Consider the following 57,671-nt stretch of genomic DNA (forward strand, 5'->3'; position numbering starts at 1 on the left):
CGCGAGGCATCCTTCGTTGGAGGTCCCGCGCGCCCAGTCGCGGAACTCCTCGAATCCATCGACCAGGAGGACGAGGTACGGCGGCCGCCCCCGACCGCGGCCCTCCTGCCGCTGCCCGTGCAGGCTTCTGAGGCCCGTCTGTGTGAAGCGTTCCTGACGGCTACGGACGGTGTCGACGAGTTTGTCGATGAGCCGCCGCATCCGCTCCGGCTCGTCCGGGGTGACCACGGCCCCGCAGTGCGGCAGGTCGGTGAGGGCTCCGAGGTTGCCGGAGCCGCAGTCGACGGCGTAGAGGTGGACGTCCTGCGCGCTGTACTGCTCGGCGACGGCGACGGCGAGGGTGAGCAGCGTCTGGGTCCGCCCGCTGCCGGGGTCGCCGAGGACGAGCAGGGGTCCGTCGAGGTCGAGGTCCCATGTGGCCTGCTGGAATCCCTGGGTGTCGGGCGCGTCGCGCAGTCCGAAGACGACCGGTGTCCGGGTGCCGGGCCGTGGCCGCAGGGGCCACAGGGCATCCGGCCCGACGGCGGTCTCCTTCAGCCTGACCGACAGGGGCAGCGACGGGGGCCACGGAACGTGCGGCGTCGCCAGGCCGTCCAGGGTGGCCGCGGCCCGTGCGGTCGCGTCGACGAGGTCGGCCAGCTCGCCGACTCCCGTGACCGGGGGTGTCCTGGGCGCGGGCTGCTCCGGGGCTCCCGTCCAGTCCGTCGCCCGGATCCGGACGGTGCCCCGCGATGCGGACGTCCTCTCCTGCCGGCGCCCCAGACTCGCACGGCGGACCAGCTCCAACCCGCCGGAGGCACGACGGACGTACGCCAGTCCCTGACGCCCCGCGTCCAGCCGGGCCGCGGCCGGGGTGCCTATCAGCAGCTCGCTGTCGGCGGGATCGGCGAGCCGCAGGACCACTCTCAGCGGGGCGAACTCCAGTATCTCGTCGGTCACGGCATCGGACGGGCGACGGGTCGCGAGGACCACGTGGACGCCCAACTCCGCTCCCCGCCGCATGGTGTCGATCAGCCCCGCGACGAACTCCGGTGTCTCCTCCCGGAGTCGGGCGAGGTCCGAGACCACGACCACCAGACGGGCCAGGACGGGCAGCGCGGCGGCCTCGGTCGCGCGGATCACCGTGTACTGCTCGAAGTCGCGGGCCCCGGCCTCCTTCATCCGTTGCTGACGCTGCCTCAGTTCCGCGGTGAGAGCGGTCAGTCCACGGGCGGCGGCGTGGGGGTCGAGCGCGGTGTGCACTCCCACCGTGTGCGGCAGCCGGGCCGCCTCGGCGAACGCCTCACCGCCGTCGTGGTGCACGAACAGCAGGTTCAGCTCGTCGGGACGGTTCGCCGCGGCGAGGGAGCCCAGCCACGCGCAGAGCAGTTCCTCCATCCCGGAACCGGCCATCCCGGTCACCAGGGCGTGCGGCCCGTCACCCGGCAGATCGAGGAGGAAGGGCCGACCGACCGAGCCGCCCAGCACCGCCGCCGGGGAACGCGGGGTGCCCGCCCAGCGGTCGGCGACCTTCCCGGGAGTCGGGGGGTCCAGGTCGAGGAGGTCCAGGAGGCGTTCGGCCGGGACATCGGTCGGCTCGGCGGAGTTGTCGCGCAGGGGGGCCAGGAGGCGGGCCAGGGAGTCGAGTTCGCGCGGTGACACGTCGTCGGGGCGGAACTCGCGCCCCACGGCGGTTCGCGCCTGCCCGGAACGCTCGAGAAACACCCCGTCGCCGGCCGCCCGCAGCACGGTCTCGCACCAGTCAGGCAGCAGCGCCGGGTCCTCGGCGAGGCAGATCACATGCACCCCGACGTCCGATCCGGCGCGGAGCATCTCTTCGGCCGACGGTGTCGCGCGCAGAGCCGTCAGGTCGTCGACGACGATCACGAGGTTGACACGGCCCCAGAAGGATCCCGCCACGGGCTCGTCCCGCAGTCGTTCACGGATGATCAGCTCCACCGTTTCGAGCAGCCTGGCGTGCGCCGCGGCATCGCGGCCGACCCGCACGGGCAGGGCTCCCCGGGACATCAGGCCGTCGGGCGGCAGCCACCGTGCGAAGCGCCAGAAGTCCTGTCCGGACTCGTCGGTGAGCACCTGTACCGCGACGGCGGACGGGGGATGCAACAGGGCCGTCTGCGCGACGAGCCAGCCGGCCAGCCTACGGCCGCGATCCCGGCCGACCGCGATACCGAGAGGGCCTGTACCCCGAAGGTCGACGGTCAGCGGATCCGTCCTGGCAGCGCCGACGCGCAGGACCAGGCCGTCCCGATGCCCCGGGCCACGCTCCCACAATCGCGTCGGCGAACCGAAGATCTCCGACGAGAGCTCACGGGGATCGGGAAAGCGCGGCCTCCTCCCACCGGTTCCGTCGGGCGACCGACGCCGCCAAGGCACGAGACCCCGCAGAGAGGAATCCCCCGGAACCGCCCCGGCCTGGGCCGGACCGTCCGCGCGGGGCGCTCTCGCCGCCCCCCGGTCGAACGCCAGGGCCCCTCCCCCGGCCGACGACACGTACAGTTCCCGGAATCGCGCGAAGCCCTCCGGCTCCAGCCCCGCAACCCCGCCTCCGACCGCACCCGCACTCTGTGTCGGCGACCCGAGGAAGACCCGGCAGCCGTCGTACAGAGGCGTCTGCCCGATAGTCGTCTCCGGTGCCAGCCCTTCCCCCTCACTCGTGAACAGATCAAGAGGGCCGGGAGGCGTCCGGGGCGCGCCGAGCCGGACGAGTTGCTCCGCGACCACCCGGACGGGGGTCGACTCGTCGGCTTCGAGTACGACGTCCTGCTGGCCGCCACCTGGCAGCACGACGGTGACAGTCCAGCGGGCGCCCGCCGTCCCCGTGCGCCGCCTGCGACTGATGGGCGCGGCCGACCACGAGGGGGGCGGTGTCACCCGGGCCGGGCGCCGTACGCGGATCTCGGCGGCCGGTGCCGGTGCCGACTGCGGCCCCGCGACCACCCCCAGCAGCGGAGCGGTGACCCTGCCGTCCCGGTCGATGTCGATGCCGTATCCCGTGCCGGGCAGACCGGTGTGCGCCGTGCCGACAAGGACGCGTGGCCCGGTCATGCGGTCCCGGACGACCAGTCGGGCGAGCTGCCTGGCCTCGGCGGGGGTCGGCTCGGTCCCGATGAGCACCACCTCGCCCGCGGTGGCGGGATGCGCGGACCGGGCACCCCAACCGGTGAGCACCGGACGGGAGTTCGGCCCCGACTGCGCGTACCGCCCCGCTCGCTCCGCCAACGACTCGAGCAGAGAAGGGACATCGGGCAGCACGGTCACCCGTTCCGGGAACTCGGCGTCCAGACCGCGCGCCACTCCGACGCAAGTGACGCGGACGTCGCCCGACCACGGTGTCGTGGCCTGCTCGGCGGCGATCGACTCAAGGAGCGCGGCCCGGTGCGCCGTTGGCCCGGTCACGACCCCCAGGCCCGTCCCCGCGTCGAGGTTGAGCAGCAGCCGCAGCTCATCGCCGCGGCCGACAGACACGAGGTGAGGAAATACGGAAAGGCCCCCCACCGGACTCGAGTCCACGTCCAAGTCCCGGTCCCGGCCCTCGTCCTGGTGTGGCCCGACGCTCTCCCGGCTGAGGAACCACAGCTGCCCATCACGCCGCGCCTGCCACTGCTCGGGGAACAACCGGTCCGGCGGATCGGCCACTTCCACGACGATCTCGTCGCCCCAGAGCCAGACGGCGCTGATCCTCGGCAGCAGCGACGCGGGCTCGGCAAGAGCACGCAGGGCCCGTCCCAGGAGCCGAGCTCCCACCGGGTCGGAGCGCACCAACAGCCCGTCGACCGGGCTCGTACCGGGCCGTGGGCCGTAGGCGTGGTGTGTCCGGAGTGCTGAACGAGTGGATCGTGGCATGACTTGTACATCCTCATGGGGCCGACGGATCCGCGACAGGGATTCGGCCGTGCGCTGTCGGCCGGGAAGCGGACGGCGGGACCGACCGGTCAGCGTTCCGCAGGCGCACCGGCCTCCCGCGGCGCCGGCAATGCCGCGGACTGGTCCTGGAACTGCTGGAGCCCGGCCCGGAATTCGGTGCTCCAGTCGGCGGTCTCGGACTCGAGATGTCCACGGATCTTACCGACCAGGCCGCCGATCAGGCTCATTCTGCGCTCGATCACCGCTTGCTCCGGCTCGCCCGTGGAATCCCGCAGCAACTCAGCGGACCAGGCCAGCCGGAACTCGTTCAACTCGCCGTGCAGCGCCTGCGCGGCGGTGATATCCCGCATCCAGGCAGTGGAGAGCCCGAAGAAGTAGTCGAACCCCTTGCACCCCGCCGCCGCGGCCAGAAAGACATAGCCCCAGCTCTGGATGTCCGCGTCCGTGGCCGCGCCGACCAGCGGGATCACGGTGCCGGTCGTCGCGAGCACGATCATCACGCCGCGGATGACGCGGGAGCCGAGTCGCTTGAGCCGTTTGTCCTCCAGGTACCAGTCCATGGCGTCCTCGGCCTCCTGCTCGACCCAGACCCGCAGTGACTCGACCGACTTCAGCCGCTCGGCCGACGTACCCGTGGTCAGCGCCGGAAAGGCACGGCCCCGCAGATCTCTCCTGCGCGCCCGTCCACCACCGCTCTCGGCAGCCGCTGTGCTCCCCGTCAACTCACCCTCCCCAGCAGGGTCTTTGCGTAGGAGAGTAGCCGAAAGGGCTTCGGTTCCAGCCTGATGGTTCAGCCCTTCGAGGACTTGGACACCGACACCTTCTCCCGCCGGCCGGTCCCCTCCTCGTCGGATGCAGCCGCCAGCAGCTTCGAGACGCGTTTGTCCATCGTGCGGTGAAGGCGAGCTGGCTGATGCCGAGCAGGACCGCGTCCGCGGCAACCTGCGGCCAGTCGACCGGCGGCCCGGGACGGGAACCGCACAGGCGGACACCAACGCGGCACCTCGCGTCCGGGACAGCCCTTCGCGAGCCTCCAACTCCTCCCGCCTGTCGCCGAGATGGCTTTCGCCGGGGTGCAGGAACAGCGCCGGCGCCTGTCCGTCGCCACGCGGCAGCAGTACCAGGTAGTACTGCTTGCGGAAGAGGACGTTGGAGGAAGGAGCCATGCCGACGGAGTACACGGACCGGCCCGCGGCGCCCGCGGTGAGCGGAAGCGTGCAGTGGTCGGAGGGGCCTGCGCGCCTCTTCCGCCTCGACGGCCGGCGGGCTGTGGTGATCGGCGCGGGCAACGGCGTTGGTGCCGCCGGCGCCCGTGTCCTTGCCGCACATGGCGCCGCGGTGGTCTGCGCCGGCCTCGCCGCAGCAGCCAGCACCGCCACCGCGATCGGCGGCGAGCCCTATCGATTGGATCTTCTCCCTCCATGGGGCATGCCCCCTTCTCCATACTGCGGCTGCCCCCACCCGCGGATCGCCAGCCTGCCTGAGTGACCCCGCCACGACGGGTGCCTAGCGTTGTGGCGCATGGCACCCTCCCTCTTAACCTCGGCGCTGGGCAGACGCACAGGCGTGGCAGTCCTGTTGGCGGCCGTGGTCGCTCCCGCCGCTCCGACCGCCGCGCAGCCACCCGAGGCGCGACAGCACGCCGTCTGCGGACCGCACGACGAACTGCGAAAGGCCCTGCGCACACTCACCGAACGCGACCGAATCACGGGTGCCGCGGTCCTGGTCACCGAACACACCACGCCCGCGTCCTGCGGGAGTTGGACCGAGACTGCGGGGACGGCCGACCTGCGCACGGGCCGCGCCATGAACGCCACCGACCGGCTGCGCGCCGGCAGCATCACCAAAACGTTCACCGCGACGGTCGTGCTCCAGCTCGCGGCCGAGAACCTGGTCTCACTCGACGCTCCCGTCGACCGCTACCTGCCCGGTCTGATCCGCCGCAACGGCTACGACGGCCGTCGCATCACCGTACGGCAACTCCTGCGGCACACCAGCGGGTTGCCCGACTACCTCGACGCACCCGAGTGGGAGCATCCCGAACTCCTCCGATACCGCCACTTCGAGCCGCGCGAGCTGGTGGCCCGCGCCCTCGACCTGCCGCGCCCGCGCGACAACTGGCACTACGCCACCACCAATTACCTCCTCGCGGGCCTGATCATCCAAGAAGTCACCGGCCACTCTCCGGAGGCGGAGATCACCCGTCGCGTGATCCGGCCCCTCGAGTTGCACGACACGTACTGGCCCGGGGACGCCACAGACATCCAAGGACCGCACTCGCGCAGCTACTTCACCGACGACGACGGCCGTTTCGTCGACGGCACCGCCTGGAACACGACTTTCGGCGGGGTCGGCGGCGCGCTGGTCTCGACACCCGCCGACCTCACCCGCTTCATCACCGCGCTTGTCCACGGTCATGTGCTGCCCGCGGACCAACTGGCAGCCATGCGGCGGACGGTGGCCGCCGACCCCGACCGGCTCTGGCCCGGCGCCCGTTACGGCCTCGGCCTCATCGCCTCCCCGCTGCGCTGCGGCGGCCTGTGGTGGGGACACGCGGGGACCGTGCCGGGAGGCCATCGGGCGCTCACCGCCGCCGGGCCCGGTGGACGGAGCGTCGCCATCGCGCTCAATCAGGTGCCGGACACGCTCCAGGCAGAACAGGACTTCCAGGAAGTGGTCCAGAACGCCCTCTGTGAAGGGCGGCCTTCCGCAGGAGAACGACCGACAGAAGGGGAACATCAGTGATCCGCCCAGCCCGCTCGCCGCAGTGCGCTTCGCGAACGACGAGAAGGGCCGCTTGGGGCCTGGCCGCCGCCGCTCTCGCCCTCCCCCTGCTGCCCGCCGCGGCCCTCCCGGCCCACGCGGCCGCCTCCGACTCCCTCGCCCGGTACCACCACCAGCACCTCGACTGGAAGAGCTGCGTGCTCGGACCGCAGGACACGACGGGAAAGGAGCTGGAGCAGGCGGGCGCCCAATGCGCCGACGTGACTGTGCCGTTGGACTACGGCAACCCCGGTGGCTCTACGATCACCGTCGCGATCTCCCGGATCCGCGCCACCGACACCGCCCACCGCGTCGGCCCGCTGCTGCTGAACGGCGGCGGCCCCGGCGGGCAAACGCTCGGTGACCCGCCGTGGGTACGCGCGGCGATGAAGGACGTCGGCGCACGATACGACGTGGTGGGCGTCGATCCCCGCTTCGTCGGCCGCAGCACCCCGCTGGACTGCCACTGGCCCACCGGCTCCGCCTTTCGGGGAGCCGGCGCCGACCGGACCGGATTCGACCGCATGGCCGCGTTCTCGCAGGACCTCGCCCAGCGCTGCCGCCACAACGCGGGCGACGTACTGCCGTACGCCACCACCCGCAACACCGCACGCGACATGGACGTCATCCGCGCGGCGCTCGGCGAGCGGCGGATCTCCTATCTCGGGTACTCCTACGGCAGTTACCTGGGCCAGGTGTACACGACGATGTTCCCCGGCCGCACCGACCGGGTCGTGCTGGACGGCGTCATTTCGCCGGACCGGTACGGTCCCCGGCTGTTGCGGGGCACCGAGAAGGCCAACCGTCACGCGCTGGAGGGATGGGCCTCCTGGACCGCCGCCCGTGACGCGACTTACGGCCTGGGCCGCACCCGCAAGACGGTGCTGGCGGCCGTGGACCGCGTCCAGGCCGCCGCCGCCCGTACGCCGCTGCGGCTGGGCGCCCACCGGGTGGACGAGCACATGGTGCCCATCATCGTCATCAACGGCCTCTCGCAGGACAACGCCGCCGCATACGGTGACTTCGCGCAAGGCATACGGGATCTCAGCCGCGCAGCCGGCGGTCACCAGGTCACCCCGTCCCCATGGCTCGCCGACTCTCTGGCATTCGAGCTGACCGGGGCCGACTCCCCCTACGGCAGCGTCCAGACGGCGATCCTGTGCGGTGACAAGGCCGCACCGCGGGATCCCGAGGTCTACTGGCGCGACGTCCAGCGCGCCCGTCAGGCGGACCCGCTGTTCGGCCCGGTCACCAACAACCTCAACCCCTGCGCCTTCTGGGACTCGCCCCGTGAGCGCCCGACCGCCATCAGGAAGGACCTCCCCGCCCTGCTCGTCAACGCCACCGGAGACCCGCGTACCACCTACGCGGGCGCCGCAGCGGTCCGCCAGGCATGGCCGTCCGCCCGCCTGGTCACCCTCGCAGGCGCCGATCAGCACGCGGTGTACGGCGTCTACGGAACCCCGTGCGTCGATGCCACGGTCAACGCCTACCTCGCCACCGGCCGGCTTCCGGCCGCGGACGTCACCTGCGACGCACGCACCCGGTGAACGACAGTCGTCGGAGGTCTGCACGTCGATCGGCACCAGGAAAGCCAGTCGATCCGCGTGATCGCCGCTGGAGCCTGCGTCTCGCTCGGTGTCGCGCACAACACCCTCAGTCCCGTCAAGGGCCGGGACGGCTGGTTCATGGACAGGCCGGGGGGTACGCGGGCAGCGACGATATGCTCACACGGTGGGCCGGAATCCCGACACGCCGTCGTCTCGGCTGCCGGAGGGCCGAAGGAGAAACCGGTCGCGTCGAGCGCGAGGCCTGAGGAGGCGATGAAGTGCGGCAGGCAGGCGTTCTCGATGTCGGGTGCCACAGTGCGCTGCTGACCGTCGTGCGGGGGCGCCCTGGTGCGGTGCTGGAGCCGGTGTTCTCCCGCAAGGTGCGGCTGAGACTGCACGAGACCCTCGACCACAAAGGGCGGCTGGAGAGGGCCGGCGTGAAAAGCGTCGAGCGGGCAGTGGCCGAGGCCGTCGCCGCGAACCCTCGTCCGCGCGGACCGGAAGTCTTCGCGTTCGCCACCTCCGTCATCCGGGACGCACCCAACCGGGACGCGATCATCGCGCAGGTGGCACGCGCCACCGGCACCCACCTGCGGGTGCTGACCGGCGAGGAGGAAGCACGGCTGGCCTACGTGGCCGCCCGTCAGTGGGCGGGCCCGACGGCCGGGCGCCTGCTCGTGCTGGACATCGGCGGCGGAACCGTGGAGATCGCCTCCGGCACCAAGAACCAGCCCCGCTCCGTCCACTCTCTGCCGCTGGGCGCGCGCAGGATCACCCGGGACTGGCTACCCGGCACGTCGGCACCGTCCCGACGCCGGCTGGTCGAGATCCGCGAGTACCTGCGCCAGTCCCTGGAAGCCGTCCCCGACCTGCCGCTCGCCGAACCGGGCGTACGGGTGCTGGCCTGCTCCAAGACCTTCGAACAGCTCGCTCGGCTCGCCGCGGCCCGGGGCAAGGCGCCACGAGCCGGACAGCAGTTGACCCTGCCCCACCTGCGCTCCGGGGTCGCCCTGTTGGCCGGGGCGAAGCCGGCGCGCCGTGGCAAACTGCCAGGAATCTCCCGGCACCGCGCCGAACAGTCCCTGGCCGGAGCCCTGATCGCGCAGACCCTCATGGAGGCATGCGGCGCCAAGAGCGTCGAGATCTGCCCCTGGTCCACCCGCGAAGGACTCCTCCTGGAACACCTCCGCGCGCCCCACACCACGACGGACGGTTCCCGCCTCGCCGGCTGACGCGCGGACTCCACGGTTCCACGAGGAACGCGGCCTGCTGCCACCACGGCCACCCACCGCCATGTGCCGCCACCGGGGAACGTGACAACGATGCCGACACGACCGGCCGCCTTGTCGCCTGGACCGCCGAAGCTCATGGGCCGAGACAGCATCCAAGCCCTGCCGCGGGGTCAGTGACCGGCGCGGTCTTGGGGTTCGCCCGCCGACGCAGGCTGGGGGCCGGGCGTGGAGCTCGTCGGTGTCGTACGGCGGGTGGTGACGGCGGGGGCAAGGAAGATCGCGATGGCGACGAAGGCGAGCACGACGGTCATCGCTGCGCGCAGGCCGTAGCGGTCGCCGAGGAAGCCCAGGCCGGGAGGCCCCACCAGGAAGGCGACATAGCCCATCATCGCGACGAGGCTGACACGCGCGGCCGAGTCGGGCCCGGAGTCACCGGCCGCGGAGAGCGCGAGAGGGAACCCGAGGGAGGCGCCCAGTCCCCACAGGAGGACAGCCGCTCCGGCAACAAGTCCGTTGTCGACGAAGATGACGGCACAGAGGCCGAGAGCAGCGGAGATCGCGCTGGCACGGACGACGGGAGTGCGACCGTACCGGTTGATGAAGAAGCCTCCACCGAAACGGCCGAGGGTCATGGAGGCGGCGAAACCCGTGTAGACGGCGGATCCGAGGGCGGGGTCCATGTCGTGTCCGTCGACCATGAGCAGGGGCAGCCAGTCATTGGCGGCGCCTTCGGCCAGCGCCATCGTCAGGATGATGCCGCCGATCATCAGCAGGCGCCGATCCTTCCAGACCGCCGGACGCTTCGGCCTTTCCGCGCTGCCGGTCAGCTTGATGGTGGCAACCTTGCCGACACCGTGGGGGACGGCCCGCAGGGCGTAGGCGAACATCGCCGCGGTGACCAGCGCGATGGCGCCCAGGTGCCACTGCACGGGGAATCCGCCAGCGGTGCAGACGATGCCGAGCGCGGCTCCGACGACGGTTCCCAGGCTGAAGAACCCGTGCAGTGTGGGCAGAACCGTTCTGCCGGTGATCCGCTCGACATCGGCACCGTCGACGTTGACCGCGACCTCGCCGCCGCCCACTCCGGCGCCGAAGAGGAAGAGTCCCGCCATGACGACGGACGCGGACTGCCACCACGCTCCGCAGCCGATCACCACCATGCTGAGAATCACGAGCGCAGTCCCCACAGCCATGACCGGCCGGGTCCCGAACTTCGCCACCAGCGCACCGGAGCCGAGGACACCGAGCATGGAACCGACCGACAGGCCGAACAGGACGATCCCCATCTGCGCCGTCGAGGCGCCCAGTTGGTCTCTGATGTCGGGGGTTCGCGTCACCCAGGAGGAGATCGACAGACCCGGCACGAGGAAGAAGAGGAACAACGCCGTGCGGCGGCGACGTGTGGCCAGATCCATCACTAGAGGGTCGATCCAAACGTGCGGCAGCAGAGGACAGAGCGCATCGAAGAATGTACGAACAAACGTACATCTCTGCATCAGGTGAGCAAAGGGAGATCCCGTACCCAGCCACTCACGCAGCACGCGGCCCCGGTTCAGCGGAGCTGCACGGGCTTGATGATCCGGGCGGCTGGAGTGCCCGCAGCGCTACGACCGTGACGAGACCGCATCCCGCTCCGGTGCGCTGCTGACCCGACACAGAGGCGCCTTCGCCGCTCTCTGCACGGATGAGCAGCGGGTCACCAGCCGTGGTCTGCGCGAACAACACCGCCGCCCCCACCCGCCCGTCGGAACGGATCCGAGGACGCCCACGCCCACGACCTCATCGTCGAGGCCCTCGTCGACCGCGACGCCGAAGCCGCCCGCGACCGCATGCGTGCCCACCTGCTCGACGGGCGCACGAAACCTGCCCCGGACATTCCACGGCCACACCCGAGAGCTCACCTACCGGGCCGCCCCGCACCGGCAGGCGCCTTTACGCGCTCGGCCAGATCCACCAGCCGAGGCTGACCTGGAAGCTCTCCTGTGGGCTGAGATGCCACACCTATAGGGAACTTGACCACGTTCTGTACTTCAGCAGGGGCCGCGTCCGTATTGAGCGAGTGGCCACCGGTATCGGCCAGATACAACCGCATATCTTGCAGCCAGGCCCTTTAGCCGGAGATGGGCATTTCGTTTCCGGCGAAGAATCCGGCGCCGTATATGCCACGCCACCTAGAAAGCGGTATAGTCCGAACGTCAACTACCGCTGATTGCACGCCAGTTGTCCTATCCCCCCGAAGCAGAGGCCAGATCACCTCGCGTGTCGCGTGATGAGCGCAGATGTAACTCGGTCCTCCGCAGACCGCCTTGGCCAATCTCACGAGAACCTGCCGCAACCTGGTCTCTTTCCCCGCGCGCCTTTCCCCACAAGTGACCGGGATCTCTCCTCACCTCCGACACATCTCATCGAAAGCCTCCCTCTTTCGTGGCCATCACCATGCGCGAGAACCTGCCTGCGGGTCGGCATGCCGCCGTTCCGTCCGGCAGTCTCTTTCGGCGTATCTATGCTCCGCGCGCGGGTGACACGCTCGCATTTTCCATGGCGACGTACGCCATGCCGCTGCTGGTCCTCACCATTACCGGCTCTCCGTCCTTGACGGGCCTGGCGTTCGCGCTGGAGTGGACTCCGCGGATCGTGGCGTTCGTCCCCGCCGGCCGTGCCGTGGACCGCCGGGGCGCGGCGATCGTCTGCTTCATCGCCTCTCTCGCCCGCGCCACGGTGGTGGCATTCGCGGCGGTCGCCGTGCTCATGCTTCCTCGGGGCGCGGCCGAAACCGCGGTCGTGCTGAGTCTGGCGGCCGTCACCGGCACACTTTCCCAGTTCGGCTTCGTTGCCAATGAAGCCGTCGGAGCGATCGTCACCCGGCGGGACAAAGCGCGGCCCCATGGAATTCAGACAGTCCTCGTCGGCATCGACCAGACGGCCGCGGTCATCGGTCCGCTGATCGCCGGTTTCCTTCTGCTGGCAGGGCCGGGATGGATGCTTGGGTGCCTGAGCGCGGTGTCCCTGGCAGCCGCCGTACTCGGTCTGCAGACTCCCCCGACGCCGTTACGTGCCGCACGGGCCGACGCGGCAGGTAACAGCAGTGCACTGCGCCTGGGTCTGAATACTCTGCTGACGCTTCCCGTCCTGGGCTGGCTGGTGGCCGGGCTGGCCTGCTCCAACCTCGCCCTCGGACTGCTCCAGTCGGCCAGTCCTGTGATCGTGGTGGAGACCTTCGGGCGTTCTTCCGCCGACGTCGGCGCCATGTGGTCAGCCGCCGCCGTGGCGACCCTGCTGGCGATCACCTGCTGCCGTCTTGTGGTGAGCCGCCTCGACCTCTGGGGGGTGGGCATAGTGTCGGCGACGCTTGCCTCCGCCGCGTGTCTTGCCCTTGCCGAGGCACCGTCCTACGCCTCGTACACCGTCCTCATTGCAATCTTCATGGCGGGCGACGGTGGCCTCACGGTCGTGCTGCGCACCGTGCGTTCGCTGATCATCCCCGTCACCGCGCTCGGCGCCACTCTCTCACTGACGATGCTGCTCCTTCTGCTGCCCTTCCCCGCAGCGGGCATCCTCGTAGCGCTCACCCCGCCACCGCACCTCGGCAACGTCATCCTGATCTGCGCTCTCATACAGGCCCTCGCTCTGAGCGTCATCTTCGTAAGACTCCGCAGCGAACCCACCCTGCGCATGGTCGCCCGCAGGCAGTGAAGAACACACTTCGCTCATCCAACGAGACCACCCTCAGCGGAAACTCCGGACTGCGGCCGATCACCCCCCGTTTGTGCAGGTGACAGCCTCGCCGATTGGATCGGCCTCGAACACATCCGCCGCCTCACCCACGGAAAAGGTCCGGCTTCCGAAGGGAAGCCGGACCTTACCGAAGCTGCGTGATCAGGCGGGACGGATGTTCTCCGCCTGCGGGCCCTTCTGGCCCTGGGTGACGTCGAACTCCACCTTCTGGCCTTCCTGCAGCTCGCGGTAGCCCTGGCTGGCGATGTTGGAGTAGTGGGCGAAGACGTCGGGGCCGCCGCCCTCCTGCTCGATGAAGCCGAAGCCCTTCTCGCTGTTGAACCACTTGACAGTGCCCTTGGCCATGGCCGTCTCCTTCGACGGAAAACCAGGCTCGCACCCTGCGAGCCCGGGAGGTGATCGCCCTGGTCCGGAGAGGCGCTGAACAGCAAGAACGCCCGTGAGTGCGATCACGGGCGAACGGGACTTCGGAACCACGACTGCTGAACACTAACGCTATACCGGCATAGCCCGAGCCGCTAGCGAGAACACGGCGGCATCAACGCCCGCCCTGTCGGTACGCCCCTGGCGTCGGCCGCCGTTTGGACCCGCCGGAGTCGCACACGTCGATCCGCAGTCGCCTCGCGTCACGTCGACGGAGGCGCTGCAGTCGGGGTGCTCACCGCAGATCGGCGTGCGGGCTCCGAGCGAACGGACCGGCCTCTGTGCAGGAAGGGGGTCTCGACAAGCGCATACGACAGCAGAGCCATGACGAAGGTCAGCACCACAGTGGCCGACAACCGTCCATCCACCACCCCGAGCGAGCCGAGGAGGCGGACGATCGGGTAGTGCCACAGGTAGATGCCGTAACTGAGGTTGCGGCCCACCCAGGCCAGCGGCGCCAGGGACAGCACTCGGGACAGCCGCGTGTCCGGGCGCAGTTCGAGCCCCATGACGAGCATGGCGGACACCACGGCGACGGCCAGGAAACCGACGGTGTACCAGACCGGCGTCCAGACGCTCTCGCCGCCGGTGACCGGCACCTTCCAGGCAGTCAGGAGGAGCAGGCCCAGTGCGGGCCAGGCCAGTCGGCCGGCCCATCTGCGCAACATGGCCAGCCGTGGATCGTCGGCGCGGAGGCGGGCCAGGACCACCGCCACCAGAGCGCCGGCGAGCAGTTGGTCGGCGCGGGTGTCCGTGCCGTTGTAGATGCGGTGCGCCGCGTCGGGGTTCCACAGGTGGTATCGCCACAGCACCGGCAGCGCGCACAGCGCCGCAGTGCACACCAGCACCGTACGAGCCCGAAATCGCCTCAGCAGGAACAGCAACGCCAGCGGCCACAGCAGGTAGAACTGCTCCTCCACGCTGAGCGACCATGTGTGCCCCAGCGGTCCGGTCAGGTCGGAGTACGGGCCGGGCTGCACGGCCCGCACGATGTTCACCACGAACGCCGCGGCGAGGCCGGCGGCCACCCAAGCGCCGTCGAACGCCCGCAGCGAGGTTGTCAGCGACAGCACCAGGCACACCGCGCAGAGCACCAGCAGGGCCGGGACGAGTCGCAGCCAGCGCCGCCGGTAGAAGCTCCACAGGCCGATGCCGCCCGTGCGCGCGTACTCGGCGAGCAGAAGCCGGGTGATGACGAAACCGCTGATGGTGAAGAAGACATCCACCGCGACCGAGCCGCCCGGCAACAGGTCCGGCCTCACGTGATAGATGAGAACCAGCGCCACCGCGACGGTCCTCAGGCCGTCCAGACCGTTCACCCGACCGCGGTGTGCCGCCGCCGACGGGAAACCCCGCCCGGACGTCGCGCGTCTCGGCGATCCCCCCGGGTCGGGTGAAGGATCTGAGGCATCCGGGTCCGCCCCCGCTTCCCGGCCGCCGGCCGTCGCCGGCACACCGCCTGACCTGCTCATGAAACGCATCGCCTCCCACCTGCCGCCCGCACCGCTGGAAAGACTTCGTCTACCCGGCAAACTGCAGGTCACGCAGGCGCGGCCGCCTCACGCACCACCGCCGACAGACACGCCCTGGCCGAGGGAAGCAGCGCGTTCGCTGATCTGCTCGCCGTACAGCGCGTTGCGGACGACGGGACCGCCGCGAGGCCCGCGAGGATCGACAAGGAACTGCTGGGTACCCGGGCGCGAGGGGCGCGCGGGGGCTCCCGTCCCGTGGCAGGCCGTACTGGAAAAGGTGTGGAAAGGCGGTGCGACGTGAGTGACGAGGACCCGCTGAGAAGGTACCGAGGCAAACGCGACTTCGACCGGACCAAGGAGCCCCGCGGTCGGCCAGGGACAGGTGATGAGGAGCCGCGCTTCGTGGTGCAGATCCACGACGCCAGCACGATGCACTTCGACTTCCGGCTCCAGGTCGGTGACGTGCTGAAGTCCTGGTCCGTGCCGAAGGGACCGTCCACCGACCCCGGCGACAAACGACTCGCCGTGCCCACCGAGGATCACCCGCTGGACTACGAGGACTTCGAGGGCGTGATTCCCGAAGGCGAGTACGGCGGCGGCACGGTCATCGTCTGGGACCGCGGCGTCTATCGGCCGCTGAGCCATGACCGGCGCGGTCGCCCCGTCCCGTTCGACGAGGCGTTGGGACACGGCCACGTCACCTTCTGGCTCAACGGCTCGAAGCTGCACGGCGCGTACGCGCTCACCCGGTTCCGACACGGCAATCAGGACGGCAAGGGCGAGGCCTGGCTGCTGGTGAAGGCACACGACGAACAGGCCCGCACCGGCGGCCGGGCGACCCCTGATCCGCGCCGCGCCCGCTCGGTGCGCAGCGGCCGTACGCTCCACCAGGTCGCCGCGGAAACCCAGGGAGCAGAAGAGTGACGGCCGATCTCCGGAGCGTCCTGCCAAAACGTGGTCTCCCGACACGCCATGTCACCCCTACGGCTTGGCCTACGAGGTGATCGGCGATCCAGCCGGGGCTGCGGAGTCCGGCACCCCCGCGTAGTCGGGCAGCTCGACCCCGTTGATCGCGCGCCCGACCAGCTCGGTGAACCATTCGCCGGCGAAATCGGGGCTCGGCTCTGCGTCAGGCCCGGGAACGTCGCGGCTGCGGGCGTTCAACCGGCCGATCTCCTGGTTGGCCTCGACGAACGAGCGCATCCGCGCCTCGTATTGGGCGAACGCAGTGTCGGGGTCCCATCCGGCAGTCGCCAGCTCTCCCGCCAGCAGGTAGGCACCGACCAATGCCAGCCCGGTGCCCTGCCCTGACATCGGCGACGAGCTGAACGCCGCGTCCCCGAGCAACACCACGCGTCCGCTCGACCAGCGGTCCATCACCACCTGGGCGACCTGGTCGAGGTAGAAGTCGGGCGTGTCGTCCAGATGCGCGAGAATGCCCGGCGTCAACCAGCCCAGGCCCGCCATCCGCTCCCGCAGCAGGGTCTTCTGCCCTGCGACATCACGGTGGTCGACGTCGAAGCCGGACGAGGCGAAGTAGAACATGGCCATCGCCCGGGTGGCGTCCTGGATGGGCCGCAGGAGGGCGGAGCGCCCGGAGGCCTGATCCTGGTACTCCAACAGCCAGCGGTCCAGCCCGAACTCGTTGGGCACACTGAAGAAGGCCAGCACCTGCCCGAGGTGGCGGAGGAACCGCTCATGCGGCCCGAAGACCATCGCTCGCAGCTCCGAGTGCAGCCCGTCCGCGCCGACCACCAGGTCGAAGCGCCGCCGGTTGCCGCCCGCGAAGACCACGTCGACCCCGTCCGCGTCCTGGGTGAGCTCGGCGATTCGGTCGCCGAAGACGTACTCGACGCCGTCGCGGGTGTCGTCGTAGAGCACCTGGGAGAGGTCCCCGCGCAGGATCTCGATGTCCGCGATGAACCCGTCCCCACCGTCGTCGTCGGCACGGAAGGTCTCCAGCACCTGCCCGTCCGCGTCCACTGTGTGCGCGCCGGCGGTGTCGGTGCACGCCGCACGCACCGCCGCGTCCAGCCCCATGCGCCGGATGACCTCCTTGGCGACCCCGCGCGCGTCCACCGCCTGCCCGCCGGGTCGCAGCTCGGGAGCCCGCTCCACCACGGTCACCTCAGCGCCGCGCCGGCGCAGCCAGTGGGCAAGCGCGGGTCCCGCGACGCTCGCCCCCGCCACCAACACCCTGGGACCACTCCCCCGCGCCCCCTGCCCGCTCGTCTGGATCGCGTGCCCCTGGTCGGAGTCGTCGACGCTCATCACAGCCTCCATCTGCTTCCTCCCGCGCCGGAACGTCCCCAGCACAGGCCCACCGCTGTCGGTGTATCCAGCCCTTTCGACCATGGATCCGCACGAGACTCATCGCTCCCCGCAGACATTGATGAGAAGCACCACCTCCGATGAGACCCACATCAACCCAGACTGGCGTAAACCAGGCGAACCCAGCCTCCCAGCCGGGCCGCAGCCTGAGAATGGTGCGGCTGGAGCTGCATGTGCCTTGTCCTGGGACCTGGTTCAGACGCTGACTCCCACCATCATCTCGACCGGACCTCGTACGGGCTCCTGTGAATCAGTGGCCGCGCGCGCCAGAACTCTTGACTCTCCGAGAAACAGGACTGAAGAATTGCCGCCTCCGGCTGACAACGTTGTCTAAGCCTGAAAGGCCTCGCGAATGGTCCCGAGATCACAGCTCGACCGCCGCCGATTCGTCCAGCTCCTCAGCGCCTCCGTCGGCCTGGCGACCCTCCCGATCGCCGCAGGAGGCAGTACCGCCCAAGCCCAGGGAAACGCTCCGTCGACCCCGACCCCGACCCCGGACCCGGTGGCGGAAACCTACTACCGCGTCCTGCTGAACCACACCCACTGGTCGGAGACCCAGTGGGACGCGGCCCGTGGCTACTACACCGCCAAGGACTTCGGCTTCGCCGTGGTCCTCGGCAACGCCGTACTGCTCACGCACGGCACCTACGACGGCGACCGGGCCGGCGTGGACGAAGCGACCCTCAAGGCGAGGACGCTCGCCACGATCAAGCACTTCGCCGCGAGCAACCGGCTCACCGGCGGCACCGAGTGGGGCCGGACGCTGTTCTTCGACACCACCTTCCAGCTGTACTTCCTGCTGGCCGCCCGCCTGCTGTGGGACGACCTCGACGGCGCGACGCGCGCCGACATCGACACCATCACTCGCGAACAGGCCGCGTACACCGCCGGCTTGGGCACCGGCAACGACCCCGCTTCAGGCGGGTGGACCCCGAACGGACTGCTCGGCGGCTACGAAGCGGACACCAAGCTGGAGGAGATGGGCGTCTACGCCCAGTCCCTCGCTCCGGGTCTCGCCTGGGCCACGAACGACCCGCGGCACGCCGACTGGGCGAAGGCGTTCGGCCGCTGGTCGCGCAACGAGACGGGCCTGCCGCAGGCCGATGCCGCGAACCCGGCCCTCGTGGACGGCGTCCGTGTCTCCGAGAACACCGCGCACAACACCTACGACACCTTCATCGTCGAGAACCACGGCTCGTTCGGGCCGCACTACCAGGAAGAGCTGTGGCGCACGTCGGGCCGCAATGCCGCGCACTTCATCACCGCGGGCCGGCCACTGCCCGAGGTCCTCACCAACCAGCCGAACGCGGACGCGCTGTGGCGCACTCTCCTGAGCGTCATGAGCGACGCGGGTGAGCCGCTGATGCCCATGGTCAACGACCGGGAGCATCTCTACGGACGCGATGTCATACCTCTCGCGTTCCTGGCCCAGGTCGGCGGGGATCGCGCGGCGGCCCGGGCCGAGACAGCCCTCGCGGAGCGACTGGAGGCATACCAGCTGTACCCGCCGCAGTACCGGCTCGCGAAGTTCTCCGGTGAGCCGAAGTACGAGCCCGAGGCGCGCGCCGAACTGGCCATCAGCTACCTCCTGCACCGCTGGGCGCAAGCCCACGGTCGGGTCGTCCAACCCCTTTCCCAGGCCGAGTTGTTCGCCCGCTCGGCGGGGGTGACCGACTTCGGCGCCGGACCCGGACTGCTCTCCCACCAGTCCGCCGCCGCCTGGGCGGGAGCCGTCACCAAACCGGGGTTCGTCAAGTTCGCCTGGCAACCCGCCCACGACGACTGGCTGTTCCGGGTCAGCGGAGCGACCCCGATGTTCCTCCCCGGCACGGCGACCGCGGTGACAGGACGTCAGGTCCATGTGTACGACCGCCGCCGCGACGGATTCGACGGCAGCGCCACGCTGCTGCGCCTGGAGTCGGGCTACGCGGGCCTGACGACGCTGCCGACGGGAGCGGTCGTCTACGCGACGACAGGAATCGCCGCAGGTGAAGGGCGGCTGGAGGTCCACAACTTGACCATGCCGGGCATGCCTGGCCTGACGGGTTCACGGACCTACCGATACGCCGAAGGCAGCACCATCATCGCCTCTCAGGACTCCCGCCCGCCGACTCCGACGCCTCGCGTCGACGAGGTGACGTTCACCCCTGTCGAGGTCCGCCACGTGCGCATGCTCGGGGTCAGTCCGGACCCGACGTACGGGTACTCCGTCTTCACCCTCCAGGTCCGTGACGGGGCGGGCGGGGCCGACCTCGCCCAGGGCCGTACGGCGACGGCGTCCTCCAACGACACAGGCCGGGAGCCCTCGTTGGCGGTGGACGGCAACGACACGACCCGATGGGCGGTGTCGCGGGCCGACCGCCCCCGAGCGGACAGCTGGCTCGCCGTCGATCTCGGCGCCCCTCAGCTCGTCGACCGCGTCACCCTGCGCTGGGAAGCGGCCGCGGGCCGCGCCTACATCGTGCAGGGATCGGCGGACGGCGCGACCTGGAGCAACCTCGCCTCCTGGCCGGCACCCGACATCTCCAGCCGGGGAAACTGGCTGGAGATCGACGGCCGGGCCGGCCTGCGGGTCACCGGCTCCGCACACCCGATCACCGTTTCCGGCGACGCCGTCGTGCTCGCCGACGGCCCGGCCGCACCGCTCCTCGTGGAAGGCTTCGCCGACACGACCGTCAGCGAACTGCGCGCCCTGGCAGACGGCGCCGTCCCCCGCGCCACGGCCGAAGCGGTCCGTGCCGCACTCACCGACAGCCACCTCAGCCTCTTCAACCTGTCCGGATCACCGGTCTCCACGACGGTCGACATCCCCCAACCCGGCTCAACAACGGTCGTGTTCGAAGGCCGGCAGGTGCTCACCAAGACGGGCAGTTCCTACGAGGCACATCTCGACGCGGCGGAGGCACGCCTGCTCCCGCCTCGCATGACGCTGCGGGCGCTCACCGGAAACCGGCTTCCGACGGGCCTGCGAGTGGAGGTCCTCGACGGCGCGACGGCGCGCCTCAGCGGGCCGTCCTGCCGGCTCCAGGTCGCCGGACAGGGGCAGAAGAAGACGGTGGTGATCCGTGCCGGCCGCACCACGACCCTCACCTTGCCCAGGGCGACCGCCTATCCCCTGGACAATCTCGCGCTCGGCCGCGTCGTGTTCCCGACCAACCCCCTGCCGCCCGGCATGGCGAACCCCGAAGCCGCCGTAGACGGCAGCGCGGCAACCGCGTGGACGCCCGGTCCGCACGGCCGACTCGTCGTGGACCTCGGCGATCAGCACCGCGTCCGTGACATCCGCACCGAATGGACAGGAGGCCAACTGCCCGGCCTCCAGGCGGAGTACAGCACCGACGGCCTCACCTACCGGACGGCCGGACAACTCACCGGCCACGGCCGCAACCGACGTCTCAGCACCGACCTGACCGCGCGCTTCATCGCACTGGCGACCGACGCGAAGGACGAACGGAGCGCCCGGCTGATCAACCTCATCCTACGCTGAGACGTCCGACATCGGAACGAGTGTTTCGGCAGGCGAAGGGGCGCAGGCCAAGGAAGCACGGCGAACGCGAAGCTCCCGAATCGACGTTGGTGACACTCTCGCGGAGGCGCGCTGCTGGAGGAATTGTCCGGAGTTGTGGATGAGACGTGCTTGCCTGCCGGCTGGCGAAGGGACTTGAGTCTCCAGTAGGGGGAGACACAAAGGTGGGGGCATGGACGGCGACAGGCTTTACTCGATCGGCGAACTCGCTCGAAGGACCGGTCTTACGATCAAGACCATTCGGTTCTACTCCGATCGCGGAATCGTGGCGCCGGCGGAGCGCAGCCCGGCCGGCTACCGCCTCTACGGCATCGACGCCGTCGCACGCCTGCACCTCGTGCGGACCCTGCGCGAGCTGGGACTGGACCTTCCCACGATCCGCAAGGTCGTCGACCGCGAGCTCTCGCTTCCCGAGGTCGCCGCGGCACACACCGAAGCATTGGAGGTGCAGATCCGCGTACTGCGCCTACGGCGCGCGGTGCTGATGGCGGTGGCCGAGCGCGGGTCCACACCTGAGGAGACGGAACTCATGCACCGGCTGGCCCAGCTTTCCGAGGACGAACGCCGACGTCTGATCGGCGATTTCTTCGACGCCGTCTTCGGCGGCCTTGACGCCGCCCCCGCATTCGCGGGGGTCATGCGCTCGATGACCCCCGAGTTGCCCGACAACCCGGAGGCAGAGCAGGTCCAGGCGTGGGTGGAGTTGGCGGAAATGTCCCTGGACCCGGATTTCCGCGCCCTGCTGCGGCGGATGGTCGAGGACCAAGCAGCCGAGCAGGCCCGAGGCGGCATGACGGGCCCGCGCCGCGGCATTGCCGCAGTCGTCCGTGACCAGGCCGGCCCGGCCCTGGCCGCCGGCATCGCCCCGGCCTCGCCCCAGGCCGATCCGATCGTCACGGCGTTCACGGCGCACTGCGCGCACCTCCTCGGCCACGCCGACGACATCGAGCTTCGCCGCCAACTGACGACTCGGCTGGAGAGCGTGAGTGACCCCCGCAGGGAGCGGTACCTCCAGCTGCTCGCAGTGGTCAACGGCTGGCCGGCCCCGGAGAGTCTGGCTCCAGTGTTCGATTGGTCCGTCCAGGCTCTGCATGCCCGGACACAGCAATGACGGGGCGGTCGCAAGGCGGCATGGGACGGACGCGGTTGGCGTCCGTGAAAACGGTGAACGCCTCCACACATGATCGGTTGATGAGTGCCCCGGTCGTACTTCAGGTGGCAGCGTCAACGGTCTCTCCCGCTCTCGTTCTTCCCCCCCGTCCGACGTCACGACTGCTGCATAGGCATCTGAGCTCGTGATCCCCCGAACCGCCGCTGGGTCGTCCCGCTGCTCCTGGCCGCCTTGGTCCGGCCAGCCCGCAGGACTCGGCGCCGGTCTCGATGAGGGTGGCGTCAGAGGTGAGCTGGTCCGGGACCGGCGCGCAGAGCTGTGGGCCGGTGAAGGGTTGTGACGAGTGGGCGAACGCTCCGTCTGAGGCGATCGTGATGCGGTCCCTCTCCTCCCTCTCCGCCCGAGCCTGGCGATGGACTTCTCGGGGTGGAGCCTGGCGGGCTGCTGCTGGGCAGTGACGCCTACGACTACGGACGCGTGGCCTCCGCAAGGCACCTCGCACAGAACGAGAAGCGGCAGTGGCTCAGCCTGTCCACCGACCACGACGTGGCGACGGACCACAACACCGAACCATGGCTTGCGAGTCGACCCCGGCTGCCTGCGCCTCAGGGTCAACTGCCCGACCACGGTTGCGCCGTGGTCGTCACGGGCGTCCCGGTGCGGGCCGACTCCTCGCAGGCCAGCGCGAGCAGATGGTCCTGGCAGCCGTCGGCCAGCGGGTACGGTTCCGGGCCGGTGTCCCGTACCCACGCGCCCGTCCGGCACAGCAGGTCCACGACGGCGAGGTCGTCCTCGGACAGGCTCGCGCCCACGTACTCGTTGCGCCACACCACGTCGCCGTCGAAGGAGATGTGGTGGACCTCGGCCCCCTCCAGGTTGAGGTCGGTGCCGGTACGGCGGCGCGTCAGCGCGGACTCCACCGGCGTGCGCGGGTCGGCCATCCGCACCACCGTGTCGTCGACGATCTCGCCCAGCGACCCGCGCACCACGATCCGACGGGCCCGCAGCGGGTTCCACCACTGGTTGTCCGTGAAGTCGTAGAGCGCCGTACGGGCCGCGCCGAAGTCCAGCAGGGCGAGGGTGGTGACGGCCTCCTTCGGAGTCAGGTCGTCCGTCCATCCCGCCGGCGTCAGCGGATCGGCCAGCGGGGCGGTGAAGGCCCGCGCGGTGACGGTCGCGGGCGCGAAACCAACGCCGAGCGTGTGCCGGATCAGCGACATCGCGTGGTACATGTGCGTCGAGGACACCTGTACGGAGCTGACCTCGCCGATCACTCCTCGCCGTACGAGGGCGAGCCGGGCGGCGTGGCCCGCCATGAGCGGGTACTGCTCCGCGACCTGGACGAGGGCGCCACCCCCTGGGCGCTGCGCGGCGCCCACGGCGTCCCACAGCCGGCCAAGGCCCTGCACGTCGGGCGCCGGCGGGGTCTCGGCGAGCACGGGTGTCCCGCGCTCGACGAGGTCCTCCACGACCTGCGGCGTGACCTCCCACGGCACCGACGGGATCACGAACTCCGGTGCGGTGGCGCACAGTTCGTCGACCGTGCGGAAGGCCGGCACGCCCCAATCCGCTGCCACGCGGGCGGCGCGGTCGGCGGAGCGGGTCACGACTCCGGCGACCGCGAGTCGTTCCGGCAGCGCCCGCGCCAGCCGGACGAAGAACTCGGCCCGCCAGCCGCTGCCCACTATCCCGAACCGTATGGGTGTTGCGCTCACTGCCCACTCCTCCCGCATCCGGGCCGCGAGTCTAGGTCACGTCGTGACGTCCGGCGCGGGCGGCGTGTCTCAGTGGACGCCGCTGTGGTGGATGGGCGTGCCCGCTTCGGTCAGGGGCCGGCCGGTCCCGCCGCGGCGGGTCGCGACGATCTCGGCGGCGATCGACAGGGCGGTCTCCTCCGGGGTGCGGCCTCCGAGGTCCAGGCCGATGGGCGAGCGCAGGCGCTTCAACTCCCCTTCCGTCAGGCCTGCTTCGCGCAGCCGCCGGTCGCGGTCGAGGTGGGTGCGCATGGAGCCCATGGCGCCCACGAAGGCGACGGGCAACCGTAGGGCGACCTCGAGCAGCGGGATGTCGAACTTGGCGTCATGGGTGAGGACGCACAGGACGGTGCGGGCGTCGGTCGCCGTGCGGAGCAGGTAGCGGTGCGGCCAGTCCACGACGACCTCGTCGGCCTCCGGGAAGCGCGCCCCGGTGGTGAAGACCGGACGCGCGTCGCACACGGTGACGTGGTAGCCGAGGAACTTGCCCGCGCGCACCAGTGCGGCGGCGAAGTCGATCGCGCCAAAGACGATCATCCGGGGGGCCGGTACGCTCGATTCGACCAGCAGGGTCAGGCCGCCGGGACAGTGCGAACCGTCCTCGGAGACCTCGATCGTGCCGGTGCGGCCGGCGTCGAGGGCGGCTCGCGCCTCGGCCGCGGCGGTGCGGTCCAGGTCGGCGTAACCGCCGAGGGTGCCCTCGTACGAGCCGTCGGGGCGCACGAGCAGTCCCGCGTCGAGGTACGTGGCCGGGCCGCGGACGACGCGGACCAGGGCGACCGGCTCCCCCGTGGCGGCGAGGTCCAGCGCGGTGCGCACCAGGGACCGTAGCGGTGCGTCCACGGGCAGCGGGGTGACCAGGACGTCGAGGACGCCGCCGCAGGTCAGCCCGACGGCGAAAGCGTCCTCGTCGCTGTAGCCGAAGCGCTCCAGCACGCTGAGGCCGCTGTGCAGCGCCTGTTCGCACAGGTCGTACACCGCGCCCTCGACGCAGCCGCCGGACACCGAGCCCACGACGGTGCCCTCGGCGTCGACGGCGAGTGCGGCGCCGGGGCCGCGTGGTGCGCTGCCGCCGACGGACACGACGGTGGCGACGGCGACATCGCGGTCCTCGGCGAGCCAGCGTCGCAGGTCGGCTGCGAGATCAAGCAAGGCGGCCTGCCGTCAGGACGCGGTCGGGGCGGATGGGCAGGCTGCGGTGGCGGACCCCCGTGGCGTGCCAGACGGCGTTGGCCACGGCTGCCGCCGCGCCGACGATGCCGATCTCGCCGATGCCCTTGATGCCGACGGGATCCTCGGGGTCGGGATCGTCCACCCAGTCCGCGTCGATGTGCGGTACGTCGGCGTGTGTGGCGACGTGATAGCCCGCGAGGTCGGCGCCGATCGGGCCGCCGTAGACGCTGTCGCGCCTGGCCTCCTCGTGCAGCGCCATCGAGATGCCCCAGATCATGCCGCCGGTGAACTGCCCCTTGGCGGTAAGGGGGTTGACGATGCGGCCGGCGGCGAAGATGCCCAGCATGCGGCGCACCCGCACCTCGCCCGTGGCCGTGTCGACGGCGACCTCGGCGAACTGGGCGCCGAAGGAGTGGCGTTCCTTGCGGGCGAGCGCGGCGATGGCCTCGGTCGTGTCGGAGCGCACGGTGATGCCCTGCGGCGGGATCTCCATGCCCGGCACCAGCCGTTCACGCAGTTCCGCGGCGGCCGCCATGACGGCCCAGGACCAGGAGCGCGTGCCCATGGATCCGCCGGCGATCATCGCCGGTCCGTACGCGCTGTCCCCCAGCCGCACCCGGATGCGCCTGGTGGGTACGTCGAGGGCGTCGGCGGCGACGAGGGTGAGTGCGGTACGGGCCCCGGTGCCGATGTCCGCGGCGGAGATGCTGACGGTGAAGCCGCCGTCGGCCTCCGCCGTGATCGTCGCGGTCGACGGTGCGGCACCGGCGCCGAAGGAGGCGCCGGCGGTGCCGGTGCCCAGCAGCCAGCGACCGTCGCGACGCACCCCGGGCCGCGGGTCGCGCTCGGCCCAGCCGAAGCGGCGGGCTCCTTCTTCGAAGCAGGCACGCAGGTTGCGGCTCGCGAAGGGCAGGCCGGAGACCGGGCCCTTGTCCGGTTCGTTGCGCAGGCGCAGTGCGATGGGGTCCACGCCGCACTTCTCGGCGAGTTCGTCGAGGGCGGCCTCCAGGGCGAAGGAGCCCGGGGCTTCGCCCGGCGCGCGCATCCACGTGGGGCTGGGGACGTCGAGCCGGACGACCTGGTTCTCGGTGTGGTGCGCGTCCGCGTCGTACATCACCCGGGCCACGCCGGCGCTCGGTTCGACGAAATCGTAGACGGTGGAGGTGCGGCTGAGGGCGCGGTGGTCCAGGGCGCGCAGGCGTCCGTCGGGGTCGGCGCCGAGCCGGACCCGCTGGATGGTGGGACTGCGGTGTCCGGCCAGCGTGAACATCTGACGTCGGGTCAGCACGACGCGTACGGGCCGCTGCAGGACGGTGGCGGCCATGACGGCCGCGACCTGGTGGGCGCGTACTCCCTTGCTGCCGAAGCCTCCGCCCACGTGCTCCGAGCGCACGCGCACGGACTCCGGGTCGAGGGAGAAGAGGTTGGCGAGCTCCGCGACGACCCAGGTGGCGCCCTGGTTGGAGTCGGTCAGTTCCAGACGGCCGTCGTCCCAGCGGGCGGTGGCCGCGTGGGGCTCCATCGGGTGGTGGTGTTCCTCGGGCGTGGTGTACTCGGCGTCGATCACGAACGCGGACGCGGCGAGTTCGCTCTCCAGGTCGCCCTTGTCCGTGACGGCGGGCATGTGTCCGTCCACGGGGTACGCGTTCGGGTCCCCGGCGGTGAACTCGACGTCGTGCGGCTGGTGTTCGTAGTGGACGACGAGTGCTTCGGCGGCCTCGCGGGCCTGTTCGGGGGTCTCGGCGACGACCAGGGCCACCGGCCAGCCCACGTGCGGCACCTGGTCGTTCTGGAACACGGCGCAGGTGGGGTCGGGCCTGGTCCCCAGCATGCCGACGAAGTCGGTGTGCAGGCGCGGGGCGTTGCCGTGATGGAGGACGGCCAGGACGCCGGGCATCGCGAGGACGGGCTCGGTCTCGATGGCCTCGATACGCCCGCGCGCGGCGCAGGAGAGCACCAGCCAGCCGTGTGCGAGCTGAGCGAAGGGAACCTCCCCCGCATAGCGCGCCTTGCCGGTGACCTTGTCACGGCCTTCGACGCGGACGTGCTTGGTGCCGATGGCGCGTACCGGAGCGCCCTTCACGGTGGTCGAGGTCATCGGCCGGCCTCCTCGGCGAGTTCACCGAGCACGGCCACGGTCAGGTTGCGCATCAGGGTCACCTTGTACTCGTTGTGCTCGAGCGGTTTGGCTGCGGCCATCTCGGCGTCCGCGGCGGCGGCGAAGGTGTCGGCGACGGCCGGCGCCCCGATGAGGACGCGTTCGGCCGCGCGGGCCCTCCAGGGGCGGCTGGCGACCGCTCCGAAGGCCACGCGGGCGTCATGCACGACGCCGTCACGGACGTCGAGCGCTGCCGCGATCGAGCCGATGGCGAAGGCGTAGGACGCGCGTTCACGCACCTTGCGGTAGCGGGAGTTGGCGGCCAAGGATGACGGCGGCAGGACGACGTGGGTGATCAACGCGCCGGGCGGCAGGGCCGTTTCGCGGTGCGGGGTCTCGGCCACGGGCAGGTACAGCCACCCGATGGGCACCTCGCCCGGGCCGTCGGCGCTCTCGTAGTGCACCACGCCGTCGAGGGCCGACAGGGCGACCGCCATGTCCGAGGGGTGCACGGCCACGCAGTGCGAAGAGGCGCCGAGGACGGCGTGGTTGTGGTGCTCACCGCGGATGGCGGGGCAACCGCTGCCGGGCTCACGCTTGTTGCACGGCTTGGTGAGGTCGGTGAAGTAGCCGCACCGCGTGCGTTGCAGGAGGTTGCCGCCGACGGTGGCCATGTTGCGCAGCTGGCCCGATGCGCCCGCGAGGACCGCCTGCGTCAACACCGGGTAGCGGCGCCGCACTTCGGGGTGCGCGGCGAGGTCGCTGTTGGTGACGGTGGCGCCGATACGCAGTCCGCCGTCGGCGGTCGTCTCGATGCGGTCCAGGGGCAGTTCGCGCACGTCCACCAGCCGGGCGGGCCGTTCGACGCCGCTCTTCATCAGGTCGACCAGGTTGGTGCCGCCGGCGAGGAAGCGCGCCTCGGGGTCGGCGCCGAGCAGTGCGACCGCGCCCGGCACGTCGGCGGCCTTCTGGTAGGTGAACTCCTTCATGCCGCCTGCTCCTCCGAGTCCGCTCCGGTACCGGCCGGCTGAGTGGCCGTCGTTCCGGCTGCCTGTGCGACGGCGTCGACGATCGTGGCGTAGGCGGCGCACCGGCACAGGTTGCCGCTCATGCGTTCACGGATCTCCTCGGCGGTCAGTGCGGGCGGTCCCGACTCGGGCCGCAGGTCGTCCGTCGCCGCGCTCGGCCATCCCGCGGCGTGCTCCTGGAGCGCGCCGATCGCCGAACAGATCTGTCCCGGCGTGCAGTAGCCGCACTGGTAGCCGTCGAGGTCGAGGAAGGCCTGCTGGACGGGGTGGAGCCGCTCGCCGTCCGCCACGCCCTCGATGGTGGTGACCTCACGCCCCTCGGCCGCCACCGCGAACTGCAGGCACGCCACGGTGCGCCGGCCGTCCACCAGTACCGTGCAGGCACCGCACTGCCCCTGGTCGCAGCCCTTCTTGGTACCGGTCAGGTCGAGGCGCTCGCGCAGCGCGTCGAGGAGCGTGGTGCGGTGGTCGACGGGCAGCGTGAACTTCTCGCCGTTGATGTGCAAGGTGATGACGCTGGACGTCGGTAAAGCCATGAGCCACTTCTTTCAGGGGTCTTCGCGGACATCGGAAGGGTCGTTCCGGGGGAACCTCGGCAAGGACCGGAAGCCGTTGCGCAGTGCGCGTCCGGCGACGGTGCACGCGGGCTGCCGTACGGGTGAGGGCAGGCTAAGATGGCTGAAACGGACAGCTGTCCGCTCATCGGCAAACGTAACGGACAGCTGTCCGCTTAGCAAGGTCGGGTTTCGGCCCAGGGCCCGTGAGGAGTCCCGCGTGCAGCAGAACGACAACGCGCCCCTGCGCTCTGACGCGCAGCGCAACCGCGAGCGCATTCTCGATGTGGCCCTCGCGGAGCTGACGCACTGCCCGGACGTGCCGCTCAGCACCATCGCCAAGAAGGCGTGCGTCGGCCAGGGCACGTTCTACCGGAACTTCCCCAACCGCGAGGCACTCGTCCTGGAGATCTACCGCCACGAGATGCGGCAGGTGGCCGAAAGCGCGACCCAACTCCTGGAGCAGCTACCGCCGCAGGCGGCCCTGCGGACCTGGATGGACCGGCTGGCCGAGTTCGCCATGACCAAGGCGGGCCTGGCGGACGCGATCCGCCTGGCCTCCAGCTCTCCGGGCGGCCTCGCCAAGCCCTCCCCCACCCCCGTCGCCGACGCGGCCGACCTCCTGCTGCGCACGAACGAGGAAGCGGGCACCATCCGCCCCGGCGTCACCCCCGACGACTTCATGCTCGCCATCGCCGGCCTGTGGCAGATGACCCCCACCGAGGACTGGCGCCCCCGAGCCGCTCGCCTCCTGGACCTGGTCATGGACGGGCTCCGCACGGGAGCAGCGGGCAACTGAGCGCTTACAGCTGCTGATGCCGCCGAGTCGGGGCGGGCCCGAGTCGCTCTTCGTCAGGACGCGGAGCGTGGTGTAGGTCCGGTGCCGGGACGGAAGCGACTGCCTCATCCTCTACGGCCAGCGGCGACCGGCTCAGACCGGAGGAAGTCCACGGTCTGCTACCGCCGTAGGGTGCGGCGGCCGCACCACATCGACCTTCCTCCGGACGATGGGCTGTGCTTCGCTGCGGACATGAGCGTCGAGGGCTTGCCTCACATGAAGTTGATCGACCGTTGGCTGCGCGGCGAGGTCCTCCACAACACCGTGGGGATCAGGATGTGCGGCGGACCGTTCCACGGCCGCTTTCGCATCGTGGAGCTTGACGATCAACGCCATCCACCAGCACGGCAGCGGGCGAGCGGTTCGCGCGAGCGACCGCCCGCCGATGCCTGGCACGTGTACCTGGCCACTCCTGCACCTGACGCCACTGCGGGCTGGACGTACGAGTACGCCGGAACCGAGCCACGCCATCGCCCCGCCTAGATCAACAGGCCAGTCGCTGACCGCGAGCGGGCCAGCTGCGTCACGTTCGTCCGCTACGACGCTCCGCTCATGGTCAGTGCTGTCCGCGCGAGCCCGCGCAGCCAGGTGTGAGCGTGGTCGGTGTCGTAGCGCTGATGCCACGACAGGTACATCGGGGCCGGCGGAAGGTCGAGCGGCAGGGGGAGCAGAACCAGGCCGCGGTCCGCCACCGCGGCACGTGTGGTGGCTTCGGGGGCGGTGATCAGGAGATCGGAGCGGCGCACGAATTCCAGCGCGGCCGCCTCCGTCGGAGCGGTCGCCACCACGCGACGGGTGAGGTCAAGTCGCGCGAGGGCGTCATCGATGGCGTTGCTGAGGTTGCCGCGTCGCGAGACGGTGATGTGCTCGGCCGCGGCATACCGCTCGGCGGTGACGGCCTTGAGACGGGTGAGGGAGTGACCCTGCCTCACGGCGATGACGAGGCGGGTCTCGCCCACGTTCTCGGCACGGATGTCCGGTGCGGTCGGGCGGTTGGCGTTCGCCTCCAAGTCGACCTCACCGCGCCGCAGTTCGGGAGTGTCGATACTCGATTCCGCGATGAAGCGCAGTCGCACGCCGGGCGCCTGTCCGCGAACGGCCGCCAGCAGTGCGGGGCCGCTGAGGGCGACGAGGGAATCGTGCCAGCGGAGTGTGAAGGTGCGCTCCAGCGTCGTGAGGTCGAGTTCGCGGCTCGGTGCCAGCACGCCCTGGACCTGCTGGAGCAGATCATGCACCTGCTCCCGGACGGCGATCGCATACGGCGTCGGGGTCATCGTGCGTCCCGTGCGTACCAGGATCTGGTCCCCGGTCGTGCGCCGGATGCGGCCCAGGCTCCGGCTCATCGCGGGCGCGGTGACGTGCAGGCGCGCTGCCGCCCCCGCCACGCTGCCCTCTTCCAGCAGCGCGTCGAGCGCGGCGAGGAGATTCAAGTCCAATTGCATGGGAGTAATCCTAGGCGTTCCTGACATGCAGTTGAAGTTAATGACGGGGGTGCATACCTTCGAGACGAGAGCGCAAGACGGAACGCGCGACTCGGCCTGACCGGCCTCATCACCCCTGCTCATACGGGAGTTTCACCATGTCCGAAACCCTTCAGACCGCTGACCTCGCCACCTCCGACGCCGACCTGCTCGCACGGACCGCGATCGCCGTACGCACGGCGGGTTCGGTGCTGCGGGAGCGTTTCGGCGAGGTGGTCCGCTACCGGACCCGTGAAGAGCTGATGCACTCGCTCGCCGCCAACGACGACGCGGCCCTCGACGTCCTGCGCCCCCGCCTCTCCCAACTGCACCCGCAGGCCCGCTGGGTGGAGGACGAACTCGCGGGCGGAGCCCTGCCGGCCGGCGAATGGTGGGTCGTGGATCCGGCCGAGGGCAACGTCAATCACCTGCACGCGCTGCCCGAGTGGGCCGTCACCGCAACCCTGGTGCGCGACAACCAGCCCGTCCTCACCGCGGTCCACCTGCCCCTCACCGGCGAGACCTACACCGCGCTCGCCGGCGCCGGCGCACACCTCGACGACCGGCCCCTGCACGTCTCCGACACCGCCGACCTCGGCCTGAGCATCGTGGCCACCAGCCAGGCCAGGCCCGACGAGGACGAGCAGGTCGTGCGACGCGTCGGCTCCTCGATCACCGGGATGTTCCTCGACGCGCTGGTGGTACGGACCTCGGTGCCCGCCACCCTGCACCTGCTGAACGTGGCCGCCGGCCGGATCGACGCCTTCTGGCAGTTCGCCGGCGCCCGCGCGGACCTGCTCCCCGGAGCACTGCTCGTCACCGAAGCCGGCGGACGGATCTCCGACGCCGAGGGGCACCCCTGGACGCCGGCGAGCGAGAGCTTCCTGGCCGCCGCGCCCGGCGTACACGCCGAGGCCGTCGCCACCCTCTCGCGCTGACCGCACACCACGACCCGCAAGCACAGGAAGGACCACATCATCATGACCACGATCGCAGTTCTCGGAAACGGCCGCGTCGGCGGCAGCCTGGCCACAGCCCTCACCCGGGCCGGGCACGAGGTGACCGTGGCGGACCGCTCGCCCGGCTCTGCCGCCCACGCCGCCCGGACCGCGCGGATCGTCATCAACGCCACCCCGGGCGAGGGCTCCCTGGAGCGGCTCGGCGCGCTGCACGAGGAACTGCGCGACAAGATCCTCGTAGACGTCTCCAACGCCACCGTCGACGGGCCGGACGGACTCCCCGCCGACCTGCTCTATCCCGGCTCGAGCCTCGCCGAGCAACTTCAGGAGTCGCTTCCCGAAACCCGCGTCGTCAAGACCCTCAACACCATGCTCTTCTCCGTGATGACCGCGCCCGCCACTCTCACCCAGGCACCCAGCGCCTTCCTCTCCGGCGAGGACCCGCAGGCCAAGCAGACCGTCCGCGAACTCCTCATCGATCTGGGCTGGCGCAATGAGTGGATCACCGATCTCGGCGGGATCCGGACCGCCCGCGCCACCGAGGCCGCGATCCTGTTCGTCCCGCATGTGATCCGGTCCAGCGGATTCGCGCCCTTCGCGCTCTCGATCGCCCGCTGACGGAGAGCGTGGCATGACACACGTGCAGCACGATACGTTCGGGGGATCCCGCGTCTGTAGCCACCGAGGTTCACCGCCTCGCCCAGCAGGGCGGCCGAGTCGTCGGCGAGCCGGTCCACGCCGCGAAGATCCTTCGCGTCAAAGACGGCCCCGGACCGAGGGCGACGCGGGCATGGCGGAGCGGACGATCCATGCACGAATGTTGACGAAACCGTAGCCCGCTCAGGACCTTGACGACCTATCAGGCCGCCTCTACGTTCAGCCGCACCAACCGATCCGAACGCCGTTCGGGATATCGGACAGCATGGCTGAGCATGTCGGGGTGATCATGAAGAAGATCGATCCGCAGGTGGAAGAAGCCGTCGACACGCTCAGCCTGAACGGGCTGGCAAGACGACGGCTACTGAGCGGCGCCGGAATGGTGAGCGCCTCCGCAGCCGCGGCCGCCTTGCTGTCCGCCTGCTCGGCCAGCAACAAGAGCGACGACGACAAATCCGGCGACGGTGTCGGCGACTTCCCGAAGACACCGAAGTGGCGGTTCGTGTTCGTCAACCACGTCACGACGAACCCGTTCTTCACTCCGACGCAGTACGGCGCGGCCGACGCCTGCGCGCTCCTGGGCGCCTCGTTCCAGTGGACCGGCTCTAAGGACTCCAGCGTCCCGGAAATGGTCAGCAGCATGTCCTCGGCCGTCTCCGCGAAGGCGGACGGCATCGCGGTGGCGGTCGTCGACAAGAACGCCTTCACATCGCCCGTCGACAAAGCCCTGGACGCCGGCATCCCCACCGTCTCGTACAACGCGGACGGCGCGAAAGGGGATCCGGGGACGAGCCGGCTCTGCTACATCGGCCAGGACCTCTACCAGTCCGGGGTCGAGCTGGGCCGCCGCATCGCCTCGGTGATGCCTTCAGGCGGGGACGCGGTCGGATTCATCGCCACCCCGGGCGCGCTCAACATCCAGCCGCGCATCGACGGAGCCACCGACGCGATCAAGGCATCCGGCAAGTCCATCAACTTCAAGTCGGTCGCCAGCGGCGCGGAGCTTCCTCAGGAGCTGTCGACCATCGACGCGTATGCCAGCGGGCACAAAGGCCTCAAGGGCCTGTTCGCGGTCGACGCGGGCTCGACGGAGAGCATCGGGAAGGTCGTGAAGAAGTACGGCCTCAAGAAGAAGGGCGTGGTCGCGGGCGGCTTCGACCTGAATCCGAACACGCTCACCGCGATCAAGGCGGGCGACCTCGACTTCACCATCGACCAACAACCGTATCTGCAGGGCTTCCTGAGCGTGTTGTACCTGTGGATGTACAAACTGTCCGGCGGCCTGGTGATCCCGAGTGTCACCGACACCGGCCTGCTCTTCGTGACCAAGGACAACGTCGACCCGTATCTGGAGTCCAAGACCCGCTACGAGGGCTCCAGCACGAAGCAGCAGCTGATCAAGCGCTCCGGCGCCATAGGCCACGCATGAGCGAGCGGGCCGTGCAGGACGCGATCGACGGGAAGAACACCGCCGGCACCCCGCCGGTGAGGCGGTACGGTCCGCTGCGTCTGGCCTTCGAAGCGTTCGTCATCCGACGCGAGGCCACCATCTTCATCGTCGCGGTGGCTCTGCTGTTGTACTTCTGGTCCAACAACTCGGACTTCCTGGCGCGCAGCAACCTGGTCAACCTCTCCCAGCAGACGGCTCCGTACGCGATCATCGCGGCGGGCATGGTGCTGCTGCTGGTCAGCGGGGAGATCGATCTGTCGGTGGGCGCCGTGTTCGCGCTGTCACCGTTCCTGATGCACTACATGATCGACTACTACGGCACGTACCCGATCGTCGCCATCATCGGGTCGATACTGGCCGGCGCCGTCATCGGTCTCGCGAACGGCTTCGTGGTGGTCGTGCTCAAGGTGCCGTCGTTCGTCGCCACGCTGGGCATGCTCTTCCTCATCCTGGGCATCATGCTGACCACGTCGCACGCGTACCCGGCACAGATCCCCGAGGCGGCGCACGGGGTACGCGGCTGGTTCGGACAGGCGGACTGGTCGGAACTGATCTGGTGCCTGATCATCGTCGCGTTCTTCCACGTGGTACTCACCCGTTCACGCTGGGGCCTGCACACGATCGCCACCGGCGGCAACCCGCTCGGCGCGAGCGAGGCCGGCATCAGGACCGGCCGCATCAAGTTCGGCAACTTCATGGCCACCAGCGCCCTCGGGGCCTTTGCCGGCATCCTGGAGGCTTTTCGCGTCGACTCCATCGACCCGACCTCTGCTGGTGCGGACGGCGCGTCGCCGATGTTCACGGCCGTCTCCGCCTCGGTCATCGGGGGTACGGCGCTGGCCGGCGGCTCGGGGACGGTCGTCGGAGCGCTGCTCGGCGCGCTCGTCCTCGCCGAACTGCGCAACGGATTCAACTTCATCGGCATCAACGCCAACCCGTTCAACATCATCCTCGGTGCGGCGATCATCCTCTCCATGGTGCTCAACGTGTATCTGTCCGGACTGCGAAGGGCAGGCCGCCGATGAGCGGCACGACCGGGACGGCACCACCGGCGCTCTCCGTGGAGCACGTGGTGAAGGGCTTCGGTGCGGTCACGGCGCTGCGGGACGTGAACCTGCGCCTGGACAAGGGGGAGGTACTCGCCCTTGTCGGTGACAACGGCGCCGGAAAGTCGACCCTGTTGAAGATCCTCTGCGGCTTCCACCGGCCCGATGCCGGCCGCATCCTCCTCAACGGCCAGGAGGTGACACTGAAGTCGGTCGACCATGCCCGCTCGCTCGGCATCGACGCGGTCTACCAGGACCTGGCGCTGGTGAACGAGCTGACGGTCTACCACAACATGTTCCTGAACCGGGAGAAGATCGGCCCCACCCGACTGCTGAACAACCGCGCGATGCGCAGGATCGCCCAGGAGCACCTGGACGAGATGGGGGTGAACATCCCGTCGGTCGATGTCGAGGTCGCCAAGCTCTCCGGCGGCCAGCGCCAGGCCATCGCCGTGGCCCGCTCGGTCTATTCCGAGGCCAGGGTCCTCCTTCTCGACGAGCCCCTGGCCGCGATGGGCGCCAAGGAGGGCGCACTGATTCTCGACCTGGTCAACGACCTCAAAACCCGCGGCGAGGTCTCCGTCATCATCATCGCCCACAACTACGCCCAGGTCTTCGAGGTCTGCGACCGGGTGAACCTGCTTCAGCACGGCGAAATCACCTTCGACAAGCGCACGTCGGAGACATCGGTGACCGAGCTGACCGACCTGGTGGTCGAGGAGTACCGCAAGTCGCGTACCAGATAGGCGTCCCCGGGCGCAGCCACACCGCAGCGAGTGCGCCGGAGGACGGGAAGCCGGCGATCGCTGGGCCGGGATCCCGGCATCCCGACCGTGGAACAGGCCGACCAGGGCGCCGACTTCGGTTTCCCGCGCGGCAGCCGTGGACACGAGGTCCCCGTGACTCCCCCACCGAGCCCGCCCCGGGCGACCGTATCCCTTTGATCCACAGGAGAGCGTCGATCGTGGAATCGGCAGCAGCGCGCCCTCGTCCCGTCCTCACACCCGCCTCCGTCCTGCCGGAGGACGCCGACCGGGCCGTCCTCGTCGCGCGCGTCCACGACCCGGAGTGCGACGGACCGTGTGTCGCCGCGGTCCGCGGCGAGGAGGTCGTCGACCTGACGGCCGTGGTGCCCACCGTCTCCGACCTCGTGGATCGCGACGACGCGGCGGCAGTCGTCCGGGAGAGCGTCGGCGGACAAGTCTGGCGTCTGGACGAGCTGTTGGAGGCACCGGCCGGCCGTCGTGACGTTCCGCATCTGCTCGCCCCCATCGACCTGCAGGTGATCAAGGCCGCGGGCGTCACCTTCGCCCGGAGTCTGCTGGAGCGCGTCATCGAAGAGCGCACGGGCGGCGATCCGGCACAGGCCGCGCGGGTGCGGGCCCGCGTCGGGCAGGTGGTGGGCGGTACGCTCGCCGGCATCCGTCCCGGATCGCCCGAAGCGGACAAGGCCAAGGAATTGCTCGTCTCCGAAGGGCTGTGGTCGCAGTACCTGGAGGTCGGAATCGGGCCGGACCCTGAGGTGTTCACCAAGGCCCCCGTACTGTCCGCGGTCGGCACCGGCTCCGACGTGGGAGTGCTCGGTGCCTCGGTGTGGAACAACCCCGAGCCTGAGGTCGTCCTCGTCGTCGACTCGCGCGGCCGGGTACGCGGCGCGACGCTCGGCAACGACGTCAACCTCCGCGACATCGAGGGACGCAGCGCCCTGCTGCTGTCGCGGGCGAAGGACAACAACGCCTCCTGCGCGATCGGCCCGTTCCTGCGCCTGCTCGACGAGGGCTTCGACCTCGACACCGTACGCGGGCTCGACATCGACCTGCGGATCGACGGCACGGACGGCTACGTCCTGCACGGCAGCAGTTCCATGCGGGAGATCAGCCGCGACGTACTGGACCTGGTGGCGGCCACACGCGGTCCGCATCACCAGTACCCGGACGGCTTCGTGCTGTTCACCGGAACGCTGTTCGCTCCCACCGAGGACCGAGGGGCACCTGGCGCGGGCTTCACCCACGAGTACGGCGATGTCGTGCGGATCTCCAGCCCGCGGCTCGGCGCTCTGGTCAACACCGTCGTCGCCAGCGAGCAGGCCGCGCCGTGGACGTACGGCGTACGGGCGCTGATGCGCAACCTCGCCCGGCGCGGCGTGCTCTGAGCGGACGAGGGCTCCCGCGGCCGTCACCGCGTTGGGGGTCGTGTGCGCAGCGCCGCCGATCCCGCGGCGCGCGCTGCGCACGTCCGGTTCACGCCCGGGCGACCGGCTCCCGCACGATCGTGGTGTGCAGGCGCCGTGTGTGATCCACGTGGCGCTCTGCGCCGGTCAACGTGACCCGGGCCGTCAGGCGCGGGTCCGCGCTGGAGGCGGCCAGCCGCAGTTCCAGCTCGCCCGGTTCGACGACGCGCCGGCCGTCGCGTCCGGTGAAGGAGGCGAGGTCGGCCGGGACCGTGACATGGATGCGGCGAGCCTCGCCCGGCTCCAGTTCGACCCGGGTGTAACCGACGAGACGCTGCACGGGCTGGACGACGGAGGCAACGGGGTCGTGCAGATAGAGCTGGACGACCTCGGTTCCGGACCGCTCGCCCGTGTTGCGGACGGTGAAGGCGAGGGCGAACTCGCCGTCCGTCGACGCCTCCTGGACGTCCACGGTCAGGTCCGTCCAGTCGAACCGCGCATAGGACAGGCCGTGGCCGAAGGCGAACGCGGGGGTCGGGTCGATGCAGGAGGCCTCGTTGACGTGAGCGAGCCGCGCCCCGAGGTAGGTGGCCGGCTGGGAGCCCGGCCCGCGCGGCACGCTGACCGGGAGACGTCCGGAGGGATTGGTCCGGCCGCTGAGCACCCCGGCGATCGCATGGGTCCCCTCCTCGCCCGGGAAGAAGGACTGCACGATCGCAGCGGACTCCTCCACGGCGCGGCCCAGGGCATACGGTCGTCCCGCGAGCAGGACGGTGACCACGGGTGTCTCCAGGTCGAGCAGGGCGTCGAGGAGTTGCTGCTGCGCACCGGGCAGCACCAGCGCCTCGACGTCGCATCCCTCACCACTGGTGCCCCGCCCGAAGAGCCCTGCGCGGTCGCCTAGTACCACCAGGGCGACGTCGGCCTCCCGTGCCACCTGGGCGGCCTCTTTGATGCCGGAGAGATCTCCGTCGTCGATTCCGGTGCCGCGGGCGACCGTGATCTCGGCGTCGGGGAACTCGGCGGCGAGTGTGTCGCGCAGTGTGGGCAGCTCGATGCCGAGTGGCGTATCGGGGTGGCGGACGCCGATGTGCTGGGGGAAGGAGTAGCAGCCCAGTACGGCGACGGGCTCGTCGGCGTTGGGGCCCAGCAGCGCGATGCGGCGCGGCCTCCCGAGCGGCAGGGTGCCGTCGTTGCTCAGCAGCACGACCGCTTTCTCGGCGACCGTGCGGGCCAGCGCGCGGTTCTCCGGGCCGTCCAGGTCGATGCGGCCGCGCAGGGCGGATGGATCGGCCAGGTCCGCCCCGTCGAGGGCGGCCGGCACGGGATTCCAGTCCGGGTCGAGCAGGCCGAGCATCGCCTTCTGGGTGAGTGTCCGACGCAGGGCGCGATCGACCAGTGCCTCCGGGACGCGGCCGTCGGCGACGGCCTCGGCCAGGGGCGCGCCGTAGGTCTTGACGTTGGGCAGTTCGACGTCGATGCCCGCACGCAGCGCCGTGCCGGCGGCGCCGGACCAGTCGGCTGCGATGCCGTGCAGGGTCTTGAGGAAGGCGATGGCGAAGTAGTCGGCGACGACAGTGCCGTCGAAGCCCCACGTGTCGCGCAGCAGCCCGGTGAGCAGCTCCTCGTCGGCCGCGGAGGGCATGCCGTCGGTGTCGGTGTAGGCGTTCATCACCGACCGGGCGCCGCTTTCACGGATCGCCATCTCGAAGGGTGGCAGCAGAACGTCGGCACGCTCGCGCGGCCCTATGGAAGAGGGGGCGAGGTTGCGCCCGGCGCGGGAGGCCGAGTATCCGACGAAGTGCTTGAGGGTGGCGACGATGCCGGCGGATTCGAGGCCCTGCACGTATGCCGTCGCGATGGTGCCGACGAGGTACGGGTCCTCTCCGATGGTCTCCTCGACCCGGCCCCAGCGCGCGTCGCGCACGACGTCGAGGACGGGCGCGAGTCCCTGGTGGACGCCGACGGCACGCATGTCGCGGCCGATGGCGGCGGCCATGTGCCGCACCGTGTCCGGATCGAAGGTGGCTCCCCAGGAGAGGGGAACGGGGTAGGCCGTCGCTCCCCAGGCCGCGAAGCCGGCCAGACATTCGTCGTGCGCGAGAGCAGGGATGCCGAACCGGTTCGTGGCGGCGATACGGGTCTGGGTGCGGGCCAGGGAGAGCGCGCCCAGGGCGGGGTCGACCGGGACCGTGCCGAAGGGTCGGGTCAGCTGGCCCAGTCCGGTGGGCAGGAGTGCGTCGAGATCGACGGCCTCCTCCATGTCGTGCTGGTGGGGCGCCACTTCGGCGCCCTGGTCGGAGGCGCCCACCCACACTCCGTACAGCTGGGCGGTCTTCTCTTGAAGGGTCATCGCGTCGATCAGGGCGTCGACTCTTGTGGCGACGGGCACGGTGGGGTCGTTCCAGAGGGCGATTGCGGGGATGTTCTCTACAGCCACGTTGGCGTTCACTTTCCTCCCATGTGCGTCAGGCCCTTGGCCGGGACGCGACGGGCGAACAGGTGGACGAGCAGGACTCAAGAAGGGGCAGATCGCGTCCGGGCTTCGGCAGAGACCCGGATCCGCGTGGCCGGGCCATCGGTCGTCAACGGCTGAATCCGGCGGTCAGTCCGCTCAGCAGCTGGCGGCGGCCGAACGCGTACAGCACCAGGACGGGCAGTGTGGTGAGGACGACGGCGGCCAGAACGGCAGGGACATTGACCCCGTACTGACCCTGGAAGGTCCACAGCGCCAGCGGCAGGGTCCGGCGGTCAGGGCTCTGGGTGAGGATCAGCGGCAGCAGGAAACCGTTCCAGATGGTCAGCGAGTTGAAGATGGTCACGGTGAGGATGGCCGGCCGGGTCAGCGGTGCCGCCAGCCGCCACAGTGTCGTCCATTCGCTGGCGCCGTCGACCCGCATCGAGTCGAACAGCTCTTTGGGTACGTCGCGGATGAAGTTGGTGAGCACCAGCACCGACAGCGGGATCGCGAAGGCGATCGACGGGAGGATGAGTGCCAGCAGATTGTCGTAGAGGTGCATTTTGATGATGATCAGGTAGACCGGGATCACCGTCGCCTGCAGCGGGATGGCCAGGCCCATGAGAAACAGCCCGTTCATCACGCGAAGGACCCGCATGCGCCAACCGCGAACGATCGCGTAGGCGGCCATGAAGGAGATCACGACCGCCGGCACCACGGCGCCGGCGGTGACCACGACGCTGTTCAGGAAGTAGCGGAGGAAATCGTTCTCCATGACGAACCGGTAGTTGTCCAGCGTCGGGTCGCTCGACGGCACCAGCGGGTTGCTCGCGTAGTAGCGGCTCTTGGCCTTGAAGCTGGTGATGAGGGTCCAGTACAGGGGTACGGCGACGATGACGAGCCAGAGCCATCCGGCCAGGCCGCCGGCCCAGTTGCGGCGGCCGGCCGTCCGACGCGGGCGGCGTTGCCGTTCGCGGTGGGTGGTCTTCTGTGGTTGCCGCGACTGGGTCAGGGTGGTGGTCACGTCAGGCCCCCTCGAGTTGGCTCGCGCCGGCGTCCCGGCCGCCGAGCCGGCGCAGCAGCAGAGCGAGAGCCAGACCCACCAGGACCAGGATGACCGCGATGGCGCTGGCCGGTCCCATCAGGCTGGCCTGGAACCCGCGCTTGTACATGTCCAGTGCGAGGACCCGGGTGGCATCGGCGGGGCCGCCCTCGGTGAGGATGAAGATGAGGTCGAAGAAGGTCAGCGACCCGACCACCATCAGCGTGGACGAGGTGATGATGGTGTATTTCAGCTGGGGCAGCGTGATGCTGAAGAACTGCCGGATCCGTCCGGCTCCGTCCAACTGCGCCGCTTCGTAAAGGGACTTCGGGATCTGCTGGACACCACCCTGGTAGATCAGGGAGTGGAACGGGACGAACTGCCAGGAGACGACGAAGATGACGACTCCGAACGCGAGCCCGGGCCGCCCGAGCCAGTCCTTGCTCAGTGCCTGGATGTTCAGTCCGGCGCCGAGCCCGAAGTTGGGGTCCAGCAGGGCCTTGTACGCGATCGCGATGGCCGCGGAGCTGAGCATCAGCGGGACGAAGTACACGACGCCCAGCACCGCGCGGTAGCGCTGGCGGCCCGCCATGAACGTACCGAGCAGAATACTCAGCGGTGTCTGAACGGCCCAGGACACGGCCATCACCAGAAAGGTCACCCACAGGGCGTGCGGCAGCCCGGGGTCGGTGAGCACCGCACGCCAACTGGTCAGTCCCGAGGGGTGGATGGCGCCGATCCCGTCCCACGTGGTGAAGCTCAGCGCGAAGACACCGACGAGCGGAATCACGGCGAAGCCGACGAAGACCACCAGCGCCGGCACCGCCAGCCAGGGCAGGATGCTGCGCGGTTCGCGACGCGGCCGATGGCCGGTGAGTGAACTCATTTGCCGATGACCGCGTTGAGGTTGCCGGCGAACTGCTTGGGTGAGATGGACAGTTGGAACAACTTGACGATGTTGTCCAGCAGGGTCTCGGCGGCCGTCGGGCTGAGGGCCTGGTCCCAGGACTGGCCGAACACCTTGGCCTTGCTGGCGATGTCGTAGGTGAACTGCAGGAAGTCGGCGCTCTTGGAGGCGGCCAGCAGCTTCTCCGTGCCCATCCGGATCGGGACCGACCCGTTGTCGATCCACGCCTTCACCTCCTCCTCCTGGAGGACGCCTTTGGCGAAGAAGTCCTTGGCGACCTTCTTCTGCTCGGCGCTGGCCTTCGAGGAGATCGACAGGTACTGGGCGGGGTTGCCGACGGTGTCGCTCGGATCGCCCTTGCCGCCTTCCACGGGCGGGAAGGTCATGTAGCCCAGCGAGCCGCTGGAGACGAAGTCACCCCCATCCGCCTGCTGGATGCCGTACGACCAGGCCCCGTGCAGCATCATCGCGGCTTTGCCGGTGTACAGCAGCGCCTGGTCGGCGTTGGAGTCCGCGGTGATCGAGGAGAAGCCCTTCACGAACCCGTGGGCCTTGACGAGCTCCTGCACCTTGGTCAGCGCGGTGATGGCGTCCGGGTTGGACCAGGCGTTCTTCTCACCTTCGATGATGGCCTGGAACACCTCGGAACCGCCGATGCGGTCGAACAGGAACTCAAGCCACATCATGTTCGTCCACCGGGACTGGCCACCGAGGGAGAACGGCGCTATGCCCTTCGCGTTGAACCTGGGCACCAGCGCCATGATGTCGTCCCAGGACTTGGGCGGTTCCACGCCGACCTGGTCGAAGACCTTCCTGTTGTAGTAGAGGATGATCGGCTGCACGGTCTCGACCGGCATCGCGTAGATCTTTCCGTCCACGGTCGCCGCCCCGAACGAGGATGGGAACAGCCCCTTCTTGACCTCGGGATGCTCGTCGAACCACGAGGTGAGGTCCTCGACCTGGTCCGCCTCCGCGTAGGTGCGCAGCGTCCCGCCGCCCCAGCCCCAGATGATGGTGGGCGCCGTTCCGGCACCGATGGAGGTCTTGATCTTCGTCTTGTACGCGTCGTTCTGGAACGTGGTGTCCTTGATCTGCTCCTTGGGGTGGGCCTTGTTGAACGCGTCCACCGCGCCGGCCCTGACGCCTTCCTGCGGCTGACCGTTCAGGTACCAGTACGTGGCCCCGCCGCTCTTGCCGGGACCGGACGAGCCGCAGGCCGCCAGCGCCGCGGAGGCCGGCACGCCGACAGCCAGACCGAGGAGGGTACGTCGGGAGAGCGCCATGTCTTTTCTCCGCACTCGAGAGCCACAGGCTTCTCGTGAGTCATGGTGAAAGGTTTTCGAAAGAACCTTCTTCTTGCTCTGTCCGTGCAAGCTAGGTTTCGGTCTGAAGCCCTGTCAAGACATGTGCAGCGACGCATTGTCGGCCCGCATTCAGCCCCGTAGCATCGGGCAAGAGCCGCCTCCGAGAGGCCTCGGCAGGGATCGAAACTATTTCGAAATCGTCTGATTGAGGGCAGGAGGCCCTGCCATGGCTGCGTCTGACTCACTGTCGGTGCAGGTCCTGCTGGGCAGAGCCGGACGCGGTCTCACGCAGTTCGTCGGACGTGTCCGGAACGAGGAGCCCGTCAGCACCTCCGTGGACGATCTCGGTGCCGGGCTACCGTACGGTTGACCGGTTCCACCCGCATTGCCGGTCCGACCGGCGGCTCACCACACTGGTGGACGTACAACTGGGAGAAACCGATGCGACCGAACGCCAGGCGCACCACCTTGGCGGACATCGCCCAAGCGGCCGGGGTTTCCGTCGCGACCGTGTCCAAGGTCGTCAACGGCCGCGGTGACGTGGCACCGCACACCCGCACCCGGGTACAGGAGCTGCTGCATCAGCACGATTACCTCGCGCCGGTGTTCCGTCACACCGAGGCCGTCGAAGTCCCGACCATCGAGGTGCAGTTCCAGGGCGGCCTCAAGTCGTACGTGGCCGAGACCCTGGAAGGCATCATCGACTCCGCCGCCGAACTGGGGGCCTCGGTGGTGATCAGCAAGGCGTCCCATGCCCCGCACTGGGCCCGGGATCTGGTCTCGGCCGGGCGGCGCGCCGTCATCGCGGTCACCAGCGTGTACACCGCGGCGCACCTGAACGAACTGGCCCGGGCCGGGCTGCCGTTGGTCGTGCTGGACCCACTGCACCTGCCGGACAGCCGGGTCAACAGCGTGGGGGCGACCAACTTCGCCGGCGGCCTGGCCGCGACCCGGCACCTGCTCTCGCTGGGCCACCGCCGCATCGCCTATCTCGGCGGACCGGCCATGGCCGTATGCAACCAGGCACGTATGCACGGCTACCGCGCCGCCATGGAGGCGGAAGGAATACAGGTGCCCAACGCCTACGTCCGGCCCGGAGAATTCACGTACGAGACGGGCTTGCTCGGCGCCACGGCGCTTCTGGGCCTGGAGGAGTCACCGACCGCGATCTTCGCAGGCAACGACGAGATCGCCCTCGGTGTCATCGAGACCGCCCGCGCCAGAGGCCTGCGCATCCCCGACGACCTGAGCGTGGTCGGCTTCGACGACACAAGCCTCGCCCAGATGGCCTCACCGCCGCTGACCACCGTGCGCCAGCCACTACGGGAGATGGGCGGTGCCGCCCTCCGCACCGCGCTCCGACTGGTCAACGGCGAAAAGGTCGAGTCCCACCACATCGAACTCGCCACCGAACTCGTGGTGCGGGCCTCGACGGCGCCGCCCCGCTAACAGGAAACGTCTCCCGCGCCAGCGCCTCCCGCCCAATACACGAAGTGGCAGGTTCTGGTCAAAGGCTGCCCAAGTGTCGGACGCTTCCTCTCTCGCGTGGTCGGGTCCCAGCGACGGCTGTATCTGTACCCGTTGGGAGGACCTGGTGTCAGCACCTACCCGCAAGAGACGATGGTTCACGATCTGCGCCATCACCGCATCCGTCGCACTCGTCGCGATACCCGCCGGTGCCGCGCCGAGCGGCAACAACAGCCCCTTCGGCGCCCGCGCACTCGCCCGACTCGCCGCCGAACGCACCCATTCGACAGGCGTCGTCAGCCCCAAGGCGAAAGCCCAGGACGACGACGGCGGTGATGACGGCAACGAGGCCGACGAGATAGTGGAGGGCGCGGACCAGTACGCAGAGGCCCGCACCTCACCCGGCATCGTCGCACCGGGCGCGTACGGCGCCGCCTGGAACAGTCTGACCAACCTGCCGAGCACCGGCGGCAGTTGGCACAACGCCACGAATCTGCCCTACAACTCCGACGACCCCCGCTACCGCGACTACGACTCCAACTCCAGTGGTGGCTCGGGCAACGTGACCGGCCGCATGGCGGCGATGGCAGCCGACGACGACGGGTACGTGTACGCGGGCAGCGCGGGCGGCGGCGTCTGGCGGTCCAGGTCCGGCGGCGGCCACTGGCAACCCATCAGCGACAAGCTGTCCTCGCAGTCCACCGGCGCGCTCGCGCTGGACGGCGCCGGGCGGCTGTGGCTGGGCACCGGCGAGGCGACGACCAACGCCGACGCCTACCTCGGCAGCGGCGTCTACGTCCTGTCCGACCCGCGCCGCGGCTCCTTCTCCTCCCGCAGCCGGGTCGGCGGCGACGAGCTGGAGTCCACCACCGTCCACGAACTGCGCTTCGGCGGCGGCAAGGTGTGGGCGGCGACCAGCGAGGGCGTGTGGAGCCACTCGACGAAGACGCTGAAGGGCGCCTGGAAGCTGGAGTTCGCGCCCAACCCCGCCTATCTGCCCCATGGTTCGCTGGCGAGCGACCCGTCCGCGCCGTACAAGAACATCGCGAACGACATCGCGATCGACCCGAAGAACCCCTCCAAGGTGGTCCTCGCGGTCGGCTGGCGCAGCGGCGACGACTACAACGGCTTCTACAGCAAGGTGAACGGCACCTGGACCCGGATCACAGGCGGTCTGGGCGACCTGCCGGCCGACGCGGACGACGTCGGCAACGTCACGTTCGCCCGCTCCGCCGACGGCTCGCGCTACTACGCCATCGACCAGTCCCCGGAGCAGTTGAACACCAACCCGGACAGCGCACTGGAGGGCATCTACGTCTCCAAGTCCGGTTCTCCCACAGGCCCTTGGACCAAGATCGCCGACTACCAGGGCCTGGCCGCCGCCGGTTCGGCGCTCACGTCCAGCGGCTACATGCCCGGCGTACAGGCTTGGTACAACCAGTTCCTGACCGTGGACCCGGCGAACGCACAACACGTCTACGCCGGCCTCGAAGAGGTCTACGAGACCAAGGACAGCGGCACCACCTGGTCGGCCGTCGGCCCCTACTGGAACTTCGGCTTCCCCTGCTGGAGCATCGACCCCACCAAGCAGACGGGTGACTGCAGCCCGACCACCCACTCCGACCAGCACGGCGTCGCGATCGGCAGATACCACGGCAAGAGCTTCGTCTACGTCGGCAACGACGGCGGCGTCTACAAGCGCCCCCTCGACGGCTCCCAGGACGCCTCCGGGCACGCCACCGACTGGACCTCGCTCAACGACGGAACCATCGACACCCTCCAGTACTACTCGGTCGGCGTCGGCAAGGACCTCGCCCACGGCGGCGTCTCCGTCACCGGCGGCCTGCAGGACAACGGCCAGTCCATCCTGCGCAGCAACGACAAGGTCATGGGTTCCAACTTCGGCGGCGACGGCGGCGACACCCTCACCGACCCTGCCAACGGCTGCGACATCGCCGAGGAGTATGTCTACCTGGCGATCCAGGTGACCCAGAACTGTGCGGTGAACGACGGCAGTTGGGTCACCGACCCCAGCAAGATCACTTCGTACAACGTCGCTCCGGCCGACAACGCCACCGGAGAGGCCCGCTTCATCGCCCCACTCGCCGCGGACGCGAAGAACAGCTCGACGTGGATCGCCGGTGGCCGTCACGTGTGGGTGCAGACCCACGGCTACGCCATCCGCGACGGCGACGAGTGGAGCAGCCTCTACGACCTCGGCGAAGGCCATACCGCGACCGCCGTCGCGATCTCCGGCGGCAAGGTGTACGCGGCCTGGTGCGGCCCCTGCAACAACCAGGGCTTCGCCCGCGGCATTTCGGTCGGCAACGCGGACGGCACCGGCTGGCACGACATCACCCTGCCGGTGGACGCCACGGTGCCCAACCGCTACCTCAGCGGCTTCGCCATCGATCCGAAGAACGCCAACCACGTCTACCTGACCGTCAACGGCTTCTCCCGCCAGTGGACCGAGGGCCCCGGCGCCGGCGTCGGCCACGTCTTCGAGTCCAAGGACGGCGGTACCACCTGGAAGGACATCTCGAAGAACCTGCCCGACGTCCCGGCCGACTCCGCGGTCGTCACACCGAACGGCGGCCTCGCCGTCGCCACCGATCTCGGTGTCGTCTACCGCGCGCCGGGCCGTTCGACGTGGAAGCGCGTCGGAGATCTCCCGGCCGTCGCCGTGCTCCAGCTCAAGCTGAGCCCTGACGGCACCACTCTGTACGCGGCCACACACGGCCGTGGCATCTACACGATCAAGGTGCGTGATTGCGACTGACGCGGTGACGTCGCAGAGGTGATCCCGGGGTTCCCGGGATCACCCCCGCGTCGTGTACGGCACCACACTCACATGCAGCGTGAAGGCAGCGCTCGCCGCGCCCGCCACATCTGACGCCTTCGCCAACGCGGTGACCTCGGCCTCACCGGCCCGGGTCCCCGCGCACCGCAGCGAGGCATGGGCCGTACCGTCCGAATCCACCCGCCAACCGGACGCCAGGACGAAAACCGGCGCGGAAGTCCGCACGGCCGTCCACCTCTTGTCGTCGACACGCGGTTTGAGCACGAGAGTCACCATGGTCCCGGGCCGTACGCACAGCCGTCGTTCGACGGCACCACCGGGACTGACGGTGATCTCCGTGTGCCCGGCGGCACACCTCCCGGTCGAAGAGGAGGACGCGGAAGGCGATGCGGACGAGGCCGAGGACGACGCCGGCGTCGATGCAGAGGCTGACGGCCGTGCCGAGCCATCACGGCTCCCTGACGGCGCTCCCGCCGACCCGCCACCCGTCGATCCGCTGCACGCGGCAAGGACGACCACTCCGACGGCCAGCGGCACCCCGGCCCACCCTCGCATCCCAGCACCTCCCTGCGTGTGCGTGCACCACAGCGTCTCCCGTCGGCACGCGAGCCGACACCATGCTGGCTGTTTCGATTCGCCCATCTCCACGCAAAGGCATGGGCACAACGGTGAGCGTGAGGCCTCAGGCCTTGGTCCGTACAAAACGCGATCCGGACTTTCGAGCTCCCCTGTCATGAAGCGGGCTTTTCAGCTGTGGCTGAAGGGAGTTCCCGCGTTTGCGGATCAATGGCAGCGTGTGCGGCACCCGCCGAGTTCATTGCGTATCCACGGAGGGAATCCATCCGCACGCGTTCCATGAACCGGCCGGTGCCCGCGGCACGTCATCACCACCGACCACAGGATGCGACGGCCGACCGGCCGTGCACCACGCAGTTCAGGGGGAAACCGTAATGCCGATCCGTTCCGCCGTCAGAACCTCTCGGGCCGCTATCCGTTCCGCGGCCGTCGTCACCGCCACGCTCACCGCGGCCGCGCTCTGGGCCGCGGCCTCTCCCGCCTCCGCGGTGAAGGGCGGCGGTCCGGCCACGACCGACGCCCGACCGTACGCCATGATGATCGAACTCGACGGCAGCCAGTTCTGCGGCGGCACGCTCGTCGCGCCCACCAAGGTGCTCACCGCCGGCCACTGTGTGGAGAACGCCGGGGACGTCTCCGCACTTCGGGTCATCGGTGGCCGCACCAAGGTGGACAGCACCGGCGGCACCGTGCGGAACGTGGCGTCCTACCGGCTGGACTCGCGCTACACCATGCCCGGTTACGCCTACGACGCCGCCGTCCTCACTCTGGACCGGCCGATGCCCTACCGCACGATCCCGGTGGCGGGCCCCAAGGATGCCAAGCTGGTCGCCGACGGCCGGAAGGCCACCGTGCTCGGCTGGGGGCGTACCGGCCCCGGAGAGTCCGCGACCCGGCTCAAGCAGGCCACGTTGCTCCTCTCCCCCGTCGCCAACTGCCAGCCCTACACGGACCCCGACACGGACCCCGCGGCCATGCTGTGCGGCATGCCGAGGCCGGGAACCACCGACAGCATCTGCCCGGGCGACTCCGGCGGACCGCTCGTCAGCGGTGGCAAGGTGGTCGGCATCGTGTCGTCCGGCAACAAGTACTGCGACGAGCAGTTCCCGGTGTCGGTCTTCGTCCGCGCCGACTCGGTCGCCGCGGACCTGGGCCTCCACACGTCCTGACCTCGGCCGGGCGGCACGGTTTGTGGTCCTGGAGTCCAGGGACCCTCGTGTCGCCGCGGCGTTGGGTCCCCCGGCGCCGCCCACCGCAGCGCAACCCTTCCTCACCCTGCGGCACGACAACCCAAGAGCCCACACGAAAGCACGAAGGGGGCGGAGGTCAGGCGACTCCCGAGCCGAACCCGTTGTGGGCGGTGTTGTCGCCCCAGTACTCCCACACGCCGACGCCGACCGCCGTCTCCTCCGTGAAGAAGTCGCCCGTCCTCGACTCGCAGTGCCCGTCATTGGAAGGGTCGTTCAGGTATTCGCCGATGGAGGTGTCACCTTTCTTGCCCGTCACCAAGGCATCGGTACCACGACCGTCGGTCTTGTTGTCGCAGACCGTGATCTTCTCCAGGCCCGGGTAGCCGTTGAGGTCGGCGTCGAAGTACACGGCACCGCTCTGGTTGCTGGTGTACACCCAGCCGCTGTTCTGGGACGCCTGTGCCTGGGTGGCGAAACCCATGGCCGACATCGCCACGATTCCGGCCACCATCGAGACTCTTCTGAAAGCTCGCATATCAGTGTGCTCCCGGTTCTGTTCGGCCCCCGACGGAGGCACCAACTACGCGTCCGGTAGCGATTCTTCGCTCGCGGCATGACTCCAGCTGGGTGGTGGTGAGCGTTGTGGACGCTCCGCCAATAGCTGTGGACTCTTCGCCAAGGCCGCATGCCGAAAAGCACCTGTGCGTTCATGGACTCCCCGGATCTGCCCGGGATGATTCCCCACCCTCGACGCGACCATCGGCCGCACCCACACCTTTGACGCGACAATGCGGACAGCCACCGTGAGAATTTCGATCTCAGGACCAGACTCCTGGGCGAAGACCACCCCGATACCGTGCAGAGCCGTCGTGACCTCTCACGGGCGTCCGGCTCCGATCCGGGAGTCTCCATTCTCGGATGGGCCGACTGAGCCAGGCCGGCGCCGCTCGGGGGTCTCGTCCCGGTCGGCCTCACACCGAGAACTCGCGTATCACCGTGTTGCGGAACACCGCGCCGCCACCGATCGTGAACAGCGCGAGCCGGGTGTCCAGCAGGTACGGGAACACCTGGCTGGTGTGCACGTAGCGGCCGTCGTCGACGAACATCTCCACCGACGTGCGGTCCACCAGGATGCGCAGTTTCACCGTGCCGGCGGACGGGTCGAACGGGGTGTGGCTCTCCTGCCACTTGCCGGACGTGTCGGCGTTCACCGTGTTGCGCCGGTTGAGGAAGGCGTAGTCGGCGTAGATCCCGGCGTCGATGTGCCGGCCACCGTCGGGTGAGCGCCTCAACTGGATTCCGGCGCCGGTGAGTTGGGACCACGTGATCTCGGTCGTCACCTCATAGGAGATACCGGTGTAGTCGAGCACCTTCGTGCCGTTCACGGTCACGTCGCCCAGGCTCACGGTGCGGGAGACATGCGAGTCGAGGCCGGCGACGGGCCGGGAGGCGAGGTAGTAGGTGTTGTCGGACGCCTTCTTGAGGGTGATCTCGCGGACGACGGAGTCGGTGCCGTTGAAGCCGTCGCAGTCGATGGTGGGGGTGGTGCCCGCGTAGTCCCAGTTGTTCACCCATCCGATCGCGTACCGGGCGGCCGCGTCCACCGCGCCGCTCCCGTCCCGCTTCTCGAAGGTGACGGCGCCGTACCAGTCCCAGCCGTGGTCGAGCCACCGCGGCTCACTCGCATCGGCGGTGAACGCGCCGCCGTCGAAGGAACCCGTCCAGTAGGCGTACGTGTTGGGCAGCCCCACGCCCTTCCCGTTGGCGCTCACGCCGAGCACCCACTTCACCGTGCCGTCGCCCGCGGTGATGCGGAACAGGTCGGGGCACTCCAGGACTCCGATGCCGCTGTGGATGAACCCGCCCACGTACGACCAGGACTTGAGGTCGTCGGAGTGGTAGAAACCGACCTTGTCGTTCTCGGCGAGTGCCATCACCCAGCGGCCTCGGTCCTCGTCGCGGATCACCTTGGGGTCGCGGAAGTCGGCGACTCCGGGGTTGGGCAGGACGGGGTCGGTCCCATAGTTGATGAAGGTGAGACCGCCGTCGGTCGAGTAGTACAGGAACTGCGCTTGGCGGTCGGTGCCGTCGCCCGGGGACATGGTGGCGATGACGACGACCGCGCCCGCGCCGAATCCGGCCGTGTTGCCGGTGTCGACCACCGCCGAACCCGACCAGACATCGCCGTTGGGCGTGGTGTCCTTGGGCACGGCGACCCCGCGGTCGGTGAAGGAGACCAGGTCCTTGGTGGTGGCCAGGCGCCACGCGGTGCCGACGGCACCGGTGAAGTAGTCGGCGTTGTAGAGGTAGTAGTAGTGGTACTCGCCGTCGATCCATACGGGCCGCTGCGGGTCGTTCTTCCACTGGTCGGGGACCGTGAAGTGGAACGCGGCACGGTAACTCGCCCCGCACGCTGCGGAGTTGGTACAGCCCTCAGCCGTGGCCGTTCCGCTGGACAGCAGCGCTGCGGCGGCGCCCGCCGCCGATCCCGCGAACAGTGATCTCCTGGAAATCCCCGGGGTTCCGAGCATGACGCATCGTTCCTCTCGTGCGGCTCCTGCGAACGAGGACTGTAGACCTAACTCGATAAAGGTCAAGAGTCCTAACTCGTTAAAGGTCGTGCGTTCCCGACCCTTGACAGGTCCGCCGCCCAGTTCCCATCATCTGGGCATCACCCCTGAACTAACACGAGTTAGGCCCGTTGATGACTGACTCGCACATCCCCCGCCGCACGCTGCTGCGGTACGGCGCCTACGGGGCCGGAGCAGCCGCCCTGGCCGGGACCGCCGCGAGCTGGGACCGGCTCACGGGAGCCGACATCCCGGGCCGCGACGACGGCTCCCTCGTCGTCGCCACCCTCGGCTCCGCCTTCGACCCGGCCACCGTCGACGCCCTCACCAAGGGCTTCCACCGGCTCCACCCCGACATCCCGCTGCGGGTGAACGCGGTGCAGGCCGTCGACTGGTCGGATTTCTTCGCGAAGATCCTCACCCAGATCGCCGCGGGCAGCGCCCCCGACCTGGTGTATGTGGCCACCGAGGGCGTGCAGTTGTTCGCCCAGAAACTCGGCGTGCCCCTGGACCGCTGGGTACGGCGGGACGCGGCGCAGCTGCGTGAGTACTTCGCCGACGTCCACCCCTCGCTGGTCGAATCGATGATGTACGAGGGGAACCTCTACCAACTGCCGATGGAGTTCAACGCCGCCGACATCTACCTCAACAAGCAGGTACTGAAGCGGACGGGCGCGGGCTTCCCGGCGGCCGACTGGAGCCGCGACGACTTCACCACGCTGCTGCGGGAGATGAAGCGCGCCGGCGACGCGCACTTCACGCCGTACTTCTGGACCAACCGGCTGTGGGGCGGCGTGGTGCCCTGGCTCTTCGCGAACGGCACGAACCTGCTGACGGAGTCGAAGGCGCCCGGCGGCTCCTGGCTGTGGGACACCTTCTACCCGGCCGCCGACCGGCAGGGACGCGGCGGCGGCTACCGCTGGAGCACCCCGCAGGCCGACGCCGACCGCGTCGAGGAGGCGTACGGCTATCTCGCCTCCCTCGTCCAGGAGGACCTGTGCACCCGGCCCGAGGGCGGCAACGGCAGCAATCTGGTCGGCGTGTTCTCCACCGGCCGCGTCGGCGTCACACCGGCGGGCGGCTTCTGGGCGGGCGGCCTGCACCTGGCCGGCATGCGGGCCGACGACTACGACGTGCAGTACTTCCCGCGCTGGCGCACCCAGCGCCACCAGTTCGGCGCGGCGGGCTACGCGCTGCTGCGCACCTCCACGAAGCAGGAAGCCGCCTGGGAGTTCATCAAGTACGCGGCCCACAAGGACACCATGACCCGGTTGTTCCAGGGCAACCAGACCACCCCGGCCCGCCGTTCGATGCTGACCGCCGCACGCTACGCCGAGAGCGGCCCGGCCCACTGGCAGGTCTTCTACGACACCCTCGACCGGTTCCCCGACACCGGCCCGATCCCCGCGCCGCCGCAGGTCGCCGAGGTGACCGACGTCCTGCTCAAGTACACCGGCACCGCGCTGGCCTCGCCGCGTGCGGTGGGTCCCGCGCTGCGCCGGATGCAGGGCGCCCTGGAGCAGGCCATGGAGCGTGAGATATGACGAACACCCAGGTCCCGAACGCCCAGGACCCGAACACTCAGAACCCGAACGCCCAGGTCCCGGCCGTACGTTCGCGGCCCACGCCACCACCCGCCGTCACGGTACGGCCGTCGGTCCGCGACCGCGGATCCCGGCTGCTGGCCACGCTGTTCCTGGCGCCCACGGTCGTCGGCATCGTCGTCTTCACGGTCGTGCCGATCATCGGCTCCCTCGTGCTGAGCCTGTTCCACTGGAACGTGATCGACCCGCCACGATTCGCCGGCGGCGCCAACTACCGCACCACCTTCACGGATTCGACCGTCCTGGTCTCCTTCCGCAACACGCTCCTGTTCATGGTCCTCGCGGTCACGCTGCAACTGCTGATCGCGCTGACGCTGGCACTCGCACTGAACGCTCGGATGCCGGTGTGGCTGCGGTCGGTGTTCCGTTCGGCGTTCTTCTTTCCGCTGGTGCTGTCCGCCGCGTCGATCTCGGTCGTGATGAAGTACCTGTTCAACCAGGACTTCGGGGTGGTGAACTGGCTGATCGGACTGGTCGGCGTCGCGCCCGTGCCCTGGCTGACCTCGGAGCACGCGGCGATGGCCACGGTGATCCTGGTCTACGTCTGGCAGCAGTTCGGTTTCTCGTTCCTGCTGTTCGTCGGCGGTCTGAACAACATCCCCAAGGAGATCCACGAGGCCGCCGCTCTCGACGGCGCGACCGGCCTGCGCAAGCACCTCGGCATCACGCTGCCGCTGCTGTCGCCGACGCTGCTCGTCGCGTCGGTGGTGGGCATCATCAACGCCCTCCAGGTCTTCGAACAGCCCTACGTCCTCACCGACGGCGGACCCGGCGATGCCACCCGCACCGTGGTGATGGTGATCTACGAACGAGCCTTCGAGCAGCTCGACTTCGGCGAGGCATCCGCGGTGGGCGTGCTGCTCTTCGTGCTGATCATGGCGGTCACCGCCCTCCAGTTCCGGCTCAGCCGGCGTTTCGTCCACTACCAGTGAGCCGGTGAGCCGCATGAGCGCCATGAGCCAAGCAACCCCGACCCTGAAATCAACCCCGACTCTGAGCCGCGTACGTCATTCACTCGCCCCCTGGGCCCGGATCGCCGCACTGACCGTCTGCGCCCTGCTGACGCTGGGCCCGGTCGTCTGGACCGTCTCCACCTCCCTGCGCACCCCGGCCCAGTCCTTCGACCTGCCCCCGCAGATCATCCCGACGCACCCGACGTCCGCGGCCTACCGCGGGGTATTCGACCAGATCGACGTGTGGCTGCTCGCCCTGAACTCCACGCTGGTGACGGCACTGATCGCCGTCGGCCAGATGATCACGGCGGGCCTGGCCGGATACGCCTTCGCGCGCCTGGAGTTCCGCTTCAAGAAGCCGCTCTTCGGCCTGGTCCTGGCGACCATGATGGTGCCGTTGCAGGTCACCATCGTGCCGGTGTTCCTGGTGCTGAAGTCGATGGGCCTCACCGACACCCTCCTCGGCCTGATCATCCCGGCCTTCCCGACCGCCTTCGGCACGTTCCTGATGCGCCAGTACTTCCTCGGTATGCCGAAGGACCTGGGCGAGGCGGCCATGCTGGACGGAGCCGGGCCCTGGCGGATCTTCCGCTCGGTGTACGCGCCGCTGGCCGCGCCCGGCCTGGCGATCGTCGGGGTGCTGGCCTTCAACTACCACTGGAACGAGTTCTTCCGCCCGCTGATCCTGGAGACCTCCGGCCAGAACTACACCCTTCCGCTGGGTCTGGTCTCCCTTCAGGGCAACCTCGGCACCGGGTCGATCTCGGTGGTCCTGGCTGGGGTCGTGCTCTCGATGCTCCCCGCCCTCGCCGTGTTCGTCGTCGGCCAACGCCCTCTGCGTGAGGGCATCACCTCGGCAGGAGTCAACCGTTGAGCAATGACCCCAACGCACCGCGTTTCAGGGTCCGTCCGCCTGCCGGCTGGATCAACGACCCCAATGGGCCGTTCCGTTGGCGGGACCGCTACCACCTCTTCTACCAGCACAACCCCGACGCACCGGTGCACGCCAACGTCCACTGGGGTCATGCCTCCAGCACCGACCTCGCGCACTGGGAGCACCACCCGATCGCGCTCACCCCGACGCCCGGTGGCCCCGACGAGGCCGGCTGCTGGTCGGGCTGCGTGACCGACGACGCCGGCACACCGACCGCCGTGTACACGGGAGTTGACCATGCCCACACCGGACTCGGCACCATCTGCCTGGCGCGCTCGGCCGATCCGGACAACGAGCTGCTGACCGAGTGGAAGCCACTGCCGACGCCGGTGGTGGCGGGGCCGCCGCCGGGACTGGACGTGGTGATGTTCCGCGACCCGTTCGTCTTCCGCCACGCGGACCGGCGCTGGGCCCTCGTCGGCGCCGGGCACGCCGACGGCACGCCCTCGGTCCTGCTCTACGACTGCGACGACCTGACCGACTGGCGGTTCGCCGGCGTGCTCCTGGACGGCAGGGACCCGGTGGCGGCGGGCGTTTTCGGCGACAAGTCGGTGGGCTGGGAGTGCCCGCACCTGTACCGGACGGCAGGCGGCGACCACGTGCTCCTGGTGTCCCTGTGGGACGGAGATCCCTGCTCCACGGGGTATTTGACGGGCCATCTGGAAACCGATGACCAGGGTGAGTTGAGGTTCGAGCCGCGCACCGGCGGCCGACTCGACCAAGGGCGGGACTTCTACGCTCCCGCCGTGCTCCAGGAGCCGGACCGCGCACTGCTGTGGGGCTGGTCGTGGGAGGCCCGCCCGCAGGAGGAGACGGACCGGGCCGGATGGGCAGGAGTACTCACGGCACCCCGGGTGGTCGACGTCCACCCCGACGGCTCACTGCGGGTGAGTCCGGCCCCGGAACTCGAACTCCTGCGCCCGGCCGAGCCGTTCGTCACTGCGCCGGGTCGGGTTCCGCTTCCGGCGACGTACGACCTGACGGTCACCGCATGCGGACCGACCACGGTGAAACTGCGACGGGACGCGACCGGGCGGGAGTTGACCATCCGGGCGGACCCCGCGTCGGGGACCGTCGTCCTCGACCGCAGCGCCTGGCCCCGGACCGGCAGGGAAGGCTCCGCCCCGATCACCGTGCACGTACGGAAGGGACCGGAACTCGAGCTCCGGCTGCTCGTCGACGGCTCGCTCCTCGAACTCTTCGTCGAGGACCGGGCCATGGTCACCGAGCGCGTCTACCGGCGCCCTGGCGACGTCACCGAGTTGGTCGTCGACGGGCCAGGGTCCAAGGTCACCGGGTGGGCGCCGGACACTGAGAGGCGCGGCTGACCAAAGTCCGGGCCACACCTGGACCGGGCACCCGGGGCACCGGCTGGACAGCGCACCCACGAAGGCGCGACTGCTCACGCCCTGTTCAGGTGCCCGGGTTACCGACGGGCACCTGCCCCATGGAGGCACGGCTGACCACGGGGCAAGGCGGGCGCGCGATGGGCGCCCAGGTCACCGGACGGGCGGCCGAGCCCCGCTGGCACGACTGCTCACGCACGGGCCAAGGGCTCGGCGTACCCGATGGACACCGGACCCATCGAGGCACGGCTGACCGCAGGGCGGGGCGGGCGCGGCGCGATGGGCGCCCAGGTCACCGGACGGGCGGCCGAACCCCGCCGGCACGACTGCTCACGCACGGGCCAAACGCCCGGTTACCCGATGGACGCGGGACCCACCGACGCTCGGCTGACCACCGGGCAGGCCAGCCGCCGGACGGTCGCCGGCGGCGTGCGGCCGGCTTCGATGGCGTCCAGGAGCAGCCGGGCCGCCTCCTCGCCCATCGCCCGGTGCGGCAGCGCGATGGAGGTGAGTGGCGGGGTGAGGAACGCGGCCATGTGCTCCTGGTCGTCATAACCGACGACGGACAGATCGGCGGGCACGTCGATTCCGAGCCGGGTCGCGGCGTGGAGGACACCCGCCGCGACCCGGTCGTTGTAGCACAGGACGCCCGTGGGGCGACGGCCCGGCTCGACCCCGTCGAGCAGGCGCAGCGCCCCCGCGTATCCCGCGGAGATCTCCCCGCCGCCGCGCACGATCCACTCCCTGGGCACGGTGACGCCCTCGGCGCGCAGCGCGTCCCGGAAGCCGCGGGTGCGTTCCGCCGAGGCGATGTCGTCCAGACCGCCGATGACAGCGAGCCGGCGGTGACCCGCACCGAGCAGCAGCCGGGCCGCGGTACGGCCACCGGCGCGCTCGGCAGGGACCACGGCGGGCAGGGAGTCGTCCTCGGGCAGGCAGTTGGCCAGCACGGAGTGAGTGCGGTGCAAACCCTCGGGGACGCGGACCCGGCGCAGCGACATGGCCGCGTAGATGATGCCGTCCACGCGCCGGTCGAGCAGTTCCGCGACGGCCGCGTCCTCCTTGGCCGGGTCACCGCCGGAGTCGACCGTGAGGACGAGATGGTCGCTGTCCCAGGCGGTCTCCATCGCGCCGCGCAGCAGCCGACCGGCGAAGGGTGAGGACGCGATCTCGTCGGTGACCAGTCCGATCACGGCCGTACGGCGACGGCGCAGACCGCGGGCCACCGGGTCGGGGCGATAGCCGAGGCGGGACGCGGCCTGCCGGATGCGTTCCTGGGTGGCGGGCGAGAGGTTGCCGTCGGCCCGGCCGTTGAACACGAAGGAC

General features: G+C 69.8%; 42 protein-coding genes and 1 pseudogene (2 of these 43 cut by a window edge). 23 read left to right on the forward strand and 20 right to left on the reverse strand.

Annotation, left to right across the window (positions count from 1 at the left end):
- Both ACIQI8_RS43415 and ACIQI8_RS43420 read right to left on the reverse strand, forming a co-directional pair.
- On the reverse strand, positions 1-3,843 hold the 5' portion of the coding sequence (locus ACIQI8_RS43415) for an FtsK/SpoIIIE domain-containing protein (protein ID WP_402364221.1). 1,317 nt of this gene lie to the left of the window's left edge; only the first 3,843 of its 5,160 coding nucleotides appear in the window; the start codon lies at positions 3,841-3,843; the stop codon falls past the left edge of the window.
- An 89-nt stretch (positions 3,844-3,932) separates the two neighbouring features.
- Complete coding sequence (locus ACIQI8_RS43420; protein WP_402364224.1) at positions 3,933-4,586, reverse strand: SLATT domain-containing protein; 654 nt, start codon at positions 4,584-4,586, stop codon at positions 3,933-3,935.
- 799 nt (positions 4,587-5,385) lie between these two features.
- On the opposite strand from ACIQI8_RS43420, the gene ACIQI8_RS43425 reads away from it, so the two are divergent.
- The 3 genes from ACIQI8_RS43425 (at position 5,386) to ACIQI8_RS43435 (ending at position 9,409) form a co-directional block, all read left to right on the forward strand.
- On the forward strand, positions 5,386-6,609 hold the full coding sequence (locus ACIQI8_RS43425) for a serine hydrolase domain-containing protein (RefSeq protein WP_402364227.1): 1,224 nt from the start codon (positions 5,386-5,388) through the stop codon (positions 6,607-6,609).
- Positions 6,606-8,177, forward strand: coding sequence for an alpha/beta hydrolase (locus tag ACIQI8_RS43430; protein WP_402364230.1), 1,572 nt, complete (start codon positions 6,606-6,608; stop codon positions 8,175-8,177). The genes ACIQI8_RS43425 and ACIQI8_RS43430 overlap by 4 nt, the downstream gene beginning before the upstream one ends.
- Before the next feature lie 278 nt (positions 8,178-8,455).
- Complete coding sequence (locus tag ACIQI8_RS43435) at positions 8,456-9,409, forward strand: Ppx/GppA phosphatase family protein (RefSeq protein WP_402364233.1); 954 nt, start codon at positions 8,456-8,458, stop codon at positions 9,407-9,409.
- Between the two features lie 170 nt (positions 9,410-9,579).
- Here ACIQI8_RS43435 and ACIQI8_RS43440 read toward each other — a convergent pair whose 3' ends face one another.
- Positions 9,580-10,824 carry an MFS transporter gene (locus tag ACIQI8_RS43440; protein ID WP_402364236.1) on the reverse strand — a complete coding sequence of 415 codons (1,245 nt, stop codon included), beginning with the start codon at positions 10,822-10,824 and terminating at the stop codon, positions 9,580-9,582.
- A 339-nt stretch (positions 10,825-11,163) separates the two neighbouring features.
- On the opposite strand from ACIQI8_RS43440, the pseudogene ACIQI8_RS43445 reads away from it, so the two are divergent.
- Together ACIQI8_RS43445 and ACIQI8_RS43450 are read left to right on the forward strand one after the other, a co-directional pair.
- Positions 11,164-11,376 (forward strand): annotated as a pseudogene (locus tag ACIQI8_RS43445) (hypothetical protein); the annotation flags it as partial.
- Between the two features lie 457 nt (positions 11,377-11,833).
- Positions 11,834-13,102, forward strand: coding sequence for an MFS transporter (locus tag ACIQI8_RS43450; protein WP_402364239.1), 1,269 nt, complete (start codon positions 11,834-11,836; stop codon positions 13,100-13,102).
- 183 nt (positions 13,103-13,285) lie between these two features.
- On the opposite strand, the gene ACIQI8_RS43455 is transcribed toward ACIQI8_RS43450, so the two are convergent.
- Positions 13,286-13,489: a cold-shock protein gene (locus tag ACIQI8_RS43455; protein ID WP_014670069.1), complete on the reverse strand. Its 204-nt coding sequence runs from the start codon at positions 13,487-13,489 to the stop codon at positions 13,286-13,288.
- A gap of 281 nt (positions 13,490-13,770) precedes the next feature.
- Positions 13,771-15,048 (reverse strand): acyltransferase family protein, encoded by a 1,278-nt coding sequence (locus tag ACIQI8_RS43460; protein WP_402364242.1) that lies wholly within the window; start codon positions 15,046-15,048, stop codon positions 13,771-13,773.
- 288 nt (positions 15,049-15,336) lie between these two features.
- Here ACIQI8_RS43460 and ACIQI8_RS43465 point away from each other — a divergent pair, with 288 nt between their 5' ends.
- On the forward strand, positions 15,337-15,963 hold the full coding sequence (locus ACIQI8_RS43465) for a DNA polymerase ligase N-terminal domain-containing protein (protein WP_402364245.1): 627 nt from the start codon (positions 15,337-15,339) through the stop codon (positions 15,961-15,963).
- Positions 15,964-16,032: 69 nt separating this feature from the next.
- Here ACIQI8_RS43465 and ACIQI8_RS43470 read toward each other — a convergent pair whose 3' ends face one another.
- Positions 16,033-17,310 carry an FAD-dependent monooxygenase gene (locus tag ACIQI8_RS43470; protein ID WP_402364248.1) on the reverse strand — a complete coding sequence of 426 codons (1,278 nt, stop codon included), beginning with the start codon at positions 17,308-17,310 and terminating at the stop codon, positions 16,033-16,035.
- A 412-nt stretch (positions 17,311-17,722) separates the two neighbouring features.
- On the opposite strand from ACIQI8_RS43470, the gene ACIQI8_RS43475 reads away from it, so the two are divergent.
- Positions 17,723-20,857, forward strand: a complete 3,135-nt coding sequence (locus ACIQI8_RS43475) for a discoidin domain-containing protein (protein ID WP_402364251.1) — start codon at positions 17,723-17,725, stop codon at positions 20,855-20,857.
- A gap of 211 nt (positions 20,858-21,068) precedes the next feature.
- Positions 21,069-22,007 (forward strand): MerR family transcriptional regulator, encoded by a 939-nt coding sequence (locus ACIQI8_RS43480; protein ID WP_402364254.1) that lies wholly within the window; start codon positions 21,069-21,071, stop codon positions 22,005-22,007.
- A 611-nt stretch (positions 22,008-22,618) separates the two neighbouring features.
- Here the strand turns inward: ACIQI8_RS43480 and ACIQI8_RS43485 are convergent.
- The 5 genes from ACIQI8_RS43485 to ACIQI8_RS43505 form a co-directional block, all read right to left on the reverse strand.
- On the reverse strand, positions 22,619-23,722 hold the full coding sequence (locus tag ACIQI8_RS43485) for a Gfo/Idh/MocA family protein (RefSeq protein ID WP_402364257.1): 1,104 nt from the start codon (positions 23,720-23,722) through the stop codon (positions 22,619-22,621).
- 69 nt (positions 23,723-23,791) lie between these two features.
- Positions 23,792-24,913: an XdhC family protein gene (locus tag ACIQI8_RS43490; protein WP_402364260.1), complete on the reverse strand. Its 1,122-nt coding sequence runs from the start codon at positions 24,911-24,913 to the stop codon at positions 23,792-23,794.
- Positions 24,906-27,032 carry a xanthine dehydrogenase family protein molybdopterin-binding subunit gene (locus tag ACIQI8_RS43495; protein ID WP_402364263.1) on the reverse strand — a complete coding sequence of 709 codons (2,127 nt, stop codon included), beginning with the start codon at positions 27,030-27,032 and terminating at the stop codon, positions 24,906-24,908. The genes ACIQI8_RS43490 and ACIQI8_RS43495 overlap by 8 nt, the downstream gene beginning before the upstream one ends.
- Positions 27,029-28,021, reverse strand: coding sequence for an FAD binding domain-containing protein (locus ACIQI8_RS43500; protein WP_402364266.1), 993 nt, complete (start codon positions 28,019-28,021; stop codon positions 27,029-27,031). Before ACIQI8_RS43500 ends, ACIQI8_RS43495 begins: the two co-directional genes overlap by 4 nt.
- Entirely contained in the window at positions 28,018-28,596 is a 579-nt protein-coding gene (locus tag ACIQI8_RS43505) for a (2Fe-2S)-binding protein (RefSeq protein ID WP_402364269.1), read from the reverse strand. The genes ACIQI8_RS43500 and ACIQI8_RS43505 overlap by 4 nt, the downstream gene beginning before the upstream one ends.
- 238 nt (positions 28,597-28,834) lie before the next feature.
- Between ACIQI8_RS43505 and ACIQI8_RS43510 the strand changes: the two genes are divergently transcribed.
- Both ACIQI8_RS43510 and ACIQI8_RS43515 read left to right on the forward strand, forming a co-directional pair.
- Positions 28,835-29,413 (forward strand): TetR/AcrR family transcriptional regulator, encoded by a 579-nt coding sequence (locus ACIQI8_RS43510; RefSeq protein ID WP_402364272.1) that lies wholly within the window; start codon positions 28,835-28,837, stop codon positions 29,411-29,413.
- Positions 29,414-29,644: 231 nt separating this feature from the next.
- Positions 29,645-29,935 (forward strand): hypothetical protein, encoded by a 291-nt coding sequence (locus ACIQI8_RS43515; RefSeq protein WP_402364275.1) that lies wholly within the window; start codon positions 29,645-29,647, stop codon positions 29,933-29,935.
- A 53-nt stretch (positions 29,936-29,988) separates the two neighbouring features.
- Here ACIQI8_RS43515 and ACIQI8_RS43520 read toward each other — a convergent pair whose 3' ends face one another.
- Positions 29,989-30,894, reverse strand: a complete 906-nt coding sequence (locus ACIQI8_RS43520) for a LysR family transcriptional regulator (protein ID WP_402364278.1) — start codon at positions 30,892-30,894, stop codon at positions 29,989-29,991.
- A gap of 137 nt (positions 30,895-31,031) precedes the next feature.
- On the opposite strand from ACIQI8_RS43520, the gene ACIQI8_RS43525 reads away from it, so the two are divergent.
- The 6 genes from ACIQI8_RS43525 (at position 31,032) to ACIQI8_RS43550 (ending at position 37,176) form a co-directional block, all read left to right on the forward strand.
- Positions 31,032-31,850, forward strand: coding sequence for an inositol monophosphatase family protein (locus tag ACIQI8_RS43525; protein ID WP_402364281.1), 819 nt, complete (start codon positions 31,032-31,034; stop codon positions 31,848-31,850).
- A gap of 42 nt (positions 31,851-31,892) precedes the next feature.
- Complete coding sequence (locus tag ACIQI8_RS43530; protein WP_402364284.1) at positions 31,893-32,489, forward strand: NADPH-dependent F420 reductase; 597 nt, start codon at positions 31,893-31,895, stop codon at positions 32,487-32,489.
- Between the two features lie 304 nt (positions 32,490-32,793).
- Positions 32,794-33,957, forward strand: coding sequence for a sugar ABC transporter substrate-binding protein (locus tag ACIQI8_RS43535; RefSeq protein ID WP_402364287.1), 1,164 nt, complete (start codon positions 32,794-32,796; stop codon positions 33,955-33,957).
- Entirely contained in the window at positions 33,954-35,003 is a 1,050-nt protein-coding gene (locus tag ACIQI8_RS43540) for an ABC transporter permease (protein ID WP_402364290.1), read from the forward strand. Before ACIQI8_RS43535 ends, ACIQI8_RS43540 begins: the two co-directional genes overlap by 4 nt.
- The gene (locus ACIQI8_RS43545; protein WP_402364293.1) at positions 35,000-35,770 is read left to right on the forward strand and encodes an ATP-binding cassette domain-containing protein; all 771 of its coding nucleotides are present in this window, start codon (positions 35,000-35,002) and stop codon (positions 35,768-35,770) included. Before ACIQI8_RS43540 ends, ACIQI8_RS43545 begins: the two co-directional genes overlap by 4 nt.
- A gap of 218 nt (positions 35,771-35,988) precedes the next feature.
- Positions 35,989-37,176: a fumarylacetoacetate hydrolase family protein gene (locus ACIQI8_RS43550; protein ID WP_402364296.1), complete on the forward strand. Its 1,188-nt coding sequence runs from the start codon at positions 35,989-35,991 to the stop codon at positions 37,174-37,176.
- Between the two features lie 88 nt (positions 37,177-37,264).
- Here ACIQI8_RS43550 and ACIQI8_RS43555 read toward each other — a convergent pair whose 3' ends face one another.
- The 4 genes from ACIQI8_RS43555 to ACIQI8_RS43570 all read right to left on the reverse strand — a co-directional run bounded on the left by ACIQI8_RS43555 (position 37,265) and on the right by ACIQI8_RS43570 (position 42,884).
- Entirely contained in the window at positions 37,265-39,646 is a 2,382-nt protein-coding gene (locus ACIQI8_RS43555) for a beta-glucosidase (RefSeq protein ID WP_402364299.1), read from the reverse strand.
- Between the two features lie 133 nt (positions 39,647-39,779).
- Positions 39,780-40,676, reverse strand: coding sequence for a carbohydrate ABC transporter permease (locus ACIQI8_RS43560; RefSeq protein ID WP_402364301.1), 897 nt, complete (start codon positions 40,674-40,676; stop codon positions 39,780-39,782).
- A gap of 1 nt (position 40,677) precedes the next feature.
- Complete coding sequence (locus tag ACIQI8_RS43565) at positions 40,678-41,580, reverse strand: carbohydrate ABC transporter permease (protein WP_402364304.1); 903 nt, start codon at positions 41,578-41,580, stop codon at positions 40,678-40,680.
- The gene (locus tag ACIQI8_RS43570) at positions 41,577-42,884 is read right to left on the reverse strand and encodes an extracellular solute-binding protein (RefSeq protein ID WP_402364307.1); all 1,308 of its coding nucleotides are present in this window, start codon (positions 42,882-42,884) and stop codon (positions 41,577-41,579) included. The genes ACIQI8_RS43565 and ACIQI8_RS43570 overlap by 4 nt, the downstream gene beginning before the upstream one ends.
- 462 nt (positions 42,885-43,346) lie before the next feature.
- On the opposite strand from ACIQI8_RS43570, the gene ACIQI8_RS43575 reads away from it, so the two are divergent.
- A complete protein-coding gene (locus ACIQI8_RS43575; protein ID WP_402364310.1) occupies positions 43,347-44,354 on the forward strand; it encodes a LacI family DNA-binding transcriptional regulator in 1,008 nt (335 codons plus the stop codon).
- 145 nt (positions 44,355-44,499) lie between these two features.
- Positions 44,500-47,151, forward strand: a complete 2,652-nt coding sequence (locus ACIQI8_RS43580; protein ID WP_402364313.1) for a glycosyl hydrolase — start codon at positions 44,500-44,502, stop codon at positions 47,149-47,151.
- Positions 47,152-47,190: 39 nt separating this feature from the next.
- Here the strand turns inward: ACIQI8_RS43580 and ACIQI8_RS43585 are convergent, their stop codons facing one another.
- On the reverse strand, positions 47,191-47,436 hold the full coding sequence (locus ACIQI8_RS43585) for an acetyl-CoA synthetase (RefSeq protein ID WP_402364316.1): 246 nt from the start codon (positions 47,434-47,436) through the stop codon (positions 47,191-47,193).
- 686 nt (positions 47,437-48,122) lie between these two features.
- Here ACIQI8_RS43585 and ACIQI8_RS43590 point away from each other — a divergent pair.
- Positions 48,123-48,917: a S1 family peptidase gene (locus ACIQI8_RS43590; RefSeq protein ID WP_402364319.1), complete on the forward strand. Its 795-nt coding sequence runs from the start codon at positions 48,123-48,125 to the stop codon at positions 48,915-48,917.
- A 157-nt stretch (positions 48,918-49,074) separates the two neighbouring features.
- Here the strand turns inward: ACIQI8_RS43590 and ACIQI8_RS43595 are convergent, their stop codons facing one another.
- Positions 49,075-49,449 carry a hypothetical protein gene (locus tag ACIQI8_RS43595; protein ID WP_402364322.1) on the reverse strand — a complete coding sequence of 125 codons (375 nt, stop codon included), beginning with the start codon at positions 49,447-49,449 and terminating at the stop codon, positions 49,075-49,077.
- A 460-nt stretch (positions 49,450-49,909) separates the two neighbouring features.
- Positions 49,910-51,469, reverse strand: a complete 1,560-nt coding sequence (locus tag ACIQI8_RS43600; RefSeq protein ID WP_402364325.1) for a glycoside hydrolase family 32 protein — start codon at positions 51,467-51,469, stop codon at positions 49,910-49,912.
- A 173-nt stretch (positions 51,470-51,642) separates the two neighbouring features.
- Here ACIQI8_RS43600 and ACIQI8_RS43605 point away from each other — a divergent pair, with 173 nt between their 5' ends.
- The 4 genes from ACIQI8_RS43605 to ACIQI8_RS43620 are packed head-to-tail and all read left to right on the forward strand — an operon-like array spanning position 51,643 to position 56,327.
- A complete protein-coding gene (locus tag ACIQI8_RS43605; protein ID WP_402364328.1) occupies positions 51,643-53,052 on the forward strand; it encodes an extracellular solute-binding protein in 1,410 nt (469 codons plus the stop codon).
- Positions 53,049-54,044 carry a carbohydrate ABC transporter permease gene (locus ACIQI8_RS43610; protein ID WP_402364331.1) on the forward strand — a complete coding sequence of 332 codons (996 nt, stop codon included), beginning with the start codon at positions 53,049-53,051 and terminating at the stop codon, positions 54,042-54,044. The genes ACIQI8_RS43605 and ACIQI8_RS43610 overlap by 4 nt, the downstream gene beginning before the upstream one ends.
- A gap of 22 nt (positions 54,045-54,066) precedes the next feature.
- The gene (locus ACIQI8_RS43615; RefSeq protein ID WP_402364334.1) at positions 54,067-54,939 is read left to right on the forward strand and encodes a carbohydrate ABC transporter permease; all 873 of its coding nucleotides are present in this window, start codon (positions 54,067-54,069) and stop codon (positions 54,937-54,939) included.
- Positions 54,936-56,327, forward strand: a complete 1,392-nt coding sequence (locus tag ACIQI8_RS43620) for a glycoside hydrolase family 32 protein (RefSeq protein ID WP_402364337.1) — start codon at positions 54,936-54,938, stop codon at positions 56,325-56,327. Before ACIQI8_RS43615 ends, ACIQI8_RS43620 begins: the two co-directional genes overlap by 4 nt.
- Before the next feature lie 371 nt (positions 56,328-56,698).
- On the opposite strand, the gene ACIQI8_RS43625 is transcribed toward ACIQI8_RS43620, so the two are convergent.
- On the reverse strand, positions 56,699-57,671 hold the 3' portion of the coding sequence (locus tag ACIQI8_RS43625; protein WP_402364471.1) for a LacI family DNA-binding transcriptional regulator. Its footprint extends 92 nt past the window's final position; the window shows 973 of its 1,065 coding nt (coding positions 93-1,065); its start codon lies beyond the right edge, outside the window — the gene reads right to left on this strand; its stop codon occupies positions 56,699-56,701.

This window comes from Streptomyces sp. NPDC092369 (assembly GCF_044755245.1).
Lineage (GTDB): Bacteria > Actinomycetota > Actinomycetes > Streptomycetales > Streptomycetaceae > Streptomyces.

Excerpts from the sequence above, each read along its gene's own strand:
- ACIQI8_RS43605 (WP_402364328.1), top strand. The coding sequence starts at position 51,643 with ATGACTGACTCGCACATCCCCCGCCGCACGCTGCTGCGGTACGGCGCC.
- ACIQI8_RS43545 (WP_402364293.1), top strand. The coding sequence starts at position 35,000 with ATGAGCGGCACGACCGGGACGGCACCACCGGCGCTCTCCGTGGAGCAC.
- ACIQI8_RS43480 (WP_402364254.1), top strand. The coding sequence starts at position 21,069 with ATGGACGGCGACAGGCTTTACTCGATCGGCGAACTCGCTCGAAGGACC.
- ACIQI8_RS43575 (WP_402364310.1), top strand. The coding sequence starts at position 43,347 with ATGCGACCGAACGCCAGGCGCACCACCTTGGCGGACATCGCCCAAGCG.
- ACIQI8_RS43520 (WP_402364278.1), bottom strand. The coding sequence starts at position 30,894 with ATGCAATTGGACTTGAATCTCCTCGCCGCGCTCGACGCGCTGCTGGAA.
- ACIQI8_RS43470 (WP_402364248.1), bottom strand. The coding sequence starts at position 17,310 with ATGAGCGTCGACGACTCCGACCAGGGGCACGCGATCCAGACGAGCGGG.
- ACIQI8_RS43525 (WP_402364281.1), top strand. The coding sequence starts at position 31,032 with ATGTCCGAAACCCTTCAGACCGCTGACCTCGCCACCTCCGACGCCGAC.
- ACIQI8_RS43600 (WP_402364325.1), bottom strand. The coding sequence starts at position 51,469 with ATGCTCGGAACCCCGGGGATTTCCAGGAGATCACTGTTCGCGGGATCG.
- ACIQI8_RS43590 (WP_402364319.1), top strand. The coding sequence starts at position 48,123 with ATGCCGATCCGTTCCGCCGTCAGAACCTCTCGGGCCGCTATCCGTTCC.
- ACIQI8_RS43505 (WP_402364269.1), bottom strand. The coding sequence starts at position 28,596 with ATGGCTTTACCGACGTCCAGCGTCATCACCTTGCACATCAACGGCGAG.
- ACIQI8_RS43540 (WP_402364290.1), top strand. The coding sequence starts at position 33,954 with ATGAGCGAGCGGGCCGTGCAGGACGCGATCGACGGGAAGAACACCGCC.
- ACIQI8_RS43500 (WP_402364266.1), bottom strand. The coding sequence starts at position 28,021 with ATGAAGGAGTTCACCTACCAGAAGGCCGCCGACGTGCCGGGCGCGGTC.
- ACIQI8_RS43535 (WP_402364287.1), top strand. The coding sequence starts at position 32,794 with ATGGCTGAGCATGTCGGGGTGATCATGAAGAAGATCGATCCGCAGGTG.
- ACIQI8_RS43440 (WP_402364236.1), bottom strand. The coding sequence starts at position 10,824 with ATGGATCTGGCCACACGTCGCCGCCGCACGGCGTTGTTCCTCTTCTTC.
- ACIQI8_RS43460 (WP_402364242.1), bottom strand. The coding sequence starts at position 15,048 with ATGCGTTTCATGAGCAGGTCAGGCGGTGTGCCGGCGACGGCCGGCGGC.
- ACIQI8_RS43515 (WP_402364275.1), top strand. The coding sequence starts at position 29,645 with ATGAGCGTCGAGGGCTTGCCTCACATGAAGTTGATCGACCGTTGGCTG.
- ACIQI8_RS43475 (WP_402364251.1), top strand. The coding sequence starts at position 17,723 with ATGGTCCCGAGATCACAGCTCGACCGCCGCCGATTCGTCCAGCTCCTC.
- ACIQI8_RS43595 (WP_402364322.1), bottom strand. The coding sequence starts at position 49,449 with ATGGTGGCCGGAATCGTGGCGATGTCGGCCATGGGTTTCGCCACCCAG.
- ACIQI8_RS43495 (WP_402364263.1), bottom strand. The coding sequence starts at position 27,032 with ATGACCTCGACCACCGTGAAGGGCGCTCCGGTACGCGCCATCGGCACC.
- ACIQI8_RS43610 (WP_402364331.1), top strand. The coding sequence starts at position 53,049 with ATGACGAACACCCAGGTCCCGAACGCCCAGGACCCGAACACTCAGAAC.
- ACIQI8_RS43425 (WP_402364227.1), top strand. The coding sequence starts at position 5,386 with ATGGCACCCTCCCTCTTAACCTCGGCGCTGGGCAGACGCACAGGCGTG.
- ACIQI8_RS43615 (WP_402364334.1), top strand. The coding sequence starts at position 54,067 with ATGAGCCAAGCAACCCCGACCCTGAAATCAACCCCGACTCTGAGCCGC.
- ACIQI8_RS43565 (WP_402364304.1), bottom strand. The coding sequence starts at position 41,580 with ATGAGTTCACTCACCGGCCATCGGCCGCGTCGCGAACCGCGCAGCATC.
- ACIQI8_RS43570 (WP_402364307.1), bottom strand. The coding sequence starts at position 42,884 with ATGGCGCTCTCCCGACGTACCCTCCTCGGTCTGGCTGTCGGCGTGCCG.
- ACIQI8_RS43530 (WP_402364284.1), top strand. The coding sequence starts at position 31,893 with ATGACCACGATCGCAGTTCTCGGAAACGGCCGCGTCGGCGGCAGCCTG.
- ACIQI8_RS43455 (WP_014670069.1), bottom strand. The coding sequence starts at position 13,489 with ATGGCCAAGGGCACTGTCAAGTGGTTCAACAGCGAGAAGGGCTTCGGC.